Annotated in this window: 62 protein-coding genes, 1 tRNA gene and 1 pseudogene (2 of these 64 only partly in view); 26 read left to right on the top strand and 38 right to left on the bottom strand. The window is 63.0% G+C overall.

What is annotated here, in order from left to right:
- Positions 1–1,810, bottom strand: partial view of an amino acid permease gene (locus NKJ76_RS12120; protein WP_352537505.1) — the 5' portion only. Its footprint begins 1,334 nt before the window's first position; the window shows 1,810 of its 3,144 coding nt (coding positions 1–1,810); the start codon lies at positions 1,808–1,810; the stop codon falls past the left edge of the window.
- A gap of 512 nt (positions 1,811–2,322) precedes the next feature.
- Here NKJ76_RS12120 and NKJ76_RS12115 point away from each other — a divergent pair.
- On the top strand, positions 2,323–2,583 hold the full coding sequence (locus tag NKJ76_RS12115; protein WP_352537504.1) for a hypothetical protein: 261 nt from the start codon (positions 2,323–2,325) through the stop codon (positions 2,581–2,583).
- Positions 2,584–2,753: 170 nt separating this feature from the next.
- Here the strand turns inward: NKJ76_RS12115 and NKJ76_RS12110 are convergent, their stop codons facing one another.
- Together NKJ76_RS12110 and NKJ76_RS12105 are read right to left on the bottom strand one after the other, a co-directional pair.
- A complete protein-coding gene (locus NKJ76_RS12110; protein WP_023681214.1) occupies positions 2,754–2,960 on the bottom strand; it encodes a hypothetical protein in 207 nt (68 codons plus the stop codon).
- 74 nt (positions 2,961–3,034) lie between these two features.
- The gene (locus NKJ76_RS12105; RefSeq protein WP_352537503.1) at positions 3,035–3,334 is read right to left on the bottom strand and encodes a DUF1236 domain-containing protein; all 300 of its coding nucleotides are present in this window, start codon (positions 3,332–3,334) and stop codon (positions 3,035–3,037) included.
- 206 nt (positions 3,335–3,540) lie between these two features.
- Between NKJ76_RS12105 and NKJ76_RS12100 the strand changes: the two genes are divergently transcribed.
- The 3 genes from NKJ76_RS12100 to NKJ76_RS12090 all read left to right on the top strand — a co-directional run bounded on the left by NKJ76_RS12100 (position 3,541) and on the right by NKJ76_RS12090 (position 4,670).
- Positions 3,541–3,771 carry a hypothetical protein gene (locus NKJ76_RS12100; protein ID WP_033001362.1) on the top strand — a complete coding sequence of 77 codons (231 nt, stop codon included), beginning with the start codon at positions 3,541–3,543 and terminating at the stop codon, positions 3,769–3,771.
- 47 nt (positions 3,772–3,818) lie between these two features.
- On the top strand, positions 3,819–4,127 hold the full coding sequence (locus tag NKJ76_RS12095) for a DUF1236 domain-containing protein (RefSeq protein WP_352537502.1): 309 nt from the start codon (positions 3,819–3,821) through the stop codon (positions 4,125–4,127).
- A gap of 198 nt (positions 4,128–4,325) precedes the next feature.
- Complete coding sequence (locus NKJ76_RS12090) at positions 4,326–4,670, top strand: low affinity iron permease family protein (RefSeq protein WP_023672069.1); 345 nt, start codon at positions 4,326–4,328, stop codon at positions 4,668–4,670.
- Positions 4,671–4,771: 101 nt separating this feature from the next.
- Here NKJ76_RS12090 and NKJ76_RS12085 read toward each other — a convergent pair.
- From NKJ76_RS12085 to NKJ76_RS12045, 9 genes are all read right to left on the bottom strand, one after another.
- A tRNA-Leu gene (locus NKJ76_RS12085) sits at positions 4,772–4,856 on the bottom strand.
- A gap of 299 nt (positions 4,857–5,155) precedes the next feature.
- Positions 5,156–5,776 carry a 2,3-bisphosphoglycerate-dependent phosphoglycerate mutase gene (locus NKJ76_RS12080; protein ID WP_023672068.1) on the bottom strand — a complete coding sequence of 207 codons (621 nt, stop codon included), beginning with the start codon at positions 5,774–5,776 and terminating at the stop codon, positions 5,156–5,158.
- Positions 5,777–5,803: 27 nt separating this feature from the next.
- Positions 5,804–6,625, bottom strand: coding sequence for a 4-hydroxy-tetrahydrodipicolinate reductase (gene dapB, locus NKJ76_RS12075; RefSeq protein WP_023726737.1), 822 nt, complete (start codon positions 6,623–6,625; stop codon positions 5,804–5,806).
- Positions 6,622–8,481: an ABC transporter ATP-binding protein gene (locus NKJ76_RS12070; RefSeq protein WP_352537501.1), complete on the bottom strand. Its 1,860-nt coding sequence runs from the start codon at positions 8,479–8,481 to the stop codon at positions 6,622–6,624. The genes dapB and NKJ76_RS12070 overlap by 4 nt, the downstream gene beginning before the upstream one ends.
- Before the next feature lie 280 nt (positions 8,482–8,761).
- Positions 8,762–9,781, bottom strand: a complete 1,020-nt coding sequence (locus NKJ76_RS12065; RefSeq protein WP_352537500.1) for a glucokinase — start codon at positions 9,779–9,781, stop codon at positions 8,762–8,764.
- Between the two features lie 137 nt (positions 9,782–9,918).
- Entirely contained in the window at positions 9,919–11,001 is a 1,083-nt protein-coding gene (gene mepA / locus NKJ76_RS12060) for a penicillin-insensitive murein endopeptidase (RefSeq protein WP_502902296.1), read from the bottom strand.
- 46 nt (positions 11,002–11,047) lie between these two features.
- Positions 11,048–11,977 carry an SDR family oxidoreductase gene (locus NKJ76_RS12055; protein WP_352537498.1) on the bottom strand — a complete coding sequence of 310 codons (930 nt, stop codon included), beginning with the start codon at positions 11,975–11,977 and terminating at the stop codon, positions 11,048–11,050.
- Positions 11,974–13,128: a tRNA epoxyqueuosine(34) reductase QueG gene (gene queG, locus NKJ76_RS12050; protein ID WP_352537497.1), complete on the bottom strand. Its 1,155-nt coding sequence runs from the start codon at positions 13,126–13,128 to the stop codon at positions 11,974–11,976. Before queG ends, NKJ76_RS12055 begins: the two co-directional genes overlap by 4 nt.
- The gene (locus NKJ76_RS12045) at positions 13,109–13,801 is read right to left on the bottom strand and encodes a glutathione S-transferase family protein (protein WP_023681225.1); all 693 of its coding nucleotides are present in this window, start codon (positions 13,799–13,801) and stop codon (positions 13,109–13,111) included. Before NKJ76_RS12045 ends, queG begins: the two co-directional genes overlap by 20 nt.
- A 171-nt stretch (positions 13,802–13,972) precedes the next feature.
- On the opposite strand from NKJ76_RS12045, the gene NKJ76_RS12040 reads away from it, so the two are divergent.
- On the top strand, positions 13,973–14,779 hold the full coding sequence (locus NKJ76_RS12040) for an undecaprenyl-diphosphate phosphatase (protein WP_352537496.1): 807 nt from the start codon (positions 13,973–13,975) through the stop codon (positions 14,777–14,779).
- Between the two features lie 176 nt (positions 14,780–14,955).
- On the opposite strand, the gene NKJ76_RS12035 is transcribed toward NKJ76_RS12040, so the two are convergent.
- Both NKJ76_RS12035 and rsmI read right to left on the bottom strand, forming a co-directional pair.
- Positions 14,956–15,333, bottom strand: a complete 378-nt coding sequence (locus NKJ76_RS12035) for a YraN family protein (protein WP_352537495.1) — start codon at positions 15,331–15,333, stop codon at positions 14,956–14,958.
- Entirely contained in the window at positions 15,326–16,234 is a 909-nt protein-coding gene (gene rsmI, locus NKJ76_RS12030) for a 16S rRNA (cytidine(1402)-2'-O)-methyltransferase (RefSeq protein ID WP_352443632.1), read from the bottom strand. Before rsmI ends, NKJ76_RS12035 begins: the two co-directional genes overlap by 8 nt.
- Before the next feature lie 172 nt (positions 16,235–16,406).
- On the opposite strand from rsmI, the gene NKJ76_RS12025 reads away from it, so the two are divergent.
- Positions 16,407–16,592, top strand: coding sequence for a hypothetical protein (locus NKJ76_RS12025; protein WP_023681229.1), 186 nt, complete (start codon positions 16,407–16,409; stop codon positions 16,590–16,592).
- A gap of 7 nt (positions 16,593–16,599) precedes the next feature.
- The gene (locus NKJ76_RS12020) at positions 16,600–16,788 is read left to right on the top strand and encodes a hypothetical protein (RefSeq protein WP_023672058.1); all 189 of its coding nucleotides are present in this window, start codon (positions 16,600–16,602) and stop codon (positions 16,786–16,788) included.
- 141 nt (positions 16,789–16,929) lie between these two features.
- On the opposite strand, the pseudogene NKJ76_RS12015 reads toward NKJ76_RS12020, so the two are convergent.
- The 6 genes and pseudogenes from NKJ76_RS12015 to rph form a co-directional block, all read right to left on the bottom strand.
- Positions 16,930–17,252: pseudogene (locus NKJ76_RS12015) on the bottom strand (low molecular weight protein tyrosine phosphatase family protein).
- A 65-nt stretch (positions 17,253–17,317) separates the two neighbouring features.
- The gene (locus tag NKJ76_RS12010; protein WP_352537494.1) at positions 17,318–17,638 is read right to left on the bottom strand and encodes a hypothetical protein; all 321 of its coding nucleotides are present in this window, start codon (positions 17,636–17,638) and stop codon (positions 17,318–17,320) included.
- Positions 17,639–17,740: 102 nt separating this feature from the next.
- Positions 17,741–18,898 carry a radical SAM family heme chaperone HemW gene (hemW, locus tag NKJ76_RS12005; protein ID WP_352443630.1) on the bottom strand — a complete coding sequence of 386 codons (1,158 nt, stop codon included), beginning with the start codon at positions 18,896–18,898 and terminating at the stop codon, positions 17,741–17,743.
- On the bottom strand, positions 18,898–19,545 hold the full coding sequence (rdgB, locus tag NKJ76_RS12000) for an RdgB/HAM1 family non-canonical purine NTP pyrophosphatase (protein ID WP_023816142.1): 648 nt from the start codon (positions 19,543–19,545) through the stop codon (positions 18,898–18,900). The genes hemW and rdgB overlap by 1 nt, the downstream gene beginning before the upstream one ends.
- Positions 19,545–19,955 (bottom strand): VOC family protein, encoded by a 411-nt coding sequence (locus NKJ76_RS11995; protein WP_023698063.1) that lies wholly within the window; start codon positions 19,953–19,955, stop codon positions 19,545–19,547. The genes rdgB and NKJ76_RS11995 overlap by 1 nt, the downstream gene beginning before the upstream one ends.
- 190 nt (positions 19,956–20,145) lie before the next feature.
- A complete protein-coding gene (gene rph / locus NKJ76_RS11990; protein WP_023672052.1) occupies positions 20,146–20,862 on the bottom strand; it encodes a ribonuclease PH in 717 nt (238 codons plus the stop codon).
- Between the two features lie 155 nt (positions 20,863–21,017).
- Here rph and hrcA point away from each other — a divergent pair, with 155 nt between their 5' ends.
- The 3 genes from hrcA to NKJ76_RS11975 all read left to right on the top strand — a co-directional run bounded on the left by hrcA (position 21,018) and on the right by NKJ76_RS11975 (position 23,799).
- Complete coding sequence (hrcA, locus tag NKJ76_RS11985; RefSeq protein WP_023681233.1) at positions 21,018–22,103, top strand: heat-inducible transcriptional repressor HrcA; 1,086 nt, start codon at positions 21,018–21,020, stop codon at positions 22,101–22,103.
- A 36-nt stretch (positions 22,104–22,139) separates the two neighbouring features.
- Positions 22,140–22,340: a hypothetical protein gene (locus tag NKJ76_RS11980; protein ID WP_352443629.1), complete on the top strand. Its 201-nt coding sequence runs from the start codon at positions 22,140–22,142 to the stop codon at positions 22,338–22,340.
- 109 nt (positions 22,341–22,449) lie between these two features.
- A complete protein-coding gene (locus NKJ76_RS11975) occupies positions 22,450–23,799 on the top strand; it encodes a PQQ-dependent sugar dehydrogenase (RefSeq protein ID WP_352537493.1) in 1,350 nt (449 codons plus the stop codon).
- Between the two features lie 23 nt (positions 23,800–23,822).
- Here the strand turns inward: NKJ76_RS11975 and NKJ76_RS11970 are convergent, their stop codons facing one another.
- Entirely contained in the window at positions 23,823–24,728 is a 906-nt protein-coding gene (locus NKJ76_RS11970; RefSeq protein ID WP_352537492.1) for a hypothetical protein, read from the bottom strand.
- Positions 24,729–24,905: 177 nt separating this feature from the next.
- On the opposite strand from NKJ76_RS11970, the gene NKJ76_RS11965 reads away from it, so the two are divergent.
- The 3 genes from NKJ76_RS11965 (at position 24,906) to NKJ76_RS11955 (ending at position 27,504) form a co-directional block, all read left to right on the top strand.
- Positions 24,906–25,523, top strand: a complete 618-nt coding sequence (locus NKJ76_RS11965; protein WP_023692951.1) for a LysE family translocator — start codon at positions 24,906–24,908, stop codon at positions 25,521–25,523.
- A gap of 179 nt (positions 25,524–25,702) precedes the next feature.
- On the top strand, positions 25,703–26,677 hold the full coding sequence (cysK, locus tag NKJ76_RS11960) for a cysteine synthase A (RefSeq protein ID WP_023692952.1): 975 nt from the start codon (positions 25,703–25,705) through the stop codon (positions 26,675–26,677).
- 200 nt (positions 26,678–26,877) lie between these two features.
- Positions 26,878–27,504 carry a glutathione S-transferase family protein gene (locus NKJ76_RS11955; protein WP_023805843.1) on the top strand — a complete coding sequence of 209 codons (627 nt, stop codon included), beginning with the start codon at positions 26,878–26,880 and terminating at the stop codon, positions 27,502–27,504.
- Between the two features lie 9 nt (positions 27,505–27,513).
- Here the strand turns inward: NKJ76_RS11955 and NKJ76_RS11950 are convergent, their stop codons facing one another.
- Together NKJ76_RS11950 and NKJ76_RS11945 are read right to left on the bottom strand one after the other, a co-directional pair.
- Positions 27,514–28,758 (bottom strand): RNA polymerase sigma factor, encoded by a 1,245-nt coding sequence (locus NKJ76_RS11950; RefSeq protein WP_352537491.1) that lies wholly within the window; start codon positions 28,756–28,758, stop codon positions 27,514–27,516.
- 7 nt (positions 28,759–28,765) lie between these two features.
- Positions 28,766–29,134 carry a YciI family protein gene (locus NKJ76_RS11945; RefSeq protein WP_023681239.1) on the bottom strand — a complete coding sequence of 123 codons (369 nt, stop codon included), beginning with the start codon at positions 29,132–29,134 and terminating at the stop codon, positions 28,766–28,768.
- A 235-nt stretch (positions 29,135–29,369) separates the two neighbouring features.
- Between NKJ76_RS11945 and NKJ76_RS11940 the strand changes: the two genes are divergently transcribed.
- Complete coding sequence (locus NKJ76_RS11940) at positions 29,370–29,831, top strand: RidA family protein (protein WP_352537490.1); 462 nt, start codon at positions 29,370–29,372, stop codon at positions 29,829–29,831.
- On the opposite strand, the gene NKJ76_RS11935 is transcribed toward NKJ76_RS11940, so the two are convergent.
- The 3 genes from NKJ76_RS11935 to NKJ76_RS11925 form a co-directional block, all read right to left on the bottom strand.
- On the bottom strand, positions 29,794–30,048 hold the full coding sequence (locus NKJ76_RS11935) for a hypothetical protein (protein ID WP_023749321.1): 255 nt from the start codon (positions 30,046–30,048) through the stop codon (positions 29,794–29,796). The genes NKJ76_RS11940 and NKJ76_RS11935 overlap by 38 nt on opposite strands.
- A 69-nt stretch (positions 30,049–30,117) precedes the next feature.
- Positions 30,118–30,534, bottom strand: a complete 417-nt coding sequence (locus tag NKJ76_RS11930) for a thiol-disulfide oxidoreductase DCC family protein (protein WP_352537489.1) — start codon at positions 30,532–30,534, stop codon at positions 30,118–30,120.
- Between the two features lie 179 nt (positions 30,535–30,713).
- A complete protein-coding gene (locus NKJ76_RS11925) occupies positions 30,714–30,854 on the bottom strand; it encodes a hypothetical protein (protein ID WP_352537488.1) in 141 nt (46 codons plus the stop codon).
- 354 nt (positions 30,855–31,208) lie between these two features.
- On the opposite strand from NKJ76_RS11925, the gene ku reads away from it, so the two are divergent.
- Together ku and ligD are read left to right on the top strand one after the other, a co-directional pair.
- Positions 31,209–32,075, top strand: a complete 867-nt coding sequence (gene ku, locus NKJ76_RS11920) for a non-homologous end joining protein Ku (RefSeq protein WP_352537487.1) — start codon at positions 31,209–31,211, stop codon at positions 32,073–32,075.
- 11 nt (positions 32,076–32,086) lie between these two features.
- Positions 32,087–34,597: a DNA ligase D gene (ligD, locus tag NKJ76_RS11915; RefSeq protein WP_352537486.1), complete on the top strand. Its 2,511-nt coding sequence runs from the start codon at positions 32,087–32,089 to the stop codon at positions 34,595–34,597.
- A 244-nt stretch (positions 34,598–34,841) separates the two neighbouring features.
- Here ligD and NKJ76_RS11910 read toward each other — a convergent pair whose 3' ends face one another.
- Complete coding sequence (locus tag NKJ76_RS11910; RefSeq protein ID WP_352537485.1) at positions 34,842–35,531, bottom strand: ArsR/SmtB family transcription factor; 690 nt, start codon at positions 35,529–35,531, stop codon at positions 34,842–34,844.
- Positions 35,532–35,600: 69 nt separating this feature from the next.
- Between NKJ76_RS11910 and NKJ76_RS11905 the strand changes: the two genes are divergently transcribed.
- The 3 genes from NKJ76_RS11905 (at position 35,601) to NKJ76_RS11895 (ending at position 36,587) form a co-directional block, all read left to right on the top strand.
- A complete protein-coding gene (locus tag NKJ76_RS11905) occupies positions 35,601–35,804 on the top strand; it encodes a DUF1127 domain-containing protein (RefSeq protein WP_352537484.1) in 204 nt (67 codons plus the stop codon).
- 85 nt (positions 35,805–35,889) lie between these two features.
- Positions 35,890–36,246: an NIPSNAP family protein gene (locus NKJ76_RS11900; protein WP_023673248.1), complete on the top strand. Its 357-nt coding sequence runs from the start codon at positions 35,890–35,892 to the stop codon at positions 36,244–36,246.
- Complete coding sequence (locus tag NKJ76_RS11895; RefSeq protein ID WP_352537483.1) at positions 36,243–36,587, top strand: antibiotic biosynthesis monooxygenase family protein; 345 nt, start codon at positions 36,243–36,245, stop codon at positions 36,585–36,587. Before NKJ76_RS11900 ends, NKJ76_RS11895 begins: the two co-directional genes overlap by 4 nt.
- A 161-nt stretch (positions 36,588–36,748) precedes the next feature.
- Here the strand turns inward: NKJ76_RS11895 and mbfA are convergent, their stop codons facing one another.
- Positions 36,749–37,732, bottom strand: coding sequence for an iron exporter MbfA (gene mbfA / locus NKJ76_RS11890; protein WP_023744860.1), 984 nt, complete (start codon positions 37,730–37,732; stop codon positions 36,749–36,751).
- Between the two features lie 164 nt (positions 37,733–37,896).
- Between mbfA and NKJ76_RS11885 the strand changes: the two genes are divergently transcribed.
- A complete protein-coding gene (locus NKJ76_RS11885; protein WP_023681249.1) occupies positions 37,897–38,217 on the top strand; it encodes a hypothetical protein in 321 nt (106 codons plus the stop codon).
- Between the two features lie 110 nt (positions 38,218–38,327).
- Here NKJ76_RS11885 and NKJ76_RS11880 read toward each other — a convergent pair whose 3' ends face one another.
- The 7 genes from NKJ76_RS11880 to NKJ76_RS11850 all read right to left on the bottom strand — a co-directional run bounded on the left by NKJ76_RS11880 (position 38,328) and on the right by NKJ76_RS11850 (position 45,228).
- Positions 38,328–38,699 carry an endonuclease domain-containing protein gene (locus NKJ76_RS11880; protein ID WP_352537523.1) on the bottom strand — a complete coding sequence of 124 codons (372 nt, stop codon included), beginning with the start codon at positions 38,697–38,699 and terminating at the stop codon, positions 38,328–38,330.
- 96 nt (positions 38,700–38,795) lie between these two features.
- Positions 38,796–39,167, bottom strand: a complete 372-nt coding sequence (locus NKJ76_RS11875; RefSeq protein WP_023681251.1) for a hypothetical protein — start codon at positions 39,165–39,167, stop codon at positions 38,796–38,798.
- A gap of 274 nt (positions 39,168–39,441) precedes the next feature.
- Positions 39,442–39,789 (bottom strand): hypothetical protein, encoded by a 348-nt coding sequence (locus tag NKJ76_RS11870; protein WP_023828861.1) that lies wholly within the window; start codon positions 39,787–39,789, stop codon positions 39,442–39,444.
- A 421-nt stretch (positions 39,790–40,210) separates the two neighbouring features.
- Positions 40,211–40,483 (bottom strand): hypothetical protein, encoded by a 273-nt coding sequence (locus NKJ76_RS11865; RefSeq protein ID WP_352537482.1) that lies wholly within the window; start codon positions 40,481–40,483, stop codon positions 40,211–40,213.
- Between the two features lie 396 nt (positions 40,484–40,879).
- Positions 40,880–41,833 (bottom strand): reverse transcriptase domain-containing protein, encoded by a 954-nt coding sequence (locus NKJ76_RS11860; RefSeq protein WP_352537522.1) that lies wholly within the window; start codon positions 41,831–41,833, stop codon positions 40,880–40,882.
- Between the two features lie 1,140 nt (positions 41,834–42,973).
- On the bottom strand, positions 42,974–44,779 hold the full coding sequence (lepA, locus tag NKJ76_RS11855) for a translation elongation factor 4 (protein ID WP_352537481.1): 1,806 nt from the start codon (positions 44,777–44,779) through the stop codon (positions 42,974–42,976).
- A 209-nt stretch (positions 44,780–44,988) separates the two neighbouring features.
- Positions 44,989–45,228, bottom strand: a complete 240-nt coding sequence (locus tag NKJ76_RS11850) for an endonuclease domain-containing protein (protein WP_352537480.1) — start codon at positions 45,226–45,228, stop codon at positions 44,989–44,991.
- 254 nt (positions 45,229–45,482) lie between these two features.
- Between NKJ76_RS11850 and NKJ76_RS11845 the strand changes: the two genes are divergently transcribed.
- From NKJ76_RS11845 to msrA, 3 genes are all read left to right on the top strand, one after another.
- Entirely contained in the window at positions 45,483–46,184 is a 702-nt protein-coding gene (locus NKJ76_RS11845; protein WP_352537479.1) for a DUF1223 domain-containing protein, read from the top strand.
- A 79-nt stretch (positions 46,185–46,263) separates the two neighbouring features.
- Positions 46,264–46,548 carry a hypothetical protein gene (locus tag NKJ76_RS11840; RefSeq protein WP_352537478.1) on the top strand — a complete coding sequence of 95 codons (285 nt, stop codon included), beginning with the start codon at positions 46,264–46,266 and terminating at the stop codon, positions 46,546–46,548.
- Between the two features lie 111 nt (positions 46,549–46,659).
- Positions 46,660–47,385 (top strand): peptide-methionine (S)-S-oxide reductase MsrA, encoded by a 726-nt coding sequence (gene msrA, locus NKJ76_RS11835; protein ID WP_352537477.1) that lies wholly within the window; start codon positions 46,660–46,662, stop codon positions 47,383–47,385.
- A gap of 246 nt (positions 47,386–47,631) precedes the next feature.
- On the opposite strand, the gene NKJ76_RS11830 is transcribed toward msrA, so the two are convergent.
- Together NKJ76_RS11830 and NKJ76_RS11825 are read right to left on the bottom strand one after the other, a co-directional pair.
- Positions 47,632–48,636: a cytochrome d ubiquinol oxidase subunit II gene (locus NKJ76_RS11830; RefSeq protein WP_352537476.1), complete on the bottom strand. Its 1,005-nt coding sequence runs from the start codon at positions 48,634–48,636 to the stop codon at positions 47,632–47,634.
- 108 nt (positions 48,637–48,744) lie between these two features.
- Positions 48,745–50,106 (bottom strand): cytochrome ubiquinol oxidase subunit I, encoded by a 1,362-nt coding sequence (locus NKJ76_RS11825; protein ID WP_352537475.1) that lies wholly within the window; start codon positions 50,104–50,106, stop codon positions 48,745–48,747.
- A gap of 270 nt (positions 50,107–50,376) precedes the next feature.
- Here NKJ76_RS11825 and NKJ76_RS11820 point away from each other — a divergent pair, with 270 nt between their 5' ends.
- Positions 50,377–51,303 carry an ABC transporter ATP-binding protein gene (locus NKJ76_RS11820; protein WP_023681262.1) on the top strand — a complete coding sequence of 309 codons (927 nt, stop codon included), beginning with the start codon at positions 50,377–50,379 and terminating at the stop codon, positions 51,301–51,303.
- Positions 51,300–52,061 (top strand): ABC transporter permease, encoded by a 762-nt coding sequence (locus NKJ76_RS11815; protein ID WP_352537474.1) that lies wholly within the window; start codon positions 51,300–51,302, stop codon positions 52,059–52,061. Before NKJ76_RS11820 ends, NKJ76_RS11815 begins: the two co-directional genes overlap by 4 nt.
- 192 nt (positions 52,062–52,253) lie before the next feature.
- Here NKJ76_RS11815 and NKJ76_RS11810 read toward each other — a convergent pair whose 3' ends face one another.
- Positions 52,254–53,285, bottom strand: coding sequence for a phosphatidylglycerol lysyltransferase domain-containing protein (locus tag NKJ76_RS11810; protein ID WP_352537473.1), 1,032 nt, complete (start codon positions 53,283–53,285; stop codon positions 52,254–52,256).
- 133 nt (positions 53,286–53,418) lie between these two features.
- Between NKJ76_RS11810 and NKJ76_RS11805 the strand changes: the two genes are divergently transcribed.
- Positions 53,419–53,785 carry the 5' portion of a flavin-containing monooxygenase gene (locus NKJ76_RS11805; protein ID WP_352537472.1) on the top strand. It continues 836 nt past the right edge of the window, so 367 of the gene's 1,203 nt are visible here — the first part of the coding sequence; the start codon lies at positions 53,419–53,421; the stop codon falls past the right edge of the window.

The raw sequence follows: 53,785 nt of genomic DNA, 5'->3' as shown, positions 1-53,785 counted from the left end.
GCGCGATTTCCTCGTGCCGTGCCATCAGTTCGGTGCGCGCTACGTTCATGTTCTCGCGCGCGTCGTCCAGGCCGTGGGCGGCTTCCCTCACCTTGTCCTGGAGCAGGTTGAAGCTTTCGGCCATCTCTCCAAGTTCGTCACGAGAGTTTACCGTAACCGGCATGATATTCACGGAGGCATGCGCCGCAGCGAGGTCTCCCCGCCCCAGGGCGACCATGGCAAGAGAGAAATCCTTCAGCGTTCCGGATGTCAGACGCTTTGCCGCGTTGCTCACCTCGGTCGCCGAATGGGTGATCATTCCCGGCAAGATCAGGCCAACGCTGATGGTCAGCAGCGCGACAACGACAAAAATGTCCTCCAGCGCGGCGACCAATGAAGTGTCGCCTTGGGGAACGCTGCCGATCGCCAGGAAATAGCCGGCACCGTCAAGCACGAGCACAAAAAGCATGGCTCCGGTAAGCTTCAGGTGAAGCGTATGTGGCAGCAAGGGTAGACCGAGTGCGTATCGATCCTCCATAGCGCGCCAGGCGTAGAGCGCAGCACCCGAATATGCCAAAGCCAGACCGAACAGGACGGTAGGAAGGCCAAATTGCTGAAATCCCAGTATGGCGGTCAACAGCCATATTGCAGCCGCGCCTACGCCAAGGATGATCGTTCCCCTGGGAGCCCGGAAGGGTCGCTCGGCTTCGGGACTATCACGGCGCAAGAGCCAGACTGCGATGTTTGGCATGCAGATGCTGATCAGGTACGTAAAATTGGCCGCGGCGATCATCCAGAGCGGATAACCGCACAGCATGAAGCCGATAGCCGCGGCAGCTGTGAGCAGCGTTGCCGCCCAGGGACAATCTGTTGAGGTGCGCCTGGCCAGGAAGCTCGGCAGCAGGCCGTCTTCGCTCAGCTGCGCAAGGGTCCGCGCGGCGCCTGCCAATGGCTGCAACGTTCCATGGAACATGTTCAGCATGATGAGCCAGATGGCGGCCGCCTTGCCGAAACTCCCCAACAAGGGCGCAAAGGTGGGCCCGAGAGCTATGGCGAGGTCGGTGCCGAGCGGCTCCGGCCCGAGCACACCCAGCCAGACAACCGGCAGGACCAGGAAATAGACGCCCGCCATTGCGGCGCTGGCCCACATCGCCAGAGGAATGTTGCGGTTGGGATCGATGGTTTCGCCAACATGGCAGGCTGCAGCCTCAAATGCCGGTGCGGCAAACCCGATCAGATACAGTCCCGCCATCACCGACGTGATGTCGCCGAACAGGCCGGTAAACGGGCTGGTCAGGGCAAAATCCGTCGCCTGCCGCCAGTCGACCGAGCCACTGATGACCGGTACGAGGGATGAGAGAAACGCAAGCGTCGCGGAGGCCGTGGCGATCGGGATCGCCAGTTGGACCACCCACTTGATTCCACACAGGTTGACCGCCGTAAAGAATGCGATGAGCCCGCAGGCGACCGCCTCCACGGGGAGGCCCGGCAGGTACCATTGCTGGATTGCAGACGCTGAAAGAACCGCTGTCAGTCCGCAGGTCGGCACCCAACCCCACCAATAGCAGGTGCCCGTCAGAGCCGAGAGAACGGGACTGTAAGGTCGGAAGGCTTCGGCGCACGCTGCAGAGATACCGCCGACGCGGTTTGGCCACATGAGAACCAATTCGGTCCACGCAGGCGCGGCGGCCCAGCTTAGAAGCAGACCAACAACGAGCAAAGGAACCGCAGCGCTTCCTTGACCGGGAATATTCCCCTGACCGACAAAAAGGGCGGCAATCAGAAACAGGCTTTGATTGCTGCCACCCATGGCGAGCGCTGTCGTGCCCATCCATCCCAAGGTTCTCGGGTGCGGTCGTGAAGGCGTGAGGCCCGGCATTCAGAGACATCCATTCGAGTGCGGAGCGCTGTCTGACTGGCGAATGTAACCTGCGGAGATATTTCTGTCGAACGTCGCGCTCCCGAAGTCAAAGTTGGAACTTAGGTGAGACGTATTAAGACTTCGTACCAAATCCGATCCCGCTGATGATCACTGTCAACTTCCGGTGGCTGCGGTTCAATCATGCTGATGCCGGTCCGAATGGCTCGATCTCCTCCGATCCGGGATATCATTTCCAATTTTATCTAATCGCCCACTATGGAAGAGCGATCGAATAGTCGCGAATACAGCCTAATATCGCTTATTATCGACAAATCTCGTGATTGCGGAGCGCCATCATTCGAAACGGCGGCTGAAGTCGACTGTAGATCGCTAAGCACATTGACCGCTTTTGACTTCGTAACTCGCCATCGTGGGGGGCAAGGACCGAGACTTCACGCCGTGCCTCAAGCTGGAGCTAACTTGTGCGAGCACGCCGCATAGCCCCGCGTTGCAGGGTAAACAGCGCGCCGACCACGCTGGGCGCGGCGGTCGGCCTTGGCGCGCTGGTGGGTCCTTCCCAGGCCGGCGCCCGTACGGTCGATATGGCGATCGCTCGCTACCATCATCGGATCTGGACCAAACTGGCCTCGGTGACATTTGTGACCATAGGCGTGGCGACGCTCTGGACCGGCCTGCCGGTTCTGCCGGCCGCGCTGATTTTCTACGGCGCCGGCTTCGGCTAGCATGGCCGGGTATCTTCACATGCGGCGACATGGTGTTCTGGACGATGCTTGAGCGCGACGCGACCTCGCCAGCGGGCACGCCTTCGACGCCGGCCCGCAGCAGGAATGTGTTCAGCACCAGAACACTTGGGATCAGCGTTGCGGGAGCCTGCACACGTGAGTACTCCGCCTCACAAGCCTTCCGGCTGGTCCTCGAGGACGAACGACGCTGCAATCAGGTCATCGCCGCTGATGCGGCCACTGCCGCCAACCATGATGGATGCGACTTTCTGAAAGGTCTTCATGTCGGCCTCTGTTATGCGCGCATCGCGCATTCTCGCCCTGAGAGAACCCAAGCGGGTATCGAGGGCTGGCGATGTCTCGACGTCATCGATCATTTTCGATCATCCTGGAGCGCAATGTGAAATCCGCTGCCCGCCGCCATGGTCGGCGGCGGGCGGCAGCTATTCGATCAGTCGTAGACCTTCACAATTTTCCGGGTGCCGGGGTCGACCAGGACGGTGCGGTTGTCGACCACGACATAGCGGTATTTGACGTTGGGAACTTCGTGCAGCTCGACCATATCAGGCAAGGCACTGCCGACGTTCAGCTCCACGCCCGGGATCTTCACCGAAGCCAGCGGCTGCTTTTTCACATATTCGCGGACGACCGTATCCTGCTCCGGTGTGATGACGACATCCTGAGCTGCGGCGGCGCCGACCCCAGCCAAAAGCAACAAGCCTGCAGCGGCACTTGCAAAGTGGATTTTCATGGTTTTCTCCTCGCGTAATCCGGCGACGGCACCACGCCTGTTCGCCGAGGGACCGAACTTGAGATCAGCCAGATTGTTCCTGTGACTTCAGTCCGCCGCGAACCAGACCAAAGTCGGATATCAGCTAAGACCCAAGTCCCGAGGCGGAACGTTCAAGCGGGGCAGGCGTTTCCCAAATGCAACTAAATAAAACAGGAGAGGAACACATGGCCGACGGCCCAACTGTTGTTAATTCTGGGGGTGGCGGCGGCACGGCGATTGCTGTTGTTCTTGCACTTATTGCGGTCGTAGTGTTGCTTATTTTTACCGGCGTCATCAATATCCGCGGCGACGGCGGCAAGGATATCAACGTCAAGGTTGAAGCGCCAAAGGTGGAAGCTCCGGCTGCACCCGCAAAGCCTGCGGCACCTGCCCCAGCCCCTGCGAGTGGCGGCTGATCTGGTCGTATCCACGCCTTCAAACTGACCTATGAAAGGAAATTCCCATGACCAGATATTTCGTCAGCGCCGCCGGCGCCCTCGTCCTTATGGCGGGCATCGGCACCTCGTTTGCCGAGGATGTTGTTGTTCTCAAGCCCGAACAACAGACGGTCATTCGCGAATATATCCATAAGCAGAAGCTGGCCTCAGTCAGTTTGCTCGGCGTCGAACTCAATGTCGGCACGGCACTTCCAGACACTGTCGAGCTCCACGCAATCGACGTTCCGGATGTCCGCTACAAGTATACGGTTGTCGGAGATCATGCGGTTCTCGTCGATCCCGACACGCGCAAGGTCGTGCAGATCATCGAATAACGCGCGAGCCCGCCGCTCCGGTCTGGAGCGGCGGGCTGTGGCTGCCCTGTGAAAGTCTACGGGCAGCCTTTTCTCAACGGGAGGATGTCTGATGTTTAGCGACAAGGAAACTTGGGTCCTGGAAGCTGCCTTACTCGCGGCAATTCCAATTTGCGTAGCCGTCACCGCACTCGTGGCATTTTTGACCGCGGCCTGGATATGAATCGCTTCCTGTTTGTGATGGGCGACTTTCTATCCCGGCCACCGGGCTTCTATGTCCTTCTTGTAGCCATGCTGCTCTGTACTGCGTTGGTGCCATTCGGCCTGACCAATGTGGTCACCTACGCATTGTCGGTAGCGGCCATCGTGATCACCGGCGTTGTGCTGATCCAGGGTTACCGCGACACGGCCGCCATTCACGCCAAGCTTGATGAGATTATCGTTTCGCTGAATGAGACCAGAAACGATGTCGTCGGCTTGGAGCATGCCGAGCCGGAGGAGATTCGGGAGAAGCTCCAGACACTCGAAGAAGAAGCAATGAAAGCGGTTCGCCCGCCGCATTGACCCTCCGCTGGACTATCTGTCATCCATCAGCAAAAAAGCCCGGGAACCGGGCTTTTTTGCTTCGCGTCTAAATCATTTCGGACTTATCCGAAACGGGAATTTGGTGCCCAGAAGAGGACTCGAACCTCCACTCCTTGCGGAACACGGACCTGAACCGTGCGCGTCTACCAATTCCGCCATCTGGGCTGGTGCGGGCTCATGTAAGCGGGCAAACGATATGTGTCAACGCGCTTTTTCGAGGGCCTCTGCCTGCCGGCTTAGTTTCCCGGGGGTCAGCGCCGCCCCTCACCTGCCTGCCGGCATCCTCTCCCCGTACAGTGACGGGGAGAGGGGCGCTCTCATCGATGATTTTCGCCGGTCACCTGCGTCACAAGAAGAGCGCCGAGGCTGCGGCCAGCCCTTTCTCCCCGTCACTATACCGGGAGAACTGCCCGGCAGGGCAATGAGGGGCAGCGCCGACTTGGCGAATGCGCTGGCCGAAAACCTCACCCCTCCAGCACGTCCTTCGACGCCACAGTGGAATCGGCGTTGAGCTTGTAGATCACCGGCACGCCGGTGCCGAGCTCGAGCTTGACGATCTCCTCGCCGCTCTTGCCGTCCAGCGCCATGATCAGTGCGCGCAGCGAATTGCCATGCGCGGCGACCAGCACGGTGCCACCCTTCAGCACATGCGACTGCATGTCGTGCAGGTAATAGGGCCAGACGCGGGCGCCGGTGTCCTTCAGGCTTTCGCCGCCGGGCGGCGGCACGTCGTAGGAGCGGCGCCAGATGTGCACCTGCTCTTCGCCCCACTTCTGGCGCGCGTCGTCCTTGTTGAGACCGGAGAGGTCGCCGTAGTCGCGCTCGTTCAGCGCCTGGTCGCGGATCGTCTTCAAATCGCTCTGGCCGACCGCGTCGAGAATGTGCTGGCAGGTCTTCTGCGCCCGGATCAGTGCCGAGGTGAAGGCAATGTCGAATTTCAAGCCGCGTGCCTTGAGCTTCTGGCCGGCTTCCTTGGCCTCCTTGTGGCCCTGCTCGGTAAGGTCGACATCGCGCCAGCCGGTGAACAGGTTCTTCAGGTTCCATTCGCTCTGGCCGTGGCGCACGAGCACGAGAGTTCCCGACATGTTTGCTCCTTCAAAATTATGGATAGTTTAGCTCAAGCCGAGCACGTCCCGCATGGAATAAAGTCCGGGCTTTTTACCGCGCGCCCAGAGCGCGGCCTTGACCGCGCCGCGGGCAAAGATGGCGCGGTCCTCGGCATGGTGCGACAGCGTGATGCGCTCGCCGGTCCCGGCCAGGATGACGCTGTGGTCGCCGACCACCGAGCCACCGCGCAAGCTGGCAAAGCCGATCGTTCCTGGCTTGCGCACGCCGGTATGGCCGTCGCGTGACCGCACATCGTTGCCGGCAAGGGAAATGCCGCGTCCCGCCGCCGCCGCTTCGCCGAGCAGCAAGGCGGTGCCCGAGGGCGCGTCGACCTTGTGCTTGTGATGCATTTCGAGGATCTCGATGTCGAAATCCTCTGGACCGAGCGCGCGCGCGGCCTGCTCGACCAGCACCGCCAGAAGATTGACGCCGAGGCTCATATTGCCGGATTTGACGATCGTCGCGTGGCGCGCCGCGGCCTCGATCCTGGCGTCGTCTTCCGCCGAGCAGCCGGTGGTGCCGATGACATGGGCAATGCGTGCCTGCGCGGCATAGCCTGCGAATTCGACGGTGGCTGCCGGCATGGTGAAATCGAGCACGCCGTCGGCCTTGGCGAACACCGGCAGCGGATCGTCGCCGATCGTCACATTGATGATGCCGATGCCGGCAAGCTCGCCCGCATCCCTGCCGAGATAGGGCGATCCGGTTCGTTCGACCGCGCCGACGACGCGGGCGCCGGGGATCGAATGGATGGCGCGGATCAGCGTCTGGCCCATGCGGCCGGCCGCCCCCACCACCACCAGGCCCATTTCGCTGGATTCGCTCATGCTGTTCTCCCCACCGCCTTCTTGGCGCGGCTGGGCCGGACCGGAGTTTGGACGGGCTTCGAGTCGTCGACAAGCCCCAGTCCGTTCTTGCCTTGAATGCGGTGGAAGCGGGCGTAGACACTGTTTGGATCGGCCATCAGTGCGGCATGGGTGCCTTCCTCGACCAGGCGCCCCTCTTCAAGCACGATAATGTGGTCGGCGTTGACGACCGTCGACAGGCGATGCGCTATCACGATGGTGGTGCGCCCTTCCATCACATGGGTCAGCGCCTCCTGGACGCGCGCCTCGGCCTCGTTGTCGAGCGCCGAGGTCGCTTCGTCGAGCAAAAGGATCGGCGCGTTGCGCACGATCGCCCGCGCAATCGAGACGCGCTGGCGCTGGCCGCCGGAAAGTGTCGAGCCGCCCTCGCCGACGGGCGTGTCGTAGCCCTGCGGCTGCTGACGGATGAACTCGTCGGCCGCCGCCAGCACCGCCGCCCGCTCGATCTCGGCGTCGGTCGCCGAAAGTCGGCCAAAACGGATGTTGTCGCGTATGCTGCCTTCGAACAGATAGGGCGCCTGCGAGACATAGGCGATCGAGCCGCGCAGCGAGTGCTTGGTGACTTTGGAAATGTCCTGGCCATCGATCTCGATCGAACCCTTGTCGACATCGTAGAAGCGCTGCAGCAGCGCCACGAGCGTCGTCTTGCCGGCACCCGAGGCCCCGACCACCGCCGTAACCTTGCCGGCCGCGGCGGTGAAACTCAGGTTCCTGATCACCGGCATGCCGGCGCTGTAGCCGAACGTCACATTGTCGAAGCGAACCTCGCCGGTGGTGATCCTGGCTTCGACCGCGTCGGGCGCATCGCCCTGTTTAGGCTCCAGGTCGAGCAGCTCGTAAATCATCCGGGCGTTGACCAGGGCACGTTCCATACCAACCTGCGTACGAGCCAGGCGCCGTGCGGGGTCGTAGGCCATGATCAGCGCGGTGATGAAGGAAAACACAGCGCCTGGTGGTTGTCCGAGCACCAGCGCCCGGTAGCCGGAATAGGCAAGGACGGAGGTAATGGCGAGACCGCCCAAAATCTCGGAAATCGGCGACAGCCGCTCCGCGACCCGGGCGATCTTGTTGTTACGCTGCTCGGCCGTATCGGCCATGATGCCGATCCGGCGCGCCAGCTCGGCTTCCAGGGTGAAGGCCTTGACGATGGCAATGCCTTGGGTGGCCTCCTGCACGGACCCGTTCAGCCGCGAGTTGATCAGCACCGATTCCCGGTTGATGCGCCGCAATCGGCGGGTGATGTAGACGACGGCCCAGATCAGCGGCGGCCCGATCAGCAGCGAGCTGAGCGACAACACCGGATCCTGGTAGATCATGACGCCGACGAGGGCGATCAGCGAGACCGCGTCGCGGCTGATGGAGGTCAGCGTCAGCGACAGCAGATCGCGAACGCCGCCGACATTCTCGTTGACCTGTGCCGCCAGCCGACCGGAACGCGTATCGTTGAAGAAGTCGACGCCGAGCTTCATCAGATGGTCGAAGCTGCGCTTCTGGTAGCGGGCGACCAGATTGTTGCCGATCTTGGCCAACGCGACCGCCTGGCCGTAACCGGCGAAGCCGCGCAGCACGGAGGCGGCCATGAACCCGGCGCAGATCCAGACGATCATGTCGCCGCGTCGTTCGTAGAAGATCTCGTTGATCATCGGGGCCATGATCCACGCCGTGAAGGCGGTGGTGGCGGAAACAATCAGCAGGCAGCCGACGGCAACGACATAGGTCCAGCGATATTCACTACCGTTTTCGGCCAGGATGCGGCGCAGCACCGCAGTGACCTCAGCTGGCTGGACTTTCAGTTTGAGTGGACTTTGAGCGGTCAAATCGCGGGCGCTTCGTGGTTTGCTAGAGCATGATGCCGAAAAGTGTGAAGCGGTTTTCGGACGACATCATGCTCTATCTCTTTGATTTAGAGCCGGATTCAGATTTCAGGTCGATTCGATCTGAAATCATCCGGCTCTAGGGATGCCAAGCTGGAATTCGGCCCCCTCTTAGCGCCCCGGCTACGGCTTGCCTATGGCGAAACTTCGTCGCGGCCCGAGGTTAGGGTCACGAGAGCGGCAGCCATTTCCAGGAAAATACCCGTTTTCGGGACGAAATGGATCATGCCCGCCAGCGCCGCCCCGCCGTCTGGACGCCGAACAGCGACGGGTTGCGGGCATAGGCGGCAAGGCCCAGAAGTGCCGCCAGCGGGTGGGTGATGACATAGACCGGCATCGAGGCCATCAGCGCGCTGTGCGGCGCCTTGTCCTCGAAGGCGGCGCGGAAATTGCCTTCCTTCAGTGCCGGAACGATCTTCTGCGCGATGCCGCCGGTCAAGAACACGCCGCCGCGGCTCATGAACACCAGCGCGAGGTCGCCGGCGGTGCGGCCGAGGCAGGTGACGAACAGCGCCAGCGCTTCCTCGGCGACCGTATCGGTCTTGGCCAGAGCCGCCCCGGTGATTTCGGCCGGCGTGGTGAACGGCGCCGGCTTGCCGTCGGCCTTGGCGACCGCCCGGTAGACATTGACCAGACCGCGCCCGCACAGGATCTGCTCGCCCGAAATGCGGCCGTCCAGCTTTTCGATATGCGGGAACACCTCGAAATCGCGCGGCGTCCGCGGACCGATATCCATATGGCCGCCTTCGCCAGGCACCGGTATCCAGTGGTGGAGGGCATGAACCAACCCAGCGACGCCGAGGCCGGTGCCGGGGCCGAGCACGACGCGTCCGGCATTCTCCTCCGGCGTGCCGCCGCCGATCTTTTCCATATGCTCTTCGCCGAGCGCCACGACGGCCAGCGCCTGCGCCTCGAAATCGTTGAGCACGACGATGTCGCCCAGGCCCAGATTGGCAAACATATGCTTCGGCTTCACCACCCAGGGACAGTTGGTAAGCGGGATCTCGTCGCCATCGACCGGTCCGGCGATGGCCAGCACTGCCGAATTCGGCCGGATGGACGACCGGTCGAGCACCGCCGCCTGGATCGCCTCGTCTATGGTGGCGAAATTGGCGGTCTGCACGATCTGCGGCTCACCGGCTTCCGAATTTGCGTCGAGCACGATCGAAAAGCGCGCATTGGTGCCGCCGATGTCGCCGATCAGCACTGGAAACCGCAACGCGGTGTCGTCGTCGCCTGACATGCTCTTGCTCGTCCCCTTTGCGGCGCCGTTGCGACCGTTTCAATCGCCCGGTTTTCAATCGCCCGGTTTTCAATCGCCCCGGTTTTCAATCGATTGACTAGCGCATGGCCCAGGAAAGGGAAAGCGTCAGTTCGCCATCACTGTCCGACGTTTGCCGGCGGCCGTCGCCTTGGCAGGGGAATGCCGATCTCCGGCGTGGCGGTGAAGGCGTTGGCTGCGTTTGGCAAGCCGCCCGCATTGCCCGCAATAGGCGGAGGCGCGTCGGGTTCCGGCGCCCTGGCGGCCATCGGCACGCCGCCGCCGCGATAGGTGACGGCTTCGGCCGAGTCGGCATCGGGCTGGTCGAGCACGAACTGGCATTGTTTCGGCAGGTTCGCCATCGTCATCAGGTCGCGCGCCTTGGGCGCGTCCGGGTTCTTGTTGGGCCGCCACGGCTCCTCGGTAAACCACCAGGCCAGCGGCTTGCCGCAGCCGTCGTCGTCGGGCGTCGCTTCCTGCCCCTTGCAGTTGGGCGAGCCCGGCTGGCAGCCGATGCGGATGTGGAAATGATAGTCATGGCCCCAGAACGGCCGGATTTTTCTCAGCCAGGTACGGTCGCCGGTGACGGTGTCGCACAGCTTCTTCTTGATCCCGGGATTGACCAGGATGCGCTCGACTTCCGGATAGCTCGCGGCGCGCTTCAACAGCTTGGTGTGCATCGGCTTCCACAGCCTGTCCTTCACCAGATGCGTCTTGTCGTCGACCATCAGCGTGGCGCTGATGTTTTCTCGCTCCTGGGTGGTGAGCTTGCGGTCGGGCATCGGCGTCAGCCAGATGTCGGCGTCGAGGCCGATCTGGTGCGAGGCGTGCCCGGTCAGCATCGGCCCGCCGCGCGGCTGCGAAATGTCGCCGATCAACAGCCCCGGCCAGCCGTCGGCGGCGGCATCGCGCGACAGTTTCTCGATCAGCGCGATCATCGTTGGATGACCCCAACGCCGGTTGCGCGAGGGACGCATCACCTCCCAGTTCTGGCCGTCCATCGGAATGGCGACGCCGCCGGTGAAGCAGCCCTTTGAATAGAAGCCGAAGGATTGCGCCGCGGCCACCGCCGGCAGCTTCTTGGCGCCGAACAGGTCTTTTGCCCGTGGCTCGGCCGTGATTGCGCCCGCCACCAGCCCGGCCAGCGCCACGATCGCCAGCGCCGCCGCCAGGAACGGCCGTCTGCCGGTCAAGGATCGCATCGAAATCGTCATGAATCCCACTGCAAAAGTCCGCAACACAATCGAATCATATCACCCTCGGGCTCGCGTTTCGATTATCTACCTTCATCGGGCTGCGCGGCTCGCCGTCGCGCCAGCTGCCGTCGGCCCACATCCGATCGAACGCCTGGCGGTAGTCCGGGTAGCGGAACCGGTAGCCCGCTGCCTTGATCGCGGCGTTGGCGACGCGCTTGTTCTCGCCATAGAAGGACCGCGCCATGGGCGAAAGTTGGGCGGTCTCGAAAGGAATCTCTTGCGGCGGCTCGACGCCCATCAGCGAAGCGGCATAGGTGACGACATCCTGCGGCGGCGCCGGCTCGTCATCGGTGACGTTGAAAATGCCGCCTCTATTGCCACCGATGAGGTGCCAGAGCGCACCGGCGATGTCGTCGCAATGGATGCGGTTGAACACCTGGTCGGGCTTGACCAGCCGCCTGGCCGTGCCGTTTTCCAGATTGACCAGCGCGTTGCGTCCCGGCCCATAAATGCCGGAAAGCCGCAGGATCGCCACCGGCTTGCCGGTCTCGAGGCCAAGCTGCAGCCAGTCCCGCTCGGCCGCCACTCGCATCGACGAGCGTTTCGACACCGGCCGGCACTCGGCCGTTTCATCGACCCAGGCGCCGTCATAATTGCCATAGACGCCGACGGTCGAGAGATAGCCGATCCAGCGAAGCGCCGGCATCGCCTCGATCGCCTTGCGCGCGGCGAGAAGCACAGGGTCGCCGGCCTCCTCCGGTGCCACGGAGACGACGAGATGGGTGGTGGTCTCCAGCGTTTCGCCGATTTCAGGTGTCAGGGCGCCGTGAAACAGCAGCGGCGCGATGCCGGCCTGACGCAATGCCTCGAATTTCTCGGCCGAGCGCGTGGTGCCGAAGATCGTAATCGCCTCCGCATTGGCCCGTGCAAAGGCTTTGCCCGAATAGCCGGCGCCGAAGATAAAAACCTGTTTTTCGCTCATGCGTGCGCCTCAATTGGCAATGCGGACAGCCATTCGTCCTGCACTGTAGTGTCGGTTTCGGTTTTCAAGTAGATCGCCGCCTGCCCGTTGAATTCGGCGGCCGGCACCAGCCGCGCCAGCGCCCAGATCGCCGCGCCGCGCACCAGCGGCGAGGCGTCGCCAAGGAGGGTTTGGACAGGGTCAGCCAGCAAAGTATCGCCGGAATTGCCGGCGGCGGTCAGCACGTTGCGGACAAAGCGATCGCGGCCGATGCGCTTGATCGGCGAGCCGGAGAAAAAGGTCCGGAACGCCGTGTCGTCCAGCTGCAACAGTTCCGCCAGCGGCGGTTCGCGCAGTTCATCGCGCGCGGCGAGCTTGGCCTCCGAGGCGGCGCGGGCGAACTTGTTCCACGGGCAGGCGGCGAGACAATCGTCGCAGCCATAGATGCGGTTGCCGATCTTTTCGCGGAATTCTTGCGGGATCGGCCCCTTGTTCTCGATGGTCAGGTAGGAGATGCAGCGCCTGGCATCGAGCCGATAGGGCGCCGGAAAGGCGTCGGTCGGGCAGGCGTCGAGACAGGCGCGGCAGGAACCGCAATGGTCTACCTCGGTCGCATCTGGCGTGAGCTCCGCCGTGGTGAAGATGGTGCCGAGAAACAGCCAGGAGCCGTGCTCGCGGCTGACCAGATTGGTGTGCTTGCCTTGCCAGCCGAGCCCGGCGGCCTCAGCCAGCGGCTTTTCCATAACCGGGGCCGTATCGACGAAAACCTTCACGTCGCCGCCGGCCCGCGCCACGATCTTGCCGGCGATCTCCTTCAGCCGGCCTTTCATCACCTCGTGATAGTCGCGGTTTTGCGCATAGACCGAGATCGCGCCGAGATCGCGCCTTGCCTGCAGCGCACGCGGATCGTGGTCGGGGCCGTAATTCATTGCCAGCACGATGATCGAGCGCACCTCGGGCCACAGCGTCGAAGGCTCGCTGCGGCGTTGGAGCGTCTCCGCAATCCAAGCCATCGAACCGTGAAAACCATCGGCGACGAATTCGGCCAATCTGGCCGGCGCCAGCGGGATCGCATCGGGCGTGGTGACGGCAACCGCATCGAAGCCTGCGCGCCGCGCCTCGGCGTCGACCAGCGCGCGCAGGGTTTGGCTTCTAGAAGTCGAGGTCCGCATAATGCGACACCGGCGACAGGCCGCGCACTCGGTCGGTGAGCAGCGGCCGGAACGACGGCCGCGATTTCACCCGCGTGTACCATTCTCGCGCCGCGGCATGCTCGCGCCAATCGATCTCGCCGAGATAATCCAGCACCGACAGCGTCGCCGCTGCCGCCAGGTCGGCATAGGTGACCTTGCTGCCGGCCAGCCAATGACGGGTGCCGGCCAGCCAGTTGGTGTACTTCATGTGCTGGCGAATGTTGGCGCGCGCTGCGCGGATCGCCGCCGAATCGGGGGAACCGCCGCCCGCCGTTTCCGGCATCACCGGCTTCAGCACGCGCTCGCGCACCAGATGCCGGGTCACTTCGCTCTCGGCCTTGTTGAGATACCAGTCTGTGAGACGGCGGATTTCGGCGCGCTGCATCGGGTCTTCGGCAAACAGGCGCTTGTCGCGCTTCAGGACACCACGTGTTTCGTCGAGATATTCAGCGATCACCATGGCGCCGACGATCGGCACGTCGCCTTCGGCCAGCAGGATAGGCAAGGTGCCGGCGGGGTTCAGCGCCAGAAACTCCTTGCGCCGCGTCCACGGTTTTTCCTCGATCAGCGCCAGCTCCTCGCCATATTCGCCGAAGGCGAGGCGCACGAAGCGGCAGGTGGCGAACATCGGGTGATGGAAAAGCGTCAGCATGATTCCGCGATATTAAGGCGCACTGGCGAATCGCCGTCCGCACCGGTAAGTCTTGGCGGCCCGTCATGCGGCCGTCACGGTGCTGCGACCTATAGGGGGACTTCCGCGCCGTGACAAGCAAGCCCTTTTGCCAGCCGTTTCCTTCCGTCCCTTGAATGCCGAGGTTGCCATATGGATAGCCATACCATTGTCGAAGCCCTGCTGCTCGGCCTGCTGGAGGGGCTGACCGAGTTCATTCCGGTGTCCTCGACCGGCCATATCCTGCTCGCCGGCCATTTCCTCGGCTTCCACTCCACCGGCAAGGCCTTCGAGATCCTGATCCAGCTCGGCGCCATCCTGGCGATCCTCAGCGTCTATTTCCGCCGCCTGTGGCAGATGCTGCTCGACCTGCCGCATGACCGGCTGACGCGGCATTTCGTCCTCGGCATCCTGATTGCCTTCCTGCCGGCCGCCATCATCGGCGCGCTGGCGCATGATTTCATCAAGACGGTGCTGTTCGAATCGCCAAGGCTGATCTGCATCATGCTGATCATCGGCGGCGTCGTGCTGCTGGTCGTCGACCGCATGAAGCTGCAGCCGGTCTACCGCGACGTCGAGCGCTTCCCGACAAGGCTTTACCTGCAGATCGGCCTGTTCCAGTGCCTGTCGCTGATCCCCGGGACATCGCGCTCCGGTTCGACCATCGTCGGCGCGCTGCTGCTGGGCGTCGACAAGCGCGCGGCGGCGGAATTCTCCTTCTTCCTCGCCATCCCGACCATGGTCGGCGCCTTCGCCTTCGATCTGTTCAAGAACCGCAACGTGCTGAGCAGCGCCGATCTGCCGATCATCGCCATCGGCTTCGTCGCTGCCTTCGTTACCGCGCTGATCGTCGTGCGCTTCCTGCTCGATTACGTCTCGCGCAACGGCTATTCGCTGTTCGGCTGGTGGCGCCTGGTGGTGGGAGCGGTTGGGTTGGTGGCGCTTTTCATTTGGGGGTGAGCTTTACCCTCCCCCTTGTGGGGGTCCGAAGGACGGGCGAGACAGGCGGCTCGCCCCGGTCAGTCGATCCGCAAAGCGGATCGGGGTGGGGGCGCCACACCCTCGCCCCGTTTCGCCAACGACGCGTCGCGTCGCTTGCTCACCGACCCTCCCCACAAGGGGGAGGGTAAAGGCCGCTAACTCCTCCCAAAAAACGCGTTCTCGACATGCACCGGCCAGCGCCAGGGCAGCACCGCGATCATGTCGAAGCGCATCGACAATCTGCCGGAGTCCGGCTGCCGCGACAGCCAGATGTCGGCCGCGCCCTCGATGCGGCGCTCCGATTCGTGGCCAATCGCCTCCATCGCTTCCATCAGCGTGCGCCGCGCCTTGACCTCGACGAACAGCACTAGGTCGCCGCGCCTGGCGATCAGGTCGATCTCGCCGAAGCGGGTGCGATGCCGGCGGGCGAGGATGCGATAACCTTTCAGCATCAGCGCCGCTGCCGCCAGCCACTCGCCGCGATGGCCGCGCCGATAGGCTTTTTGGCGGCTGGCGGCCGGGCGCTCAGCCACCTTCGCCTTCTCCAACCGCATCCCTGAGTTCCAGCAGCCGGCGGTAGAGCGACTGCTTCTGCCCGCCTGTCATCTTCGCCGCTTCCGCCGCCGCCTTGGACGCCGGCATTTCGGCGGCCAGCGACAGCAGCAGCCTGTCGATGTCGGCGGGTTGGTCGGCCTTGATCTCGGCGGGCCCGACGCAGATGACGATCTCGCCCTTCGGCGTGTCAGCCGCCGCATAGTGGTCGGCCAGCGCCTGCAGCGTTCCCGTCCGCATCTCTTCAAAAGTCTTGGTCAGCTCGCGGCCGATGGCGGCCTTGCGCGCGCCGCCCAACGCCTCGACCATGGCGACCAGCGTATCGGCCAGCCGGCGTGGCGACTCGAAGAAGATCAGCGTTGCCGGCACCGTCTTGAAGGTCTCCAGCCTGGTCAGCCGCTGCCCAGATTTCACCGGCAAAAACCCCGCAAACAGGAAGGCGTCGGACGGCAGTCCCGACGCCGTCAGTGCCGCCAGCGGCGCCGATGGGCCGGGGATCGGCACCACGCGCAGGCCGCGCTCCAGCGCTTCGCCGACCAGCCGGTAGCCTGGGTCGGAGATCAGCGGCGTGCCGGCATCCGAAATCAGCGCCACGCTCTGCCCGGCCTCGAGTGCCGCGATCAGCTTCGGTCCGGCCTCGCCGGCATTGTGTTCATGATAGGCCGTGGTGCGGCGGCGGATGCCGTAGCGGTCGAGCAGCACGCGCGAGACGCGGGTGTCCTCGCAGGCGACGACGTCGGCGGCCGCCAGCGTCTCCAGCGCGCGCAGCGTGATGTCGGAGAGATTGCCGATCGGCGTCGCCACCAGATACAGCGCCGGCGCCAGCGGCCGGACTGCGATCTCGGTCTGCCCGATCACATAGCTGCGTTTCTCGCCGGTCACCGGGTCTCTCCATTTCGCCCTGTTTGGCATGGCGCGTGCCGGGTTGCAAAACTCCCGAACGTCGGGCCAAACCTGACGCCGATGTAACCCGGCGGCCATGTCTTTGCCACAGTGGGGAACGAAAGCGTGGCTGGCGGATTGAATACCTGAGTCTCTTGAGGAGGAGGACAGGATGGACAGCCTGGAATTGCAGGACGTTTTCGAGCCCTACTATGCCGGGCGCAACCGCGTGCCCGCGCCAAAGGGCAAGCGTGCGCTCGCCGAGAGCGACACCGGCCTGACCAGTCGGGCGGCCACCGCCTTGCCGACGAATGTCAGGCTTTCGGACAACAAACCGGACAGCACGACGGAGCACTGACCGTACGATGCCCAATCGTTTCGATATCTTCATCACCCGTCTTGAAACGAAGAGCGCCCGCGAAGGCGCGCCGCCGCATCCGATGAACGACCAGAACAGCGTCCGCCGGGACAAGAGCGACGCCAAGCCGGCCCGGACCGGAGAGGCGCATGCCGAGAAACACCGCGGCAAGCGCCGCTTCAAGCACGACGCTTAGTTTGTCGATCCGTGCAACATCGTCATCCTAGGGCGAAACAAGGAGCGAAGCGACGCGGCGCAGACCCTAGGATCCATTCCCTGACGTCTGCCGAAGGATGCAGCGGCGCAGAATTCTAAAGCGCTCGGTCGTGAACGCCCGTCAGCCCAGGTATCGCGTCACCCTCACCTCCAGCAATCGCACCAGCTCCGGGGCCATGGATTCATAGTCATCCGGGATATCGAGGCAGATCACCCGCGCTTTCTTCAGGCTTGCCCTGAATTTCTTCTGCAGCTTGCGGCGGTGCGCCTTTTCCATCACGAAGATGATGTCGGCCCAGACTACCAGCTCATGCGTCAGCAGGGTGTCGGCATCGTGGGTGGTGCCGCCCTAGGCGACCTCGATATCCCTGCGTTGGAAAACACCTGTTCGGCGCTCGGGCTGCGCAAGCGATTCTGGCTGCAGACGAAGAGGACGTTCTTCAACAGCTTCGATCTTTGATTTGGTTGTTTCCCCGGTTGGAAAACCAAATTGTGCCCGCTGAAAGCGGTTACTCATCCCACATCTCACGTATCGTTTTAGTTAGAGGAATGTACTGGTCAGGCGTAAGCCCGCACAGATCGAATGCTATCGAATCATCCTTGGCAGTCGCCCTGAGGTTTATCCCTACGTACGACATGAAGGCGCGCACTACATCGAACTCGCTTAGGCCCGACAGCTTAACCTTTCTGGATTTCCTGTTTTTGATGAATATTGCCTCGGCTTCATAGAGATCTTCGTACTCGAGGGATTTCGATATCTCGGTTAGTCCAAACTCAAAGACATCATCTGTGTTCAATGTCCGCAGCGTTTCGTGGATCAGGAACTTCATGGCAGGCCCTATTGGATGCGGTGTAATGGCTAAGCAGAACTCCTAGCATCCTTGTTCGAGCCGATAAATCGTCCGCTCGGTTAAGCCACTTGGCCTGCGGGCCTATCGCGCCAAATCCGCCACCACGGCATCGAGCACGATCATGCCGGCTGGCGTGGCGCGTAGCCTGGCATTGCCGATCGGCGCCACCAGCCCCTCATCCTGCAGCACGGTCAGCCGGGCGCTCGACAGGCCGCGCCCGGAAAACGCCTCGTAGCGGGAAAGGTCGATGCCTTCGGCCAACCTCAGCCCCATCAGCAGGAACTCGTCGGCCTCTTCGGAGCGCGTCAGGATCTCGCCGCCGGTGACGCCATGGCTCCTGGCCTCCACCAGATTGGCCCAGGTCTCCGGCATCCGCTCGGCGATCGTCACGATGCGCTGGCCGTTTTCGATGAAGCGGCCATGCGCGCCCGGTCCGACGCCGACATATTCGCCATACCGCCAATAGGTCAGATTGTGCCGGCTCTCGGCGCCCGGCCTGGCGTGGTTGGAAATCTCATAGGCCGGCAGGCCATGCGCTGCGGTGATCTCCTGAGTCAGCGCATAGAGATCGGCGGCCCGGTCATTGTCGGGAATGGTAAACTTGTGCGCCGCATGCAGCGCATGGAACGGCGTGCCTTCCTCGATGGTCAGCTGGTAGAGCGACAGATGGTCGGCGGCATGGCCGATCGCCTGTTCGAGCTCCGCCTGCCAGTCGTCCAGCGTCTGGCCGGGGCGGGCGTAGATCAGGTCGAAGGAGAGGCGCGGAAAGATTTCGCGTGCCAGCCCGATGGCATGCAGCGCCTCGTCGACATTGTGCAGTCGGCCGAGAAAGCGCAGATCCTTGTCGTTCAGCGCCTGCACGCCGAGCGACACGCGGTTGACGCCGGCGGCTCGGTAGCCGCGAAAGCGCTCGGCCTCGACCGAGGATGGATTGGCCTCCAGCGTCACCTCGATGCCGTCGGGCACCGTCCAGTTCTTCGCCACGGCGTCCAGCACCGCCGCCACCGTCTGCGGCTGCATCAGCGACGGTGTGCCGCCGCCGAGAAAGATGCTGGTCACCTCGCGCGCCCCGGTCCGCTCGCGCATCGTCTTCAGCTCGGTCTCGAAGGCGCGGGCAAAGCGCTCCTGGTCGACCGGCTGGTGACGGACATGGCTGTTGAAGTCGCAATACGGGCATTTGGCCGCGCAGAACGGCCAGTGGATGTAGACGCCGAAGCCCGGGCTGCGGTCCAGCGACATTAAGCTGAGCCTAACCTGGCGCGGGCGAATTTCTGGAAGGCGCGGGCGCGGTGCGACAGCGCCGTCGGCTGACCGGGCTTCCAGCCGTGTTTTTCCTCAGCGCTCATCTCGCCGAACGTCTTTTCGAAACCGTCGGGCAAAAACACCGGGTCGTAGCCGAAGCCGAGTTCGCCGCGCGGCGGCCACACCAGCGTTCCCTCAGCCTCGCCGCGATAATATTCAGCCTCGCCATTGGGGAAGGCCAGGCAGATGACGGCGACGAACCGCCCCTTGCGCTGCGCTGGCTCGGCGGCGCCGACCTCCTGCAAGGCCACTTCGGTGCGCTGCATGGCCATGCCGAAGTCGCGGCTGCCATCGGGAGCTTCGGCCCAATTGGCGGTGTAGACGCCGGGAGCGCCGTCGAGCGCGTCGACGCACAGGCCCGAATCGTCCGACAGCGCCGGCAGGCCGGTCGCCTTAGCCGCGGCGAAGGCCTTGATGTAGGCGTTTTCCTCGAAGGTGGTGCCGGTCTCCTCCGGTTCCGGCAGGCCGTAGTCCTTGGCCGACTTCGCCTCGAAGCCGAACGGACCCATCAAGTCGGCGAATTCGCGCAGCTTGCCTTCATTGTGGCTGGCAACGACGATCTTCTTTCCATCGAGAGAATGCATCAAAGGCCCCAGATCCTTGGCTCGGCGAATTCGATCGAATTGCCCGAGGGGTCGCGTATGTAGATCGAGCGCCCGCCCTGCGGCCATTCGAATTCGCTTTCGATGGCGATGTTTTTCGCCTCAAGTTGCGCCTTCCACTGTGCGAGTTCATCCGCACTTGCGGCAAAGCAGAGATGGCCCTCGCCGACCGTGCCATGTGGCGGCACTTTCAGCCGCGCATCGGGCGCCGGCGGGATTTTGGTGGCTTCGGCGTTGAAGACCAGCAGCACGCCCGGGCCGCAGCGGAAGAAGAGATGGCGGCCGTCGACCTTGCCGAGGAGAGGGAGGCCGAGGACGTTGGAGTAGAAGGCTTCGGCAGCGGCGAGATCCGTGACGTAAAGCGCTGACTCAAGAATAGCGGAGGGTTGCATCAGGCACCCCCCTCTGCCCTGCCGGGCATCTCCCCCGCAAGGGGGGAGATTGGCAGTTCCGCTGGCGGCGTCTCAACGTTGATGGTTGGCGAAAACGATAGCGACCTCTGATCTCCCCCCTTGCGGGGGAGATGGCCGGCAGGCCAGAGGGGGGTGTGAAGGATCGCCGACGTCATCACGTTAAATTCAATCAGGCCACAGCCATCTGCTGCAAGCTCACCAGCCGCTGAATGCCCTTCTTTGCCAGGCCCATCAGCTCCGCGAACTGCCCTTCCGAGAACGGCTCGCCCTCGGCGGTGCCCTGGATCTCGACGATGCCGCCCTTGCCGGTCATGACGAAATTGGCGTCGGTGCCGGCAGATGAATCCTCGATATAGTCGAGGTCGATGACCGGCTGGCCGTCATGGATGCCGCAGGAAATTGCCGCGACATGGTCCTTCAGTACCTTGGCAACACTGGCCATCTGCCGCGCTTCCATCCAGCGCAGGCAATCGTAGAGCGCCACCCAGCCGCCGGTGATCGAGGCCGTGCGGGTGCCGCCATCGGCCTGGATGACGTCGCAGTCGACGGTGATCTGCTGTTCGCCCAGTGCCTGCAGGTCGACAACGGCGCGCAAGGAGCGGCCGATCAGCCGCTGGATTTCCAGCGTGCGGCCGCCTTGCTTGCCGGCCGAGGCTTCACGGCGCATGCGCTCGCCGGTCGAACGCGGCAGCATGCCGTATTCCGCCGTCACCCAGCCCTTGCCGGAATTGCGCATCCAGCCTGGCACCTTTTCCTCCAGGCTTGCCGTGCACAACACATGCGTGTCGCCGAATTTCACCAGGCACGAGCCTTCGGCGTGTTTGGAGACGCCGCGCTCGAACGAGATGGCGCGCATTTCGTCGGCTTGGCGTTTAGAAGGGCGCATCGAGGCCTCTTTCTGTTCTTTTACGGTTGCGTCGGCGGCTTGTAGACGCATGCAGCCCATGGCGCAAAGGAAAAGGCCGGGCGATCTGGCACAGACGCTGGGTTGCGCGGGGGCGATGGAAGTCTATATCCTTGAGCCGGAGGTTTTTGGCTCGAATGACCAAGGCAGTCACCGAACCCAGTCTGCTGGCGCCCGCGCTGCAATCGCTCGACATGCGTTCGCGCGACATTTTCCGGCGCATCGTCGAATCCTATCTGAAGGACGGTGAGCCTGTGGGATCGCGCAGCCTGTCGCGCATCCTGCCGTCGTCGCTGTCGCCGGCCACCATCCGCAACGTGATGAGCGACCTCGAGCATCTCGGCCTGATCTATGCCCCGCACATCTCGGCCGGGCGCCTGCCGACCCAGACCGGCCTGCGCTTCTTCGTCGATGCCTTCATGGAGCTTGGCGATCTCTCCGACGAGGAACGCCGGGTCATCGAGGCGCAGGTGCGCGCCTCCGGCTCGGGCGCGACGCTGGAACACATGCTGACCGAGGCCAGCCAGATGCTGTCGGGCATGTCGCGCGGCGCCGGCCTAGTGCTCGCCACCAAGAACGAGGTGGCGCTGAAGCACATCGAGTTCATCCAGCTCGAGCCGACCAAGGCGCTGGCGGTGATGGTGTCGCAGAATGGCGATGTCGAGAACCGCGTCGTCGACCTGCCGGCCGGCATCACCGTCTCGCAGCTGCACGAGGCCTCCAACTTCCTCAACGCCCATATCAGGGGCCGCACGCTCGCCGAGGCGCGCATCGAGATCGCCCGCATCAAGGACGAGACCAGGGCAGCGCTGGACACGCTGTCGCAGGATCTGGTCGAGAAAGGCCTGGCGGTGTGGGCCGGCGCCGATAGCGGCCTGCCGGCGCGCCTTATCGTGCGCGGCCGCGCCAATTTGCTCGAAAACGTCACCGCCCAGGCCGATATCGAATTGCTGCGCCACCTGTTCGAGGATCTGGAGACGCAGGACGGGCTGATCCAGCTGCTCGACCTCGCCGAGGACGGCCCCGGCGTGCGGATCTTCATCGGCTCGGAAAACAAGCTGTTCTCGCTCTCCGGCTCGTCGCTGGTCGTGGCGCCTTACCGCGACAAGGACGCCCGCGTCGTCGGCGCGCTCGGCGTCATCGGCCCGACCAGGCTGAATTATGCCCGCATCGTGCCTATGGTCGACTACACTGCGCAATTGATTACCCGGATGTTAAGATAATTCGAAAGCCGGGATCACCGTAAAGGAGGGCGCAGAATGGCGCTTGAATCGTTCAAGGCCCAGATCAGCATGCTGCTCGAAGAAATGGTCAACCAGCCGGAGGACGAGCACGAAATCCAGGAGCAGCTGCGCGAAAAACTGCGCGAAATGCGCGCCATGGGCTTGCCGCTGCCGGAAGATCTCGTCGCATTGGAAAAGCGTCTCGACGACGATCTCGACGTCGAACAGGAAAGTTGAGCGGTTCTCTCGTCGAATCTGCGCGCGCGCACGCTTCTCTTTTGCGGCGGCCGCACAATATCTCCCTTGTGCATGACGCGCCGACCGGCGCGAGTTCGAGGAGAACAGCATGATCCGGATTGCCGGCTTGGCAGGCCTTGCCCTGCTTCTGGCCACCAGCGCCTTCGCCCAGCAGGCCGATCAACCGCTGCTGACCGGCAAAGACGCTTTCGGCGACTGGACGGCCGACAAGCCAGGTGTGCGCCGGCTGATCAAGCCGGATGATCTGCAAAAGCCCAACATCACCGAATCCGCCTCCAACAGCGCCGGCCTTGGCGATCGGCCCGAGGGCGCGAAGCCCGTCCTGCTGCCTGGGTTTTCGGCCGAACTGGTTGCTTCCGGCATTTCCAATCCGCGGGTCGTGCGCGTGGCGCCGAACGGCGACCTGTTCGTCGCCGACAGTGACGCCAACCAGATCCGCGTCTATCGGCTGGCCAAGGGTAGCGCGAAGCCGGCCGAAGAGGGCATTTTTGCCGACAATCTCAACCAGCCCTATGGCATCGCCTTCTACCCGCCTGGCGACAAGCCGCAATGGGTCTACGTCGCCAACAACGACAGCGTGGTCCGCTACGCCTATCGGGACGGCGACCTTAAAGCCTCCGTCGAACCGGAGACGATTGTCTCCGACATCCCTACCGGCGGCCACTGGACCCGCGATATCGCCTTCTCGCCGGACGGGAAGACGCTGTATCTCTCGGTCGGCTCCGGATCGAACGTCGCGGAGGGCATGCAGAAGGCACCGAAGGGCGGCCTTGACGCCTGGGCAAAATCACAGCCACTCGGCGCCACCTGGGGTTCCGAGGATGGCCGTGCCGACGTGCTGGCCTTCGGCCCCGACGGCAAGAATGGCCGCATCCTCGCTACCGGCCTGCGCAATTGTTCGGGCATGACCGTGCAGCCGGCGACCGGCGCGCTGTGGTGTGTCGTCAACGAGCGCGACGGTCTCGGCGACGATGTGCCGTTCGAATATGCCACCTCCGTCAAGGACGGCGCATTCTATGGCTGGCCCTGGTATTATATCGGCGCCAACGAGGACCCGCGTCACGAGGGCGCGCGCCCAGACCTCGCCGGCTCGGTCACCGTGCCCGACGTGCTGATGCAGGCGCATTCGGCGCCGCTCAACATCGCGTTCTATGACGGCGGCAATTTCCCGGCAGAGTACAAGGGTGACGCCTTCGTCGCCCTGCACGGCTCCTGGAACCGTGGTATGAGGACCGGCTACAAGGTGGTGCGGCTGAGATTTAGCGACGGCAAGCCGACCGGCGAGTACCAGGATTTCATCACCGGCTTCGTCCTCTCCGACGACGCCGTCTGGGGCCGGCCGGTCGGCGTCGCGGTGGCCAGGGACGGTGCGCTTATCGTCACCGAGGATGGCAACGGCACCATCTGGCGCATCACCCATGTCGACGGCCCGTCCTGAGCCGGCGAACTGCGCAACCGGCCCTAATGTACGTCCCGATGGATCACCTTGGGATAGGTATGGATCACCTCGGCCGATGAGACACGGTCATCGAAACCGGTATCCCTGAGATTGAAGAGGCCGACCGAGCCGAAGGACTTCTTCGCCCCTTGCGCGAAGCGGCCGTCGCTGAAATCGTGTTCGTAAAGCGTCACCGTGACGTGGCCGGCATTGAGCTTCGGCACGTAAACACTGCTGATGGTGTCGTTGGCGACGCCAAGCTGGTTGACGTTGAAGCGATAGAGGTCCTGCACCATGCGCCGGGCCGCATTGCCATTGATCATCCAGTATTCGCGGCGCGAAGCGCGGTTCGGGTCGATGAGTTTGAGCGGCGCCTTGCGGCCAAGCCCGAGCCAGTGCTCGAACACCATCACATTGGCGCCCCAGGGATAGGGATAGTTGGACTTGTCGATGATGCGTGGCGGGCCATCCTCGGCAATCTCGGCGGTATCGACATAGTCCAGCCATTGCAGCTGGAACGACGCTTCCACGTTGAGGTCGGTGTTGCGCGGATCGGCAGCGATGATGCGCCAGTCGGAGACCGGCGGATATTTGGTGTCGAGGTCGATGTAGAATTCGCCTTTGGCGGTGTCGTCGGGGTCTATCTTTTGCGGTCCGTCACGCTCCATCGCCACCAGTCGCACCTTGAACCGGTTGTTGACGACCAGCGGATAGATCATCGGACGAATGGGGTGAGCGCCAGGGTCCCGGCTGTCGGTAAAATATCCAGTCTGCGGAACGACATCGCTATCGCCCTCGTCGAACAGGCTGAAAGCCTGACGCCCCTCGAACCACAGATACCATTCCAGCTCGTGGACATGACCGCGTGCTTCGGAATAGTTGTTGGGCATCCACTTCATGAGCTGGATGTGAAGTCTTTTGGCTAACATGGGTGCTCCTGCCGTTCGGAGCCATGCGAGATAGCCGACCGCCGTCGGGGCGTAAGTGAACCATCTCTCGCTTTCAGGCGAGGATGACCGGCGTTCATGTCCTGCTTGGCGCAATCGAATCCGTTTTGCCGTTGCAGGCTTTCATGGCATCAGAGCGGCTCAGGAGGTGCGACCGTCATGACCCTCACCGGCTTCCTTGCCTATAGTGCTGCGCTGGGCATCGCCGCCGCCATTCCCGGCCCCGGCGTCACCGCGCTTGTGGCGCGGGCGCTCGGATCCGGCTTCCGCTCGTCGCTGGCGATGTCGTTCGGCCTGATGCTCGGCGACCTCATTTATCTCACCGCGGTGGTGCTCGGCCTTGCCTTTGTCGCGCAAAGCTTCGGCATGGTGTTTCTCGTCATCAAATGGCTGGGCGTCGCCTATCTCGCCTTCCTCGGCTGGCGTTTCTGGACGGCCGGGATCACGCCCGAGACTGTCGAGGCCAGGAAAGGCAAGGGCGGCCTGGTATCGAGCTTCCTTGCCGGCCTCACCGTCACGCTGGGCAACCCGAAGACGATGATCTTCTACCTCGCCATCACGCCGACCATCGTCGACCTGAAGACCATCACGCTCGCCGACTATGGCATCCTGGTCGCGCTCACCGTTATCGTGCTCTTCGTGGTGCTTGTGCCCTATCTGGCGCTGGCCGCCAAGGCGCGCTGGTTCCTGAAATCGCCGCGCGCGCTGAAGGCGCTGAACCGCACCGCCGCCGGCTTCATGGTGGGCGCGGCCGCAGCTATTGCCGCACGTCAGTAGATCGGTTCAGGCCCATCCATTCCGCCGATCGGTCCATCCGGAAAATGCGGCTTGAGGGGACAAGCGTTTTCAGCAAGCGGCCCACTCGATATTTTCGGCCGGCAGCCTATCTTGCGCGGGCGAAAGCCTTATTCTGTCCGCCGACGCCAATTGCCTGATCTGATTTGGGAGCGAAACCAATGAACAAGCCTTCCGCGCGCGTGCCCGGCCGCGGCCGTGTCTACAACTCGATCACCGAGACGATCGGCGACACGCCGCTGGTGCGGCTCGACAAGTTCGCCAAGGAGAAGGGCGTCGTTGCCAACCTTCTTGCCAAGCTCGAATTCTTCAATCCGATCGCCTCGGTCAAGGACCGCATCGGCGTTTCGATGATCGAGGCGCTGGAAGCGTCGGGCCGGATCAAACCCGGCAAGACGACGCTGATCGAGCCGACCTCCGGGAACACCGGTATCGCGCTCGCCTTCGCCGCTGCCGCCAAGGGCTACAAGCTGATCCTGACCATGCCCGAAACCATGTCGGTGGAGCGCCGCAAGATGCTGGCGCTGCTCGGCGCCGAACTGGTGCTGACGGAAGGGCCGAAAGGCATGAAGGGCGCCATCGCCAAGGCCGACGAATTGGCCGCCACCCTGCCTGACGCCGTCATCCCGCAGCAGTTCGAAAACCCGGCCAATCCGGAGATCCACCGCCGCACCACCGCCGAGGAGATCTGGAACGACACCGATGGCGGGGTCGACATCTTCGTCGCCGGCATCGGTACCGGCGGCACGATCACCGGCGTCGGCCAGGTGCTGAAGCAACGCAAGCCCTCGGTGCATGTCGTCGCCGTCGAGCCGGAGGCCTCGCCGGTGCTGTCGGGCGGCCAGCCCGGCCCGCACAAGATCCAGGGCATCGGCGCCGGCTTTGCGCCCAAGATCCTCGACACCTCGATCTATGACGAGATCGTCAAGGTCTCCAACGAGGATTCGGTCGCCAACGCCCGCCTCGTCGCCCGCCTTGAAGGCGTGCCGGTCGGCATCTCGTCGGGCGCTGCCCTGCAAGCGGCGATCGTCGTCGGCTCACGGCCGGAGAACAAGGGCAAGAACCTTGTGGTGATCATCCCGTCCTTCGCCGAGCGTTATCTGTCGACGATCCTGTTCGACGGGCTGGGGGCTTAACGTCTTAACTGGATAGGCGGCGATCCTTCGCACCCCCCTCTGCCCTGCCGGGCATCGGGGGGTGCTGTCCCTCCGACATCGGAAGTCTCATGGCTGGACCGCAGAAAACCCGGCTGTGGCGTCCGCCATCGGCTTGAGCGGGAGGCGGCTTCAGGGTCAAATCGCCCCGGCCTGCTTCGCGCGGGCAGGGGGAGAATCACATGTACAAGCTTTACACGCGCCCAGGCAGCGGCGGTTTTGTCGTCGAGGCCGCATTGGCGCTGGCAAACGCGCAATTCGACCAGATCGATGTGCCCAAGAAGGATCCGCCGGACCCGGCTTTCCTCGACATCAGCCCGTTGAACCAGGTTCCGGTGCTGACCTTGCCCAACGGTCAATCGATAACCGAATCGGCGGCGATCTGCATCCTGCTTGCCGAGCGCCATCCGGAGGCGGGTCTGGCGCCGGCCGCCGGATCGCCGGATCGCGCCGGTTTCCTGCGCTGGATGGCGTTCATGTCGTCGGCGCTCTACCCCGCCATCCTGCGCCTCTACTATGCCCATCGCTACACCACCGATGCCGACGGCAAGAAAGCCGTCAAGCAGGCAGCCATTGCCGAGATGGACCGCGGCTTCGCCATTGTCGATGCAGCCCTGGAGGGGCGCGGCTGGCTGGTCGGCGACGCGATGTCGCTGGCCGACATCTACCTCGTCATGCTGGTGGCCTGGCACCCCGACATGGACAAGGCGCGGGCCGACTGGCCGAACATCGAACGCTTATGGTCGGCGCTGCGCGCGCATCCGCTGATGAAACGGCTCAACACCACACATGAGATGTGGCCGGCCTGAACGGACGCTTCAATTTCGCAGGATCGCCCGTTTCGCCTGCAGGAAGCGGCGCACGGCCGGGTCGCGTTCAAGGCCGATCGCCCGGTCATAGGCCTCGACCGCTTGCGCCGCATTGCCGAGCCTGGCCAGCAGGCCGGCGCGGGCGGCCCAGTAGGGCTGGTAGTCGTTGAGCCGCTTGTCGTCACCCAGCACGTAGAGCGCCGCCAGTCCTGCCGCCGCCCCTTCGGCCTCGGCAATCGCCACGGCGCGGTTGATCGAAATCACCGGCGAGCCTGATATCGCCGACAGCGCATCGTAGAAGTTACGGATCGCCGCCCAATCGGTTTGGCCGGTCCGTCGCCGCGTCGCATGCACCGATTGTACCGCCGCTTCGAGCTGATAGCGGGCGATGACGCCCATGGTGGCGGCGCGGCCCAGCAGCGCCTCGGCTTCGTCGATCAGCGCGTGATCCCAAAGAAGACAATCCTGGTCGGCGAGCGGCACATAATCTCCAGCCGCATCGCGCCGCGCCGGGCGCCGCGCCTCGGCAAACAGCATCAGCGCCAGCAGGCCGAGCGCTTCCGGTTCGTCCGGCATCAGTGACGCCACCAGCCGCCCGAGCCAGATGCCTTCGGTCGCCAGATTGCGCGCTCTCGTCTCGGTCCCTGCCGGGTCGGTCCAGCCTTCGGCGAAAGCCGCGTAGATCGCTTCCAGCACCGTTCCCAGCCGCTCGCCGAGTTCGGCGCGATCCGGCACGCGGAACGGAATGCCGATCTCGCGGATGCGGCTCTTGGCGCGCACCAGACGCTGGCCCATCGTCGCCGGCGAAACCAGGAAGGCCGAGGCGATCGTCGCCGCGTCGAAACCCAGAATGGTCTGCAGGATCAGCGGCGCCCGCACGCTGGCTTCGATCGCCGGATGCGCACAGGCAAACATCAACCTGAGACGTTCGTCGGGAAGGTCTTCGTCTTCCATGCTCGCCTCCATCTCCTCGGCCATCAGCTTGAGATGGTCGCGGCTCGCCTCGCTGGTCAGCCGACGGCGCACGGCGTCGACGCGCCGCCGGCGCGCCACGGCCAGCAGCCATGCCTCAGGCTTCTCAGGCACGCCGGTCTGTGGCCAGCGCTCAAGCGCCGCGGCAAAGGCCTCGGCCAGCGCGTCCTCGGCGCCGGCCACGTCGCGGGTGCGCGCCGCTAGCCAGGCGACCAGCTTGCCGTAACTCTGCCGGGCGGCCGCTTCGGCCGCCGCCCGCGCGATCTCCGGGCGATTGTCCATCACGGTGTCATTTCTTGGGCATGTAGTCGGCCATTTCCCAGATCGGCCGCAACTCGACCGTGCCGGCGCTCGCCGCCGGACAGCGCGCCGCCCAGTCGATGGCGGTATCGATATCGGCCGCCTCGATCATGTAGAAGCCGGCAAGCTGCTCCTTGGTGTCGGCATAGGGGCCGTCGATCACGTTGGTCTTGCCGTCTGTGATCCGCACCGAGGTGGTCGCCTGGGTCGGGCGCAACCGTTCGCCGGCGAGCCATGCGCCGGATTTCTTCAACGCTTCGGTATAGGCGGCATATGCTGCGCTCATCTGCTGAGCCTTCTCGATTGGCGTGTTCGCCTGCGCGGCTTCGTCGCTGTTGATCAAAAGCATGTATCGCATGGGTCTTCTCCCGTGGTTTCGAAGGCCGCGTCCTAGCGGGGCCAGACGTATGTCGCGCGGCGGCGGCCGATTTCGACGGGCTTCAGAAAAAACTTTCGCCTCCGCCAGGAGATTTCGCAAGGACCAGATGTTCCTCCGTCTGCTGGCGGATGACCGGCAGCGGACTGGCCGTGGCTCCGCACAGCACTATCCTCTGTCGTTGGCGGGCACGCCACACGAGGCATGGGAGAAGAGAATGGAACTCGTGACCCACAAGAAATTCAAGAACGGCCGGTTGATGCCATGGGGCAAAGGCACGGTCGTCAGCGGTGCGAAAGGCACCGTCTATCTCTGCGGCAACACCGCGACATCGGCTGACTACGATCCGGCCGGCAAGAAGGGTGGCGGCTTCGCCGGCGATGCCGCGGCGCAGTGGCGGGAAGTTCTCGGCAACATCGAATCGGATCTGGAAGAACTTGGCAGCGGGCTCGACCATCTCATCAGGCTGACCTTTTTCGTCAAAGGGCCATTTCCCGACGGCGGCGTCCTCAGCTCGCCTAATTTTCGTCTCGACGTGCTGGACGCGTTTTTCGCCGAGCATTGTCCGAAGCATTGTAGCGACAACAATCCGCCGCCTTCGGAGGTAATCGGCGTCGCAGCGCTTGCCCAGGCAGACATCGTCATCGAGATCGTCGCCGTCGCGGCGCTGCCGGACTGAGGCGCGAACGAACAGGCCGGCCTTGCGCGAGGTCGCCGTTGCGATCGAAGCGCGCCGGCACGAGCTGCGCCGCCGCGCCGGTGCGGGCGTTGCACAAGGCCTCGGCTCTGGCCAGTGAGCGCCCGGCGACGAGCAGGATCAGGCGTGGCTCGCTCTCCAGCAATTGCACGATGCGGCCGCCGAAAATGCCATAGCCGCCAACGACCAGAAGCCTCATCGCGCCGCTCTTTTTGCGTATGTCGTTCCCGGAACCGAGGTCACTTTTGGGTGACATGTGATTAGCCGATCACGCGCGCACGTATCGCGGCGGACAGGATCTCGCAACTGTCCTTGCGGCCGAACATGGCGTAGCGGTTTTGGCGATGCGTTCGTAGAGCCAGTCACGCAAGGGGCGCGGGATGAGCAGCAGGGCCTTCGCCGCCCGCCACGGCCAGCCGAGTTCGGCCATCACCGCGATGAAACTGTCCAGCCGGATGAAGGGAGCGCCGCCGACAAGGACCAGATTGGTCTCGTAGCTGTCGGTGCGCAGCCCGTATCTCTGGAACAGCGCCTCGCCGAAGGGCGACTGCGCCGTGGCGAAGCGGAAGCGGTTTTTGCGGTCGAGCCCGACCACCGTGCGTACGAAGCCCGAGCACAGCACGCAGACGCCGTCGAAAACGATCAATGGCTGGCTGGCATCGAAGGGTTCAGGAGAAGAAGTCACGGGACGTCCGGCAGCTTGTGTCTTCAGACACTAAGCCCGTCGGCAGCGGGATCAAAGTCGCGGCGTTGTCGCACGGCTTCTCGCGGCCAGCGCGGGGCGCTCGGCGCGATAGGTGGTTGCGCGGGGATCGGCCTCCGGTCTGCAGATCCGGCTGTCGTGACGCGTTTCGAATGTCATGATCAATGCGCGCCGAGCGAGCTGCCGCGACGGGCGCAGGCCGGACCCGGGCCGCGCATGTAGTAGCGCTCCGGCCGATAGGTCGGCGCGATGAACTCGCGGATGGCGGCGGCATAGCCGGCGATGTGGCCCAAGAATTTCATTTTACTCAAGTCCCTGTCCCGATTTTCGGATGTCCCGTCCGATTGCGGGGATCATAGTGTCGAGGCGTGAATAGTCGGTGAACACGATGTTAATCTTTGGTCGAAAACCCCATGCTTCGTGGCCGGAATGCGGCTGTTTGGGGGTCTTTCGGTGTGGTTCGTCGCCATTTCCGGCACTGTGACTTTTGCATCACATATGTTTCGTCTGGATGTCGCTTGGGCGCGGTTCTGTTTCAGATTTGGCGAGCCTCTCGAAATTTCCATGCTCGCTGCCGAAATGCCCCTGGTTGCGCGCCCGGAACCGGAACGGGCCTTGCCCGTTCTCGCTTGAACCGCATCGCGCAGGAGTTCGCCATGGCACCTCGCCCCGCCTGGAAGGGCTATCTGAAACTGTCGCTGGTCACCTGCGCTGTCGAACTGACCAACGTCGTCACCCACGCCGAAAAAGTTTCGTTCCGGGTGCTCAACCGCAAGACCGGCAACACGGTCAAGCGCATCTATGTCGATTCTGAAACCGGCAAGCCGCTTGGCGATGGCGACGAGATCAGGGGCTATGAGGTGAGCCCCGGTGAGTTCGTCCATATCGAGGACGAAGAGATCGAAGCGGTGCAGATCGAGTCCTCGCACACGATGGCGCTGGACGGCTTCGTCGACAAAGCCTCGATAGAGCAGATCTATCTCGACACGCCCTATTATGTCACGCCCGCCGACAAGGTGTCGGAGGAGGCCTTTGCCGTCATCCGCGATGCCATGGCGGACAAGAAGATGGCCGGGCTGGCGCGCGTCGTGCTCTATAGCCGCGAGCGGCCCGTGGTCATCGAGCCGCGCGGCAAAGGAATGGTGCTGACCACCTTGCGCTACGGCAACACGGTGCGGGAGCCGGAGAGCATCTTCGGCGACATCAAGGCGGTGAAGACCGACCAGGAGATGACCGATATGGCCGAACGCATCATCGACAAGAAGAAGGGGAAGTTCGATCCGTCGACATTCGAGGACAAGTATGAGGACGCGCTGCTCGAACTGATCCGCGCCAAGAAGGCCGGCAAGAAGGCGCCGAAAGCGCAGGCCGCGCCCAAGCCGTCCAATGTCGTCAATCTGTTCGACGCGCTGAAGAAGAGCCTGTCCGATGGCGGCCAGGCGGAAGGCCCGGCGAAGAAGGCCAAGCAGGCGGCAAAAAGCGGCAAGGCGAAAGCTTCTGCGCCCAAGCGCAAGTCGGCTTGAGGGTCGGCGCCGTGGCCAGCCTCGAACAATATCAGTCCAAGCGCGATTTCAAGAAGACGGCCGAGCCGGCGGGCAAGGTCGCGCGCGGCAAGCAGCCCGGCGGCATCTTCGTCGTCCAGAAGCACGACGCGACCAGGCTGCACTATGATTTCCGCCTCGAGCATGACGGCGTGTTGTGGAGCTGGGCGGTGACGCGAGGCCCGAGCCTCGACCCGCACGAAAAGCGGCTGGCCGTGCATGTCGAGGACCACCCGATCGACTATGCCGGCTTCGAGGGCACCATTCCCAAGGGCGAGTATGGCGGCGGCACCGTCATCGTCTGGGACGAAGGCACATGGACGCCAGAGATCGACCCGGCCAAGGCGATGAAGAAGGGCCATATCGACTTCGAACTCAACGGCCAGAAGCTGAATGGGCGGTGGCATCTGGTCAGGTTAAGACCCCGCCCGGGCGAAAAGCGCGACAACTGGCTGCTGATCAAATCCGACGATGCCGCCGCCCGCCCCGGCGAGGATATCCTTAAGGGCGCACCGAAATCGGTGAAGTCCGGCCTGACCATCGAAGAGGTCGCGGAAGGCAAGACCGCCGACGGCAAGAAGCCGAAGGTCTGGCACTCCAACAAGCCTGCGGCATCCAGCAAGGCGAAAGCCGGCAAGCGCCTCGACTTCGTCGAGCCGCAGCTGGCGACGCTGGAGCGCGAGGCGCCGCCCGGCGAGGACTGGCTGCATGAGGTGAAGTTCGACGGGTACCGCATGCAGGCGCAGATCGCCGGCACGGAAGTGCGGCTGCTGACCCGCACCGGCCTCGACTGGACGGAGAAATTCGGCCCTGAGATCGTCGCGGAACTGGCCCAGCTGAAATGCAGCGATGCCATCATCGATGGCGAGATCGTCGTGCTCGCCGACAGCGGCGTTTCATCCTTCTCGCTGCTGCAGCAGGATCTCTCCGCCAATCGAACCGACCGCTTCACCTACTATGTGTTCGACCTGATGCGGCTTGATGGCAAGGATTTTCGCCGCGAGCCGCTGGTCGAGCGCAAGCAGGCGCTGCAGGAGCTGCTCGGCGAGACGGCCGAAAATGCCGCCGTCCGCTTCAGCGACCATTTCGCCGAGCCCGGCAAGATCATGCTGCAGCACGCCTGCCGCATGGGCCTCGAAGGCATCGTCTCCAAGCGCGCCGATGCGCCCTATCGCAGCGGCCGTGGCCCGAGCTGGGTGAAATCGAAATGCACGGCCCGCCAGGAATTCGTCATCGGCGGGTATCTGCCCTCGGACAAGACCGGCCGCGGCCTGCGTTCGCTGCTGGTCGGCTACCACGAGGGCGGCAAGCTCCACTACGCCGGCCGCGTCGGCACGGGCTTCACAGCCAGGAGCGCCACAGATTTGAAGAAAAAACTCGATGCGCTGAAGGCAGACGCCTCGCCCTTTGCCGCCGCCGTGCCGAAGGGCAAGGGCCTGGTCTGGGTCAGGCCCGAACTTGTCGGCGAAGTGGAGTTCCGCAGCTGGACCTCGGACCGTATAATACGCCACGCGTCGTTCCAGGGACTGCGCGAGGACAAGCCGGCGGAGGAAGTCGTGCAGGAAAAGGCATCGAAGGCGGCGAACAAGGCAAAGCCGGCGGCAAGCAGCGCCCGCAAGGCCGCCGGGGCTAAGGCGCCCGCGACGATCACGACCAGCGTAAAACTATCCCATCCCGACAAGCTGCTGTGGCCCGAGGAAAAAATATCCAAGCAGGCTTTGCTTGAGCACTACGCGCTGGTCTGGCCGCGCATGGAGCAGTTCGTCGTCAATCGGCCGCTCAGCCTGGTCCGGGCGCCGGATGGCATCGGCGGTCCGCGCTTCTTCCAGAAACATGCTTCGGCCGGCATGAGCGACAAGATCGCCCGGATGAAGGATCCAACCGATGGCGAGGAAATCCTGTTCATCCGCGATTTCGACGGCCTTGCCGCCTTGGTCCAGTATGGCGTGGTCGAGGTCCACATCTGGGGCTGCAAGATCGAGGAGCTGGAAAGGCCGGATCAGATCATCTTCGATCTCGATCCCGATGAAGGCGTCGACGTCAAGGCGGTGCGCGAGGCCGCACTCGACATCAGAGGCAAGCTCGACGATCTGTCGCTGCCGAACTTCGTCAAGCCGTCAGGCGGCAAGGGCTATCACGTGCTGGTGCCGCTGAAACCCTCGGCGGATTGGGAGGAAGTCAAAACCTTCTCCCATGATTTCGCCAAGGCGCTGGAGCAGGCCGCGCCCGACCGCTACACGGCGACGCTGTCGAAAAAGGCGCGCACCGGAAAAATCTTCGTCGACTATCTCCGCAACGGCAGGGGCTCGACCACGGTCGCGCCCTACTCTTCCCGCGCCAAGAAGGGCGCGACGGTGTCGGTACCGGTGACGTGGGCGGAAGTTGAGAAGGGGCTGCCGCCGAATTCCTTCCCGATCGGCGACAAGACGACGCTGAAGGAGTTGGAGAAGGCCGATCCGTGGGCGGATTTCTTCGAGCAGGCGAAGGTGTTGAAGCGGGGGTGAGCCATCGGCACATTCGCAAACGTAGCGATCCTTCCCACCCCCCTCAGTCCTGCCGGACATCTCCCCCGCAAGGGGGGAGATTGGGCAGCTTCGAGGTTTCGTTCATTGTTGCAACGTTGGAGATTGGCGAAAGCTGTTGAGCGCCTAATCTCCCCCTTTGAGGGGGAGATGGCCGGCAGGCCAGAGGGGGGTGCTGTCCAGGGTGCTGTCCCGCCAGCGTCGCCCAATTAGCGCTGCCGATCCTCTACGCCAAAAACACCCGCTCGAACGCCTGCTTCCCCGGCGGTGAAAACACCACCGCGCGGCTGTCCTTCTCCCGCCTTGCCCATTTCTCCGCCAGGATCTTGTCCAGAATAGCCGCGCCCAGCGTTCCCGCAAGGTGCGAGCGGCGCACGCTCCAGTCGAGGCAGGCGCGGCAGACCGGCCGGCGCGGCCTGGCGCCGACATCGATGCCGATGGCCGAAAAATGAGATGCCGCCGACGGCCCGAGCCTGATCTCCCCCAGCCTCATCTCATTGTCGTCGCGCAACAGGATGCCGCGCGCGACGAGCCGGTCGAGCATCGCCACCGCCTGTTCGCCGGCGAGGTGGTCGTAGCAGACGCGGGCGACGCGCATGGCGCCGTCGCGCGGGCCGGGCCGCACCCGCTTTGGGCCGACCGCTTCGGCCACCCCGCTGATCGCCTCGATCATCCCTGCCACCTGCGGCCCCGCGAGGCCGTAATAGCGATGCCGGCCCTGGCTGGCTAAAGTCAGCAGCCCGCCCTCCATCAGTTTCGACAGATGCGAGGACGCCGTCGGCAGTGACACGCCGGCCTCCAGCGCCAGTTCGCTGGCCGTCAAAGCCGTGCCGCCCATCAGCGCATTCAGCATGTTTGCCCGCGCCGGATCGCCGACCAGGCTGGCAATGCGGGCAATGTCGGGTCCTTCACGCATAGTTAGGTCTCCATCGAAGCATTCTCGTCAGATAAGCATTATTGTCGGGCGGGATCAAGGAGAACGCCGATGCCAACCGCTTCCGCCCCACTCGCCAGCCGCCGGCCGTTTCCGTTCGTCACCTGGCTGCAACGGCGGCCGCTCGCCCGCTGGTACGACCGCCATGTGCAGCGGCTAGACCTCGCGGAGATCGACGACCATCTGCTGCGCGATCTCGGCCTGACCCGTGAGGATGTGCGCCGCGAATGCGCAAAATCCTTCTGGCAGGCCTGACCGCCAGCACGTTTGCCTAGCAGACCCGGCAGCACAACGTTTCGAAGCCGCTCGAACTATCCACGCAGAAAACCCGGAGATCACGATGACCATCACCTGCTTCATCCGCTATGAGATCGACCCGTTCGGCAAGCCGGCCTTCGAGCAATATGCCAAGGCCTGGGGCCAGGCGATCCCGCGCTGCGGCGCCGATCTGATCGGCTACTACGCCCCGCATGAGGGCTCGGCCACCACGGCCTACGCCGCCTACAACATAGACAGCCTCGCTGCCTATGAGGCCTACCGCGCTCGTCTCGCAGCCGATCCGGCGGGCAAGGCCAATTACGAATTCGCCCGCCGCGAAAAGTTCATCTTGAAAGAGGACCGCATCTTCCTGAAGCTGGTGTCGGGGCCGCATGGACCGCGGCAGCTGTTCCAGACCGCGGTCAAGGAGGAGATATGATCGCTGTCATCTTCGAGGTGCAACCGGCTGAGGGAAAGCGCGATGCCTATCTCGGTATCGCTGCCGAGTTGCGGCCGCTGCTCGACGGCATAGACGGTTTCATCTCGATCAAGCGGTTTCAGAGCTTGGTCGACCCGAACCGCGTGCTGTCGCTGTCCTTCTGGCGCGACGAGGAAGCGGTCGAGGCATGGCGCAACACGGAAGAGCACCGGCAGGCGCAAAAGGCTGGCCGTGGCGGAATATTTGCCGGCTATCGGTTGCGGATTGCGCATGTGGTGCGGGATTACGGGCTGACGGAGAGGGACGAGGCGCCAGAGGATAGCAGGGCGGTGAATGGGTGACTAGGTATCGGCGTCGCGCCGGGCCCCCTCATCCGGCCGCTTCGCGGCCACCTTCTCGCCGCTGGGGAGAAGAGACTGGCGCAAGGCGTCGAAAATCTCCTCTCCCCTGGGGGAGAGGTCAGCCGAGCGAAGCGGAGGCTGGGTTAGGGGGCGCTTGGCGCTCATGCATTCCCGATCAGCACCCCGGCCGCAAACACCAGCGCCCCGCCCAGCACCACCTGAAACGCCGCGCGCAGAAACGGGGTTTGCATGTAGCGGTTCTGGACGAAGGCAATCGCCCAGAGCTCGAAGAACACCACCACAGCCGCCACCGCCGTCGCCGTCCAGAAATGCGGGATGATGTAAGGCAGCGCGTGGCCGAGGCCTCCCAGCGTCGTCATGATGCCGACCGTCAGTCCGCGCTTGATCGGCGAGCCACGCCCCGACAGCTTGCCGTCGTCCGAAGCGACTTCGGTAAAGCCCATCGAGATGCCGGCGCCGATCGAGGCGGCGAGGCCGACCAGCAGCGTCTGCCAGGTGTCGTGCGTGGCAAACGCGGCGGCAAAGATCGGCGCGAGTGTCGACACCGAGCCATCCATCAGCCCGGCCAGTCCCGGCTGGACATAGGTCAGGATGAACTGGCGCTGCTCGGCGCTGGCTTCCTCGTCCTTCACCTCGCCAGGCACAAGTTTCTGCTCCAGCCGATGCGCCGAATTCTCATGGCTTTGCTCGGCCGCGGCCAGGTCGCCGAGCAGTTTCCGCGTCGAGGCGTCGCTGGTGCGCTTGGCCGCCTCGACATAGAAGCGATAGGCCTGCTGCTCCATCGCTTCGGCCTGACGCCGCACATGCTCGATGCCGAGCGGTCGCACCAGCCAGTCGGGCTTGCGCTCGTAATAGCCTTTCACGTGCTCACGGCGCAGCAGCGGAATGCGCTCGCCGAAACGCTTGCGGTAAAGCTCGATCAGGGAATCACGATGGCCGTCTTCCTCCGCCGCCATCGCCTCGAACACTTTCGCCGATTGCGGAAAACTGTCAGCCAGCCCGTCGGCATAGGCGCGGTAGATGCGCCCGTCATCCTCTTCGGATGAAATTGCCAGGGCCAGGATCTCCTGTTCCGACAGCGTTTCGAAAGGACGGCGGCCGAAACCGAAGACACGGGAAAGCATGAGAAATTCACCCCAGTTTAGAACAATTCTAAACTAGGCGCTGCAGTCTCCGCGGTCAATCACCAGTCAAGAAATGTTGAAGCGCCGGATTGCAACGCGCCCTTCATTATCGGCAAATGTTCGCCTATATCGGTCGCGATACGCAAGCGAAAGGCATGAGCAAGATGACGGCAAAGCCGCACGACCACTTCGATCCGAAACCCGTCCTCGATCTGATCGCCAGCATCGAGGCCGATTTGCAACGGCTGAAAGGCCTGGTCGAACAGCAGGTCGAAAAATTCGACCCCGCCAATCCGCACAACAAGGCGCCCGACGGCAAGCTGACCGAGGAGGGCGTCGAATGCTGCTACCGCCTGTTCGACGAAGGCAAGTCGCGCTACTCGGTCGCCCAGCAGATGAAGATCTCGTTTGCCGCCGCGACGCACAGGTTCAACTCCTGGCGCAAGGCGGGCGGGCCGAAGCGGCAGAGGGCATTGCTGGGATAATTGGCGAAAGCCAAGGCGGAACCCGATCTCCCCCCTCGTGGGGGAGATGGCCGGCAGGCCAGGGCTGTCCCGCCGACCTTTCCCTGCCTGAAGCCCAGCACCGGCACCGTTCAGGATGCGCCGCCAAGCCCAGCCGCAATCACAATATGCTGCCAGACATTGTCGATGTCGCGGATGACGTCGTCATTCCAGAACCGCAGGACGGTCCAGCCATCTTGTTCGAGGTGCGATGTCCGCGTTTCATCACCGGCAGCCGCGCCGGCGTCCGCATGCTGGGAGCCATCGACTTCGATGACCAGCTTCTTCTCCGGGCAAGCGAAATCGACGATGTAGGCGGCAATCGGAAATTGTCGCCGGAAGCCAAGCCCCATCAGCCGGTGGGCACGAAGTTCGTTCCAGAGCTTGAGTTCGGCTGGCGTCAGGACTTTGCGCATCGATCTGGCGTTTGCGCGATGTCGAGGCGATAGAGGCGTGTGCGGCATTACGATGCTCGGTGGTTGCGGAGGCTTGCGCTCTATGGCGCCCTCCTCTGTCCTGCCGGACATCTCCCCCACTTGGGGGGAGATTGGCTGTACTTCCTACGGCGTCAGTTCAATTTCCTCCGTCTCGCCGCCATTGCAGGTGTAGCAGCAATCCTCGCATCTTTCCTTGTTGTTGGGGCCGACGCCCCAATAGGTTCCCTCGTCGCCGTCGACCCAGGCGCCGTAGCAGATGGACTCGCCCTCGTCGCACGACACCGGGATCTGCTTGGTCTCGCCATCGTCGAGATAGAAATCCTTGTCATTGCCCGGCCAGACATAGTCGCGGTCCTGGCTGTAGAGCTCGAGGCGCATGGCGTTGGGATGGCTGTTCTTGACGGCGAAGGTGATGTCGGCGGCATGAGCGGCCGGCGCAAACAGCGCGGCAAGCGACAGTGCGACGACGACGCGGCGCAGACAAGTGAAAGACATGGTGTTCCCCCGAGGCAAATCGGCCCCCCGGCCGAGGGGGCCAGCATCGCATGATGGCGGCTGACATTGAAGGGGAGCGGCTGACTGATTTTGGGGTGATTGGTGGAGGGGGCGGGCGTAATCTCCCCCCTTGAGGGGGAGATGGCCGACAGGCCAGAGGGGGTCGGATCGACCGGACTCGACTTGATTTCGTGGTTTCAAGCTAGTGCTTGACGCGAACGACCCCTTCTGTCGCCTGCGGCGACATCTCCCCCCTCGAGGGGGGAGATTGGCGCTACTCAACCAGATCGATCGTCTCGGTCGTCTTCTCCACACAGATGAAACAGCAGGTATCGCAAGGCTGGTCATTATCCGGCCCGACCCCGGCGGAGATCGCATCATTGCCGTTGACCCAGGCGCCGTAGCAGATGTTTTCTCCCGGATTGCACGAGATCGGCACCGATTTCTGCGAGCTCGGCTCGATCAGAAACACCTGACCACCACCCGGCCACGACATCTTGCGATCACGGCTGAACAACTCCACCGCCACCGCCTGTTTGCGCAAATTCTTGACGAAGAACGCCATATCGGCGGCATGGGTTGGGGTGGCGAGGAGCAGGGCGGTAAGGGTGAGGCGGAGCATGATGGGCGGTCCCGAATCGGAGATGCGAGGGTCGCACGCCGCGAGGGCCGGGCCTAGAGCCACGGCTAGGCAAGTCCCCCTCACCCGGATTGCCAGCCGAATGGCTAAAGGCAATTCGGGGCAATCCGACCTCTCCCCGAGGGGAGAGGAGCTCGCTCGGCGCTGGTGCTCGCCTCTTCTCCCCAGCGGGGAGAAGGTGGCCGCGAAGCGGCCGGATGAGGGGGCGGCCTCGTGATACCCTACGCCCCCTACTGCCCCACTTCACATGCGGCGCCAGCCGTCGGATCGCGTCAATCACCTCGGCGACTTCAGCAACGTCTAGATCCAGCCAACAAAAGTCAGCACCAGGAACGGACAGCCGGCGGCGGGCAGCGGCGCCGAGGTCGGCAGCAACGGCGCGCCCACAGCACCATGGCCACCGTCACGACAAACAGGATGGCGCGCCGGTGAGCCGCATCCACAGGGCAACGGTGCTCGACGCGCCGATCAGGACGAGCGCCGCCGCCCACAGCGAGATGCCGCCGACATAGGAGGGAACGCTGGCCTCCAGCCCCGCCGCATTGCCGGCCATGAGCAAGCTCTCGCCGGCAAGAAAGGGGAGGAATCCGGCCGCGACGCAGTCATTGCCCAGCCCTTGGTATTCATGGTCAGCAGCGCGGCCACCACTACGAGCGGCCACGCCGTCGATCTCCATAGTGTTTCACGCAGTGGAGCGCTGGCGACGAAGGTGCCGGCGAGGCCGAAGGCGCCACCGATGGCGGCGACGGTGTCGAGAGTGGTGCGCATGTGATGTTTCCCCCGAGCTGGCGAGAAAGATACTCTGGGATGGGGTGTTTTAAAATGTGGCTTCTCCAACGAGGAGCGCAGGATAGCGTCAAAGCGGAGAGCGTCGGACAATCATCGGGCCTGTAAAACTACCAAGCCCTGTCTCAAGAAGCGTCAGATCGCCGACACGCCGAATGCGTCGCCGAAAGCGCGGGCGATCTGGAAGGTCATGCTTGATGCGGACGTAGGGCGAAGTGAGCCCAAACGGAGGGTGGTGTCGGAGCGTGCAGTTGGCTACCGCGCTCTCAGCCGACGACCTTTGTCGTCAGGTGTCGTAGTGATCTAGGACAGCAGGAAAGTCCGATGCATGAGAGTAGTATCTCGGGCTTTCAAAATCATCCAAGCCATATTGCTTGTACTTCTTTCTCGCGGCCCTCCAAGCCATCACAAAGCTAGGCAGTCCGAGTTCCAACTCCAACTTCGATGGGCCATCGTACCAATCGCCCGAGATCAACGCCCCTTGACTCGGGACTTTCTTCGAAAGCGGACTTTTACCGGACTTCTTCAGTAAGGCGTCAACCAACCGATATCTCTCAGCGAGAGCCCTTCTCATAACATTAACAAGCCAACCATCAAGTTCTTGGAACCGCTCGATTGAATCCATAAGCGGACAAAAGCCAATGAACCCCCGCATCTTTCCCAATTTGCTACTGCCACCAAGGAATCCGGCAAGCTCACTTTGGGTAATCCCCCCATAAATGAATTTGCGTATTTCATTGACACACGTCACCAAATCCCAGTCGAAATGTTTCCCTATGACGCGCGATACATCCATCGTCCCGAGAGATTTCAAACTGTACAACTGATGTATATATAAAATCTTGCTTATCCGCCCTTTCGTTCTTTTAAATCCTCTCGTGGAGATTTCCACCTTATTGTTTGAAAACTTGTGCCCGATGTAATCGAAATCGCTGAGGATCATAATGTCATCGCCATCACCGTCGTTCACAAAAAACGATCTGCGCTCCGAACGTATATCTGACGACATCAGCGAGATCCCTGGAGACTTTTGGTGATTAATTGTGATGCCGGAATATCTACAGTGTTCCTCAAAGGCCTTTAAAATTTTGAGTGCGTCATCGTGGTTGTTAGTAACCGCAACGATGTCGTCAGCAAATCTCACAAATTGGCCGTTGGTCGCCTCAAGGCGCCGATCCAACTCGTGGCCTGCTAGATTCGCGAGAAAAAGAGACAGTGAGGAGCCTTGGGGGACACCTATCTGCCGAATCTCCGGCGGACCAGCCGCGTAGTGTTTCGCATCATAGATAGGATTGCAAAAATGCTCTAAGTACGTATTTTTCAGTGTCTGAAATATTAAAATTCAAAACGCTGAACAGGTGTTCAACATATTTATGATCGATACTATCGGAATATTTTGCAAAGTCGAATTGAATAATGTATTTGGTTGACCCGGTCAAATATGAGTTCAGCTGAATAACGGCATCGAAAAGACCTCGGTCTTTCATATACGCATAGCTAAACGGGGAAAATAGATTTCTGTTTTTATCCCGAAGTTTCCTGTAGAAGAGGTTCGCGATGGCTGCGTCTGGGATGGCGAAAACCATTATCTCGCGGAAGCCACCAGAATCCTTAGCGATCTTGTATCTGACGGCTGGTTGCGGCTGATATGTCCGCTCTCGAATCTCAGCCAGATAACACGAGCCAGAAATTTTGAATGAGCTAAGCAATATTTAGGATTGAAATGCGGAGCCACGCCCCAGATTCGCGGCTCGCGGTATACCCCTGTTTGTCCAGGAGTGCCAGTTCTTAGCTTATGTTTTCGCTGATACTTCCTATCCGCAAAGCGGCTTCGCTCTTCTTTCTTTAGCAATTTCTTGGATTGAAATTCGATTGCACGTCTTATTGCATCTTCCATCTTTTAAACCCTTGCGGGGTTGGGCCGCGCTAAGTCAGGGTCTCCCTAGGGAGACGGCGTTTGCGAGGGGCGACGATGCTTGCGACATCAACTGCATGGTGAAGCTTCGCGGCTCAACTAGCACGACACGTGCTTGACTCGCTTATTACAGTATTTACAGCGAATGGGAAGAGAGTTGGTGGCCGTTTGCTGCATGCTCTAACTAGAACGCAACCCAAATTGCTTGCGTAGCGCGCTCTGTTCGTCCCATCGGCTGATATTCGCACGTTCCGATGGGATCGAGAAATTACTGCAATTTCGAAAGAAGAATCGTCGCAGCGCCGGAAGACGTACCGCGCCGCTGCCCGGAAAGTATCTCCACCGCGCAGCTTCAGTGTCGCGCTGGCGGGGGGCCCGCTGCCTCCGGCAGCTCCCCCGCTTTCGAAGCCTGTCATCGATTCACTGGATCGATGACTTGGCGCGCTTTGCGCGCCAACCGGCTTCTCAATCCCCCATCTTCAAGGCCTGGATAAACGCCTCCTGCGGGATATCCACCTTCCCAAACTGGCGCATCCGCTTCTTGCCCTCTTTCTGCTTGTCGAGCAGCTTGCGCTTGCGGCTCACGTCGCCGCCATAGCACTTCGCGGTGACGTCCTTGCGCAGCGCCGAGATGGTTTCGCGGGCGATGACCTTGCCGCCGATGGCGGCCTGGATCGGGATCTTGAACAGATGGTTCGGGATCAGCTCCTTGAGCTTCTCGCACATCTGGCGGCCGCGCTTTTCCGCCGCTGTGCGGTGGACCAGCATGGACAGCGCGTCGACCGGCTCCTCATTGACCAGGATCGACATCTTCACCAAATCGCCTTCCCTATAGTCGGTCAGGTGGTAGTCGAAGGAGGCGTAGCCCTTGGAGATCGATTTTAGCCGGTCGTAGAAATCGAAGACGACTTCGTTGAGCGGCAGATCGTAGATCAGCATGGCGCGCTTGCCGACATAGGACAGGTCGGCCTGGATGCCGCGCCGGTCCTGGCAGAGTTTCAGGATACCGCCGAGATAATCGTCAGGGGTCAGGATGGTGGCGCGGATCCACGGTTCCTCGATGGCTGAGATTTTCACCACGTCGGGCATGTCGGCGGGGTTGTGCAGTTCCTTGACCGAGCCGTCATTGAGCAGCAGCCGGTAGACGACGCTCGGCGCGGTGGCGATCAGGTCGAGGTTGAACTCGCGCTCCAGCCGCTCCTGGATGATTTCGAGATGCAGCAGGCCAAGGAAGCCGCAGCGATAGCCGAAGCCGAGCGCGGCACTGGTTTCCATTTCATAGGAGAAGGAGGCGTCGTTGAGGCGCAGTTTGCCGACGGCGGCGCGCAGATCCTCGAAATCGGCGGCGTCGACCGGGAACAGGCCGCAGAACACCACCGGCTGCGCCGGCTTGAAGCCGGGCAGGGCGTGCGCGGTCTGGCGCTTGTCCTCTGTGATGGTGTCGCCGACGCGGGTGTCGGCTACTTCCTTGATCGAGCCGGTGAAGAAGCCGAACTCGCCGGGGCCGAGCTCGTCGACATTGATGCGGGCCGGCGTGAACACGCCGGTGCGCTCGACCAGATGTTTGGCGCCGGTGCCCATCATGCGGATGGTCGCCCCCTTTTTCAGCACGCCGTCGATGATGCGCACCAGCACGATGACGCCGAGATAGGCGTCGTACCAGCTGTCGACCAGCATGGCTTTCAGGGGTGCTGACGCATCGCCTTCGCGCGGCGGCGGCAATTGGTGGACGATAGCCTCCAGCACATCGGGAATGCCGAGGCCGGTCTTGGCCGAGATCAGCACGGCGTTGGAAGCGTCGATGCCGATGACTTCCTCGACCTGCTCGCGGATGCGCTCGGGCTCGGCGGCCGGCAGGTCGACCTTGTTCAGCACCACGACGATCTCGTGGTTGTTGTCGATGGCCTGGTAGACATTGGCCAGCGTCTGCGCCTCGACGCCTTGCGAGGCGTCGACGACTAGCAGCGAGCCCTCGCAGGCGGCCAGCGAACGCGACACTTCATAGGCGAAGTCGACATGGCCGGGCGTGTCGATCAGGTTGAGGATATAGTCCTCGCCATTGTTGGCGCGGTATTTCAGCCGCACGGTCTGCGCCTTGATGGTGATGCCGCGCTCGCGCTCGATGTCCATCGAGTCCAGCACCTGCTCCTTCATGTCGCGCAGCTCCAGCCCGCCGGTGGACTGGATCAGCCGGTCGGCAAGCGTGGATTTGCCATGGTCGATATGGGCGACGATGGAGAAATTGCGGATGTGGTCGAGAGGCGTGCTCATGGCGCGCGCTTTAGCAGGGGCGGGTTGCAGGGGCAAGCGGGGTGGCGGTGCCCTTGCCTTCTCCCCTTGTGGGAGAAGGTGGATCGGCGCGCAGCGCCGAGACGGATGAGGGGTGTTCCAGCTTGACGCCGGCGTTCTTTCACCGCCATGGCTGCAAACTGACATCCTTACATAAGCGATTATCGTGGTGCAGACGCTGTCCATGTCTTTCAGGACATCGTCGTTCCAAAAGCGCAACACACGAAGCCTCTCGCCTCCAGTTCCGTTCTACGGGCCTGGTCTGACTCTGAGTCCGCATGCTGACTCCCATCGATCTCGATGATGAGGAGTGATTCAAGACAAGCGAAATCGGCGACGTATTTTCCAACAGGAACTTGGCGCCGAAATTTGATCCGATCGAGCCTGCGGTCACGTAGTTCGTGCCACAGTTTGTCTTCCGCCTCCGTCATTTCACGTCGGAGCGAACGGGCAAAGTTTCGTTTGGCAGGAGCGACGGGCTGATGTGGCGTGACGTTAGATTAACCAACGTCTCACTCCGCTGGAACACCCCTCATCCGTCTCGGCGCTTCGCGCCGATCCACCTTCTCCCACAAGGGGAGAAGGCAACGACGCGTCCGCCCCCAATCACGAAACGGTGAACCATGTAACGAAGCCTCGGGCAGCGGCGAAGTGTGGGATGAACCCGCCGCAACGGAGACCCCCGATGACTGGACTAAACCCAAAACGCGCCGGCATGCTGGCTGCCGTAGGCGCCGCGCTGATGATGCTTGGCGGCACCGCCTTCGCCCAGCCGCTCACCGTGGTCGAATTGTTCACCAGCCAGGGCTGTTCGTCTTGCCCGCCGGCCAATGCCAACCTGATCAAGGTCAAGGACGAGCCGGGTGTTCTGGCGCTGTCGTTCAACGTCACCTACTGGGACTATCTCGGCTGGAAGGACATTTTCGGCCGCGAGGAGTTCACCCAGCGCCAGGTGCGCTATGAGCCGTCGCTCGGCCGCTCCGGCCCGTTCACGCCGCAGGTCGTGGTCAATGGCGGTGCCGATGCGGTGGGCGCGGCATCAGGCGAGATCGAGCAGCTGATTTCCGCGAATGGCCGCACGAACGGGCCGACGCTGTCGCTCGACGGCGGCAAGATCAGCATCGGCGCCGGTTCCGCGCCGGCCGGCCGCGCCGATGTCTGGCTGGTTCGCTACAACAAGGGCGTCATCGAAGTGCCGGTGGCGCGCGGCGAGAATACCGGCCGCACGCTGCCGCATGCCAATGTCGTGCACTCGCTGGAGAAACTCGGCAGCTGGAGCGGCGGCGCCACCACACTGCCATTGCCGGCGGCAAGCGGCGGGCTGAGCACCGCGGTGCTGGTGCAGTCGCCGGGTGGTGGGCCGATCCTGGCTGCAGCCGCCGACTGATTCTTTTTCTACGCAACGCCGCTAGCGCGGCATAACCGGGCTCGCATCCGCGCGCCCTCTTCAAGGAGGAAATACCATCATGACCAAGACCCTGACCGCGCTCGCTTTTGCGCTTTCGATGACCGCCTTCGCCTCCGGCGCCCGCGGGGACGAAGCGACCAACGCCATGAAGCCGGCGATGGCAACTGATGCGATGAAGCCCGCGACCGATGCGATGGCGCCGGCGACCGATGCCATCAAGCCAGCCGACCCAATGGCGACGAATGCGATGAAACCCGCCGCCAACGCCATGAAGCCGGCCGATGCCATGAAACCCGCAACGGATGCGATGAAGCCGGCGGACGCCATGGCGCCCGCGCAATAAGGCTGGGTCCCATGGCCCGGCCGCACAGTGGCCGGGCCGGCGCACGGCAATTTGAGAAACCAGGCGGGACGTTCTGTCGTATAGTCTTCGCCACCATCAAGGAGATCAGACATGACCGGCATTGCAAGGACGAGAACGCCGATCTTCAAGAGGGCGCTTGCCGCGCTCATCGTCGCCGCCGCCGCGGCCGCCTTCTGGCAGAGCCCTGCGCGCTCGGCCGAGGACGCGGTGGTGATCCCGCCGCCGGCAATGGACGAGAAGGCCGCCAGCGGCAGCGAGAAGGCTATCTTCGCCGGCGGCTGCTTCTGGGGCGTGCAGGGCGTGTTCCAGCACGTCAAGGGCGTGACCAAGGCCGTCTCCGGCTACACCGGCGGCGCCAAGGATGACGCCGTCTACGAAACGGTGGGCAGCGGCCGCACCGGCCACGCCGAATCGGTCGAGATCACCTACGATCCGTCCAAGGTGACCTATGGCCAGCTGCTGCAGGTCTATTTCTCGGTCGCCCACAACCCGACGCAGTTGAACTTCCAGGGCCCCGACTCGGGCACCCAGTACCGCTCGACCATCTTTGCCGAGAACGATGCGCAGCAGAAGATCGCCCAGAGCTACATCGCCCAGCTCGACCAGGCCAAGGTGTTTTCAAAACCCATCGTCACCACGCTGGAGACGGGCAAAACCTTCTATCCGGCCGAGGAATATCACCAGGACTTTCTGACGCTGAACCCGACCTACCCCTACATCGTCTACAACGACCTGCCCAAGGTGGCGAATTTGAAGGCGCTGTTCCCGGGGTTGTACAGCGAGAAGCCGGTGCTGGTGCTGGCGGGGAAGAGCTGAGGGGCGATAGGACTTGGCCGGACGCAGAGAGCGGCGACGCCCTACCTGAGACGCCAGCGGGACAGCACCCCGCTCTGCCCTTCCGGGCATCTCCCCCTCAAGGGGTGAGATTGGCAGCGTCGCTGACGGTGCTCATCTTGCAAGGTTGGCGAAGGCCGCAGTGAGGAGCTGATCTCCCCCCTTGAGGGGGAGATGGCCGTCAGGCCAGAGGGGGGTGCCTCGCGCAAACCGCGATTAGAGAGCCCTTCAATCATACGTCAGATCCGTCGCCTTCCCGCCAAACACCCGATACGCATAGAACGAATAGAAGATGATCACCGGCAACACGACGACCGTGCCGGCGAGGATGATGGCCAGGCTTTCCGTCGCCGACGCCGCCTGCCAGATGGTCAGCCTGTCGGGCACCACGAAAGGATAGAACGACCAGGCAAGCCCGGCAAAGCCGAGCGCGAAGATGGCGGCGAGCGTCAGGAACGGCCGCAGCGCGTGGCGATCGTCGGGCTTGGGCAGATGGAAGGTCTGCCGCCACAGCCACAGGAACAGCAGCGCCGACAGGATCGGCAGCGGCGACAGATAGAGCATTTCGGGCCAGACGAACCATTTGGCGAAAATGCGCGGACTGGCGAATGGGGTCGCCAGCGACACCGCCGCCATGCCGAGCGCGGTCAGCACCAGGGCCGTGCGCAGCCAGGCCACCGCCTTCCTCTGCAAATCGCCCTCGGTCTTGTAGATGACCCAGGCCGCGCCCATCGCTGCATAGGCCGCCGACAGGCAGAGCGCCACCAGCGCGCCGAAAGCGATGCCACCAAAACCGACATCGAGGCCAAGCACATAGACGCCGAGCATATAGCCTTGCGCCAGCGAGGCGATGACGGAACCGAGGAAGAAAATGCGGTTCCAGCGATGCTTCTTGCCGGCGGGCACCTTGGCGCGGAAATCGAAGGCGACGCCGCGCAGGATGAGGCCGACCAAAAGCACGAAGACGGGAATGTAGAGCGCGGTGAGGATGACGCCATGCGCCAGCGGGAAGGCGACCAGGAGCAGGCCGACGGCCAGCACCAGCCAGGTCTCGTTGGCATCCCAGAACGGGCCTATTGCCGCGATCATGGTGTCCTGCTCGGCATCTTCGGCGACCGAGAACAGGATGCCGATGCCGAGATCGAAACCGTCGAGAATGACGTAGATCAGGATGGCGAGGCCCATCAGGCCGGCGAAGATCAGGGGCAGCGCGGTTGGCCAGTCGAAGGTCATCGGTCTGTCATCCCTCTCATCAACGGTTCTGCCCTTCGCCATGGCTCCGGGCGTTCGTCATTCGAAAAGCCAAATCGTTGGCTTTTCGTCCGCTACGCGGACCATTCCTCACTCTCCCGCGGCCGGTTGCGACATCGCCGTCTTCATGACGCCCGGGAGCGGCGAGGTATCGCCGTCCTTGGCGGCCTTCAGCGCCAGGTGCACCAGCACGCCGAGATAGGCGATCAACAGCAGCACATAGAGGATGAGATAGATGGCGAGCGTCAGCGCGACATGGCTGCCGGCGACCGGGCCGATAGCGTCGGCGGTTTTCAGCACGCCGGTGACCAGCCAGGGCTGGCGGCCGATTTCGGTGGTGTACCAGCCGGCCAGCGTCGCCAGCCAGCCGGAGAGCGCCATCGGCACCATCAGCATGGCCAGCGGCTTGGGCAGGCTGTGGCGGCGCTTGAGGAAGAAGGTCGCCGACCACGAGACGATGAGCATCAAAATGCCGGTGCCGACCATGATGCGGAAGCCCCAGAACACCGGGAAGACCGGCGGATGCAGGCCGGGATAGTCGTTCAGCCCCGGCACGATGCCGCTGGTGGAATGGCGCAGCACCATGCTGGCGCCGTCGGGAATGGCGATCTCGATTTTGTTTTCCTTCGCCGCCTCGTCGGGCAGCGCAAACAGCACCAGCGGCACGTTGGGGCCGGTGTTCCAGTTCGCCTCCATGGCGGCGATCTTCTGCGGCTGGTGCTCCAGCGTATTCAGCCCGTGCTGGTCGCCGGCAAAGATCTGGATCGGGATCAGGATGGCGGCGGTGAAGACGCCGGTGCGCAGCGCCTTCCACATCGATTCCGACCGGTCGCCGGTGAGATAGCGCAGCGCCGACAGGCCGGCGATCAGGAACGACACCGTCAGGCCGGAGGCGAGCAGCATATGCGTCAGGCGGTAGGGCATGGACGGGTTGAAGACGATCGCCCACCAGTCGACGGGATGAGCCTTGCCGTCGATCATCTCGAAGCCGGCCGGCGTCTGCATCCAGGAGTTCAGCGCAATGATCCAGAAGGCCGACAGCGTGGTGCCGCCGGCGACCAATACCGTCGCCAGCGTGTGGACGCGGTTGGAGACGCGGCGGAACCCGAACAGCATGATGCCGAGGAAGGCAGCTTCGAGGAAGAAGGCGGTGAGGATCTCGTAGGCAAGCAGCGGCCCGGCGATGTTGCCTACATGCTCCATATAGCCCGGCCAGTTGGTGCCGAACTGGAAGCTCATGGTGACGCCCGAGACCACGCCCATGGCGAAGGACAGCGCGAACACCTTTACCCAGGTGAAATAGGCGCGCATCCAGGCGGAATCGCCGGTGGCGTTGTAGCGGAGCTTGAAGAACAGCAGCACCCAGCCAAGCGCAATCGTGATGGTCGGAAACAGGATGTGGAACGAGATATTCGCCCCGAACTGCATTCGCGACAGGATGAGCGGGTCCATGCGGGCTCCGGCTGCTGTTTGTTGGCGCAGAATAGGCGGCGGATGCGGTCCGGTCAAAGCGGCTTGGCGTCACGCGGGGCGCGTTGTCGCAGCAGATCGTATCAAACCGTCAGCGCCCCGACACCCCCATGACGAAACGGCAAAAGGGGAACGTTTGTCCACAATTGTCAGCAGCGGCATTGACTTCCGAGCCTGCACACCGACATTCAGCGCAATAATAATCCCCGCCTCTTTCAAACAGTCGTTTTCGGCCTCATGTCTTCCACGAATTTGCCTTCCATCATTTCGATTGCCGGGGTCACCAAGACCTACGCCACCGGCTTCAAGGCGCTGAAGGAAATCAACCTCGACATCGAACGCGGCGAGATTTTCGCGCTGCTGGGGCCGAACGGCGCCGGCAAGACGACGCTGATCTCGATCGTCTGCGGCATCGTCAACCGTTCGTCGGGAACGGTGACCGTCGACGGCCACGACATCAACCGAGACTACCGCGCCGCGCGCAGCCTGATCGGGCTGGTGCCGCAGGAGCTGACCATCGACGCGTTCGAGAGCGTCTGGGCAACCGTCACCTACAGTCGCGGCCTGTTTGGCAAGCCGCCCAATCCGGGCTTCGTCGAAAAGGTGCTGCGCGACTTGTCGTTGTGGGACAAGAAGGACGCCAAGGCGATCACGCTGTCGGGCGGCATGAAGCGGCGGCTGATGATTGCAAAGGCGCTGTCACATGAGCCGCGCATCCTGTTCCTCGACGAACCCACGGCCGGCGTCGACGTCGAACTGCGCCAGGACATGTGGGCGATGGTGCGGCGGCTGCGCGACGACGGCGTCACCATCATCCTCACCACGCACTATATCGAAGAGGCCGAGGCGATGGCCGACCGTGTCGGTGTCATCAACCGCGGCGAGATCATCCTGGTCGAGGGCAAGGCCGAACTGATGCGCAAGCTCGGCCGCAAGCGCCTGATCGTCGAATTGCGCAACCCGCTCACCGCCATTCCCGATGCATTTTCGCACTACGCGTTGGAGCTGTCGGGCGATGGCACACAGCTGACCTACACCTATGACAATCAGAGCGAACGCCCCGGCGTCGCATCGCTGCTGCGCGAACTCGAGACGGCCGGCATCCAGTTTCGCGACATGGACACGCAAAACAGCTCGCTGGAGGAGATCTTCGTCAATCTGTTGAGGCAAGAGCCATGAATTGGCGAGCAGTATGGGCGATCTACCGGGTCGAGATGGCGCGTGCGTTCCGCACCGTGCTGCAGAGCATCGTCTCGCCGGTGATCTCGACATCGCTTTATTTCGTCGTCTTCGGCTCGGCCATCGGCTCGCGCATCACCGAGATCGACGGCATCAGCTACGGCGCCTTCATCGTGCCCGGCCTGATCATGCTCTCACTGTTGACGCAGTCGATCTCCAACGCCTCCTTTGCCATCTATTTCCCGAAATTCGTCGGCTCCATCTACGAGCTCTTGTCGGCGCCGGTGTCGTATCTGGAGATCGTCATCGCCTATGTCGGCGCCGCCGCGACCAAGTCGATCATCCTCGGCTTGATCATCCTGGCGACGGCCTCGCTGTTCGTGCCGCTCACCATCCAGCATCCGTTCTGGATGCTGGCCTTCCTTGTCTTGACGGCGGTGACCTTCAGCCTGTTCGGCTTCATCATCGGCATCTGGGCGAAAAGCTTCGAGCAATTGCAGCTGGTGCCGCTGTTGATCATCACGCCGCTGACCTTCCTCGGCGGCAGCTTCTATTCGATCAACATGCTGCCCGAGACCTGGCGCACGGTGACGCTGTTCAACCCGGTCGTCTACCTGATCAGCGGTTTCCGCTGGAGCTTTTACGGCAAGTCCGATGTCTCGGTCGCCGTCAGCCTGGGCATGACGATGGTGTTCCTCGCCATCTGCATCGCCATCGTCGCTTGGATCTTCCGGACCGGCTACCGGCTGCGCAACTGACCCTGCCGCTCTAAAGCGCGTCGCGTTTGAACGGACTCAGGCGACGCGCATTAGGTCTTTGTTTTTATGCATGTCGTTTGCTCAAATCGGGACCACTTTTGAGCGACATGCAAATAGGCGATCGCCCGTGCGCCGGTCAAATCAACAGTTTTGCTGGGGGCAAATTGGCCACGTTGGCCGCCACGCTTCTTGCTAGATCGCCTTGATGAGGCGCAGCAACCCCAGCATCTCGATCAGCCTGCCCTCGCGGAAGGCGATGTAGGTCGGTTCTTCGACGCCATGGAAGCGGCGCTTGAACGCCGCCTGGCCTTTGAGGTTGAACTTGCTGCGGTTGACCCAGGGAGACTCATAGGCCCGCTCGAAGGCGTTGCGCCAGAAGCTCGATTCGGCAAAGCCGTTGGCTCCGACATCGAGCATCGGCGACAGGCCGAGCGTGACGACCGAAATGCCCTCATTGCGAAAGCGGTCGACGGCGAATTTGGTCAGCCCGATTTCGGCATGCGGCGAGGCATCGATGTGCTTGCGCTTGAACGAGGTGGTGTAGCCGATCACCTTGCCGCCGCTGAACATCGGATCGAAATCGAGCAGGGCGACGAGCTCGCCTTCCGGGCTGTAGAGCACGAAACGGCGCATATCGATGCCGAGATGATCGGCAAAGGGCCGGTTGAGGAAGGCCATCTCCCAGCGCTTGACGATGCGGTCGGCCCGCCAGTTCTGCGACAGGCGCTGGACTTCGTCGAGATAGACCGCTCCTTCGCCAAAGGAAAACCCCTTCTTCAAGAGCCAGCGTTCGGAATAGCGCACGGTTTCGTTGCGCTTGCCGGAAAAATCGTGAGCCGGCAGTTCCAGCCGCGTGTCGACGCCGAGGCGGTTGACCTGGTAGCCGAGCCCTGCCAGAACGCGCGCCGTCGGTTCGCCGATCTGCACGAACCACGGGCTGTCGGCGGCTTCGACAAAGCGCCTGATATAGTCGGGCCGATCGGCCGGATGGGCGACCGGGTCACCGAGCGCGAAATGGTGCTTCATCTTGGTGCCGAAGGCGATGTAGCCGTCGGCGTCGCCGAAATAGGACAGTTTTTGCTGCACGGCGGTCGAATAGGCCAGCGAGAAGTCGCCGTGCCGGCGGACAAGCGCCAGCCGCTCGACATGCGAAAAATCCTGGCGCGGCACCTTGGCTGCGGCGCCCTCCAGCAGTCTGTCGAGAAAGATGCGCAAGGAGGGCATGGTCGAGCTTCCGCGTGCCGATGATAAACAGAGGCTTGCCCCCAGGGCCTCGAATCAGTCGCATTGACGCGACCTCATTATCGATCATATCGCCCCTGTGCCATATGGGACGTGCCATATAGGACGGGTCCCCATGGCGCACCTGAAAGGAAATCTCGACCGAATGGCGGCTACGACAAGCGAAACGATGCCTATCGTCCTGGGGCCGAAAGGACCCGACTATACGGTTATCGTCATCGGCGCCGGAGCGGCGGGGCTGGCGGCCGCCGACGCGCTTGGCCGGCGCGGCGTGCGGGTCGTCGTGCTTGAAAAGGAGCCGCGGATCGCCGAACCGTGGCGAGGGCGGCACGAGAAGCTGACCCTCAACACGCATCGCGCGCTGTCGACCCTGCCCGGCCTTGCCTATCCGCCCCGCACCGCCGCCTTTCCGAACAAGGATGCCATCGTCGGTTATCTCGAGGATTTTGTCCGCGCGCGCGGCATAAGGGTCGAATTCGGCA

It is taken from the genome of Mesorhizobium sp. M0029, assembly GCF_040323735.1.
GTDB lineage: Bacteria > Pseudomonadota > Alphaproteobacteria > Rhizobiales > Rhizobiaceae > Mesorhizobium.
This window is presented reverse-complemented; position numbering and strand designations above follow the sequence as displayed.

Coding starts and splice junctions, on each gene's coding strand:
- NKJ76_RS12110 (WP_023681214.1), bottom strand. CDS start 2,960: ATGATCGATGACGTCGAGACATCGCCAGCCCTCGATACCCGCTTGGGT.
- NKJ76_RS12105 (WP_352537503.1), bottom strand. CDS start 3,334: ATGAAAATCCACTTTGCAAGTGCCGCTGCAGGCTTGTTGCTTTTGGCT.
- NKJ76_RS12100 (WP_033001362.1), top strand. CDS start 3,541: ATGGCCGACGGCCCAACTGTTGTTAATTCTGGGGGTGGCGGCGGCACG.
- NKJ76_RS12095 (WP_352537502.1), top strand. CDS start 3,819: ATGACCAGATATTTCGTCAGCGCCGCCGGCGCCCTCGTCCTTATGGCG.
- NKJ76_RS12090 (WP_023672069.1), top strand. CDS start 4,326: ATGAATCGCTTCCTGTTTGTGATGGGCGACTTTCTATCCCGGCCACCG.
- NKJ76_RS12080 (WP_023672068.1), bottom strand. CDS start 5,776: ATGTCGGGAACTCTCGTGCTCGTGCGCCACGGCCAGAGCGAATGGAAC.
- dapB (WP_023726737.1), bottom strand. CDS start 6,625: ATGAGCGAATCCAGCGAAATGGGCCTGGTGGTGGTGGGGGCGGCCGGC.
- NKJ76_RS12065 (WP_352537500.1), bottom strand. CDS start 9,781: ATGTCAGGCGACGACGACACCGCGTTGCGGTTTCCAGTGCTGATCGGC.
- mepA (WP_502902296.1), bottom strand. CDS start 11,001: ATGCGATCCTTGACCGGCAGACGGCCGTTCCTGGCGGCGGCGCTGGCG.
- NKJ76_RS12055 (WP_352537498.1), bottom strand. CDS start 11,977: ATGAGCGAAAAACAGGTTTTTATCTTCGGCGCCGGCTATTCGGGCAAA.
- queG (WP_352537497.1), bottom strand. CDS start 13,128: ATGCGGACCTCGACTTCTAGAAGCCAAACCCTGCGCGCGCTGGTCGAC.
- NKJ76_RS12045 (WP_023681225.1), bottom strand. CDS start 13,801: ATGCTGACGCTTTTCCATCACCCGATGTTCGCCACCTGCCGCTTCGTG.
- NKJ76_RS12040 (WP_352537496.1), top strand. CDS start 13,973: ATGGATAGCCATACCATTGTCGAAGCCCTGCTGCTCGGCCTGCTGGAG.
- NKJ76_RS12025 (WP_023681229.1), top strand. CDS start 16,407: ATGGACAGCCTGGAATTGCAGGACGTTTTCGAGCCCTACTATGCCGGG.
- NKJ76_RS12020 (WP_023672058.1), top strand. CDS start 16,600: ATGCCCAATCGTTTCGATATCTTCATCACCCGTCTTGAAACGAAGAGC.
- NKJ76_RS12010 (WP_352537494.1), bottom strand. CDS start 17,638: ATGAAGTTCCTGATCCACGAAACGCTGCGGACATTGAACACAGATGAT.
- hemW (WP_352443630.1), bottom strand. CDS start 18,898: ATGTCGCTGGACCGCAGCCCGGGCTTCGGCGTCTACATCCACTGGCCG.
- rdgB (WP_023816142.1), bottom strand. CDS start 19,545: ATGCATTCTCTCGATGGAAAGAAGATCGTCGTTGCCAGCCACAATGAA.
- NKJ76_RS11995 (WP_023698063.1), bottom strand. CDS start 19,955: ATGCAACCCTCCGCTATTCTTGAGTCAGCGCTTTACGTCACGGATCTC.
- rph (WP_023672052.1), bottom strand. CDS start 20,862: ATGCGCCCTTCTAAACGCCAAGCCGACGAAATGCGCGCCATCTCGTTC.
- hrcA (WP_023681233.1), top strand. CDS start 21,018: ATGACCAAGGCAGTCACCGAACCCAGTCTGCTGGCGCCCGCGCTGCAA.
- NKJ76_RS11980 (WP_352443629.1), top strand. CDS start 22,140: ATGGCGCTTGAATCGTTCAAGGCCCAGATCAGCATGCTGCTCGAAGAA.
- NKJ76_RS11975 (WP_352537493.1), top strand. CDS start 22,450: ATGATCCGGATTGCCGGCTTGGCAGGCCTTGCCCTGCTTCTGGCCACC.
- NKJ76_RS11970 (WP_352537492.1), bottom strand. CDS start 24,728: ATGTTAGCCAAAAGACTTCACATCCAGCTCATGAAGTGGATGCCCAAC.
- NKJ76_RS11965 (WP_023692951.1), top strand. CDS start 24,906: ATGACCCTCACCGGCTTCCTTGCCTATAGTGCTGCGCTGGGCATCGCC.
- cysK (WP_023692952.1), top strand. CDS start 25,703: ATGAACAAGCCTTCCGCGCGCGTGCCCGGCCGCGGCCGTGTCTACAAC.
- NKJ76_RS11955 (WP_023805843.1), top strand. CDS start 26,878: ATGTACAAGCTTTACACGCGCCCAGGCAGCGGCGGTTTTGTCGTCGAG.
- NKJ76_RS11950 (WP_352537491.1), bottom strand. CDS start 28,758: ATGGACAATCGCCCGGAGATCGCGCGGGCGGCGGCCGAAGCGGCCGCC.
- NKJ76_RS11945 (WP_023681239.1), bottom strand. CDS start 29,134: ATGCGATACATGCTTTTGATCAACAGCGACGAAGCCGCGCAGGCGAAC.
- NKJ76_RS11940 (WP_352537490.1), top strand. CDS start 29,370: ATGGAACTCGTGACCCACAAGAAATTCAAGAACGGCCGGTTGATGCCA.
- NKJ76_RS11935 (WP_023749321.1), bottom strand. CDS start 30,048: ATGAGGCTTCTGGTCGTTGGCGGCTATGGCATTTTCGGCGGCCGCATC.
- NKJ76_RS11925 (WP_352537488.1), bottom strand. CDS start 30,854: ATGAAATTCTTGGGCCACATCGCCGGCTATGCCGCCGCCATCCGCGAG.
- ku (WP_352537487.1), top strand. CDS start 31,209: ATGGCACCTCGCCCCGCCTGGAAGGGCTATCTGAAACTGTCGCTGGTC.
- NKJ76_RS11910 (WP_352537485.1), bottom strand. CDS start 35,531: ATGCGTGAAGGACCCGACATTGCCCGCATTGCCAGCCTGGTCGGCGAT.
- NKJ76_RS11905 (WP_352537484.1), top strand. CDS start 35,601: ATGCCAACCGCTTCCGCCCCACTCGCCAGCCGCCGGCCGTTTCCGTTC.
- NKJ76_RS11900 (WP_023673248.1), top strand. CDS start 35,890: ATGACCATCACCTGCTTCATCCGCTATGAGATCGACCCGTTCGGCAAG.
- NKJ76_RS11895 (WP_352537483.1), top strand. CDS start 36,243: ATGATCGCTGTCATCTTCGAGGTGCAACCGGCTGAGGGAAAGCGCGAT.
- mbfA (WP_023744860.1), bottom strand. CDS start 37,732: ATGCTTTCCCGTGTCTTCGGTTTCGGCCGCCGTCCTTTCGAAACGCTG.
- NKJ76_RS11885 (WP_023681249.1), top strand. CDS start 37,897: ATGACGGCAAAGCCGCACGACCACTTCGATCCGAAACCCGTCCTCGAT.
- NKJ76_RS11880 (WP_352537523.1), bottom strand. CDS start 38,699: ATGCCGCACACGCCTCTATCGCCTCGACATCGCGCAAACGCCAGATCG.
- NKJ76_RS11875 (WP_023681251.1), bottom strand. CDS start 39,167: ATGTCTTTCACTTGTCTGCGCCGCGTCGTCGTCGCACTGTCGCTTGCC.
- NKJ76_RS11870 (WP_023828861.1), bottom strand. CDS start 39,789: ATGCTCCGCCTCACCCTTACCGCCCTGCTCCTCGCCACCCCAACCCAT.
- NKJ76_RS11865 (WP_352537482.1), bottom strand. CDS start 40,483: ATGGAGATCGACGGCGTGGCCGCTCGTAGTGGTGGCCGCGCTGCTGAC.
- lepA (WP_352537481.1), bottom strand. CDS start 44,779: ATGAGCACGCCTCTCGACCACATCCGCAATTTCTCCATCGTCGCCCAT.
- NKJ76_RS11850 (WP_352537480.1), bottom strand. CDS start 45,228: ATGACGGAGGCGGAAGACAAACTGTGGCACGAACTACGTGACCGCAGG.
- NKJ76_RS11845 (WP_352537479.1), top strand. CDS start 45,483: ATGACTGGACTAAACCCAAAACGCGCCGGCATGCTGGCTGCCGTAGGC.
- NKJ76_RS11840 (WP_352537478.1), top strand. CDS start 46,264: ATGACCAAGACCCTGACCGCGCTCGCTTTTGCGCTTTCGATGACCGCC.
- msrA (WP_352537477.1), top strand. CDS start 46,660: ATGACCGGCATTGCAAGGACGAGAACGCCGATCTTCAAGAGGGCGCTT.
- NKJ76_RS11830 (WP_352537476.1), bottom strand. CDS start 48,636: ATGACCTTCGACTGGCCAACCGCGCTGCCCCTGATCTTCGCCGGCCTG.
- NKJ76_RS11825 (WP_352537475.1), bottom strand. CDS start 50,106: ATGGACCCGCTCATCCTGTCGCGAATGCAGTTCGGGGCGAATATCTCG.
- NKJ76_RS11815 (WP_352537474.1), top strand. CDS start 51,300: ATGAATTGGCGAGCAGTATGGGCGATCTACCGGGTCGAGATGGCGCGT.
- NKJ76_RS11810 (WP_352537473.1), bottom strand. CDS start 53,285: ATGCCCTCCTTGCGCATCTTTCTCGACAGACTGCTGGAGGGCGCCGCA.